The sequence below is a fragment of the Trichlorobacter thiogenes genome, assembly GCF_900167465.1.
Classification (GTDB): Bacteria; Desulfobacterota; Desulfuromonadia; order Geobacterales; family Pseudopelobacteraceae; genus Trichlorobacter; species Trichlorobacter thiogenes.
The window spans coordinates 1-57,671 of the sequence record NZ_FUWR01000016.1 but is presented as its reverse complement, the minus strand read 5'-3'; the positions used below and the strand labels follow the sequence as shown (position 1 = coordinate 57,671).

41 protein-coding genes, 2 tRNA genes and 1 pseudogene (1 of these 44 running past the window's edge) are annotated in these 57,671 nt (G+C 50.7%); 37 read left to right on the top strand and 7 right to left on the bottom strand.

What is annotated here, in order from left to right; translation table 11 throughout:
- Positions 1-276, bottom strand: partial view of a heterodisulfide reductase-related iron-sulfur binding cluster gene (locus tag B5D39_RS12970; protein ID WP_078790889.1) — the 5' portion only. The gene continues 768 nt to the left of window position 1, outside the view; the window shows 276 of its 1,044 coding nt (coding positions 1-276); the start codon lies at positions 274-276; its stop codon lies off the left edge, out of view.
- A 37-nt stretch (positions 277-313) separates the two neighbouring features.
- On the bottom strand, positions 314-730 hold the full coding sequence (locus tag B5D39_RS12965) for a rhodanese-like domain-containing protein (RefSeq protein WP_078790888.1): 417 nt from the start codon (positions 728-730) through the stop codon (positions 314-316).
- 124 nt (positions 731-854) lie between these two features.
- Between B5D39_RS12965 and B5D39_RS12960 the strand changes: the two genes are divergently transcribed.
- Complete coding sequence (locus tag B5D39_RS12960) at positions 855-1,736, top strand: selenium metabolism-associated LysR family transcriptional regulator (RefSeq protein WP_078790887.1); 882 nt, start codon at positions 855-857, stop codon at positions 1,734-1,736.
- On the opposite strand, the gene B5D39_RS12955 is transcribed toward B5D39_RS12960, so the two are convergent.
- The 4 genes from B5D39_RS12955 to B5D39_RS12940 are packed head-to-tail and all read right to left on the bottom strand — an operon-like array spanning position 1,733 to position 6,823.
- Positions 1,733-2,140, bottom strand: a complete 408-nt coding sequence (locus B5D39_RS12955; protein ID WP_078790886.1) for a bacteriohemerythrin — start codon at positions 2,138-2,140, stop codon at positions 1,733-1,735. The genes B5D39_RS12960 and B5D39_RS12955 overlap by 4 nt on opposite strands.
- Before the next feature lie 3 nt (positions 2,141-2,143).
- Complete coding sequence (locus tag B5D39_RS12950; protein WP_078790885.1) at positions 2,144-4,243, bottom strand: bifunctional diguanylate cyclase/phosphodiesterase; 2,100 nt, start codon at positions 4,241-4,243, stop codon at positions 2,144-2,146.
- Positions 4,240-4,794, bottom strand: a complete 555-nt coding sequence (locus B5D39_RS12945; protein WP_078790884.1) for a YfiR family protein — start codon at positions 4,792-4,794, stop codon at positions 4,240-4,242. Before B5D39_RS12945 ends, B5D39_RS12950 begins: the two co-directional genes overlap by 4 nt.
- A gap of 7 nt (positions 4,795-4,801) precedes the next feature.
- On the bottom strand, positions 4,802-6,823 hold the full coding sequence (locus tag B5D39_RS12940; protein ID WP_078790883.1) for a TOL_0244 family TonB-dependent receptor: 2,022 nt from the start codon (positions 6,821-6,823) through the stop codon (positions 4,802-4,804).
- A 218-nt stretch (positions 6,824-7,041) separates the two neighbouring features.
- On the opposite strand from B5D39_RS12940, the gene acnB reads away from it, so the two are divergent.
- Positions 7,042-9,573: a bifunctional aconitate hydratase 2/2-methylisocitrate dehydratase gene (gene acnB / locus B5D39_RS12935; RefSeq protein WP_078790882.1), complete on the top strand. Its 2,532-nt coding sequence runs from the start codon at positions 7,042-7,044 to the stop codon at positions 9,571-9,573.
- A gap of 85 nt (positions 9,574-9,658) precedes the next feature.
- Here acnB and B5D39_RS12930 read toward each other — a convergent pair whose 3' ends face one another.
- Entirely contained in the window at positions 9,659-10,321 is a 663-nt protein-coding gene (locus B5D39_RS12930; RefSeq protein WP_078790881.1) for a hypothetical protein, read from the bottom strand.
- 225 nt (positions 10,322-10,546) lie between these two features.
- On the opposite strand from B5D39_RS12930, the gene B5D39_RS12925 reads away from it, so the two are divergent.
- The 35 genes and pseudogenes from B5D39_RS12925 to B5D39_RS12750 all read left to right on the top strand — a co-directional run.
- Positions 10,547-10,831 carry an integration host factor subunit alpha gene (locus tag B5D39_RS12925; protein WP_078790880.1) on the top strand — a complete coding sequence of 95 codons (285 nt, stop codon included), beginning with the start codon at positions 10,547-10,549 and terminating at the stop codon, positions 10,829-10,831.
- 20 nt (positions 10,832-10,851) lie between these two features.
- Positions 10,852-11,208, top strand: coding sequence for a MerR family transcriptional regulator (locus B5D39_RS12920; protein WP_078790879.1), 357 nt, complete (start codon positions 10,852-10,854; stop codon positions 11,206-11,208).
- Positions 11,209-11,374: 166 nt separating this feature from the next.
- Entirely contained in the window at positions 11,375-12,601 is a 1,227-nt protein-coding gene (locus B5D39_RS12915) for an ATP-binding protein (protein WP_078790899.1), read from the top strand.
- Complete coding sequence (locus B5D39_RS12910; protein WP_244161411.1) at positions 12,585-14,219, top strand: methyl-accepting chemotaxis protein; 1,635 nt, start codon at positions 12,585-12,587, stop codon at positions 14,217-14,219. The genes B5D39_RS12915 and B5D39_RS12910 overlap by 17 nt, the downstream gene beginning before the upstream one ends.
- A gap of 267 nt (positions 14,220-14,486) precedes the next feature.
- Positions 14,487-17,561, top strand: a complete 3,075-nt coding sequence (locus B5D39_RS12905; RefSeq protein WP_161947503.1) for a PAS domain S-box protein — start codon at positions 14,487-14,489, stop codon at positions 17,559-17,561.
- A complete protein-coding gene (locus B5D39_RS12900; protein WP_078790877.1) occupies positions 17,543-21,442 on the top strand; it encodes a PAS domain S-box protein in 3,900 nt (1,299 codons plus the stop codon). The genes B5D39_RS12905 and B5D39_RS12900 overlap by 19 nt, the downstream gene beginning before the upstream one ends.
- 13 nt (positions 21,443-21,455) lie before the next feature.
- Positions 21,456-23,507 carry a PAS domain S-box protein gene (locus B5D39_RS12895; protein WP_161947502.1) on the top strand — a complete coding sequence of 684 codons (2,052 nt, stop codon included), beginning with the start codon at positions 21,456-21,458 and terminating at the stop codon, positions 23,505-23,507.
- Positions 23,508-23,524: 17 nt separating this feature from the next.
- Positions 23,525-24,859: a hybrid sensor histidine kinase/response regulator gene (locus B5D39_RS12890; RefSeq protein ID WP_078790875.1), complete on the top strand. Its 1,335-nt coding sequence runs from the start codon at positions 23,525-23,527 to the stop codon at positions 24,857-24,859.
- A 154-nt stretch (positions 24,860-25,013) separates the two neighbouring features.
- Positions 25,014-25,817 (top strand): response regulator, encoded by an 804-nt coding sequence (locus B5D39_RS12885; RefSeq protein WP_078790874.1) that lies wholly within the window; start codon positions 25,014-25,016, stop codon positions 25,815-25,817.
- Between the two features lie 6 nt (positions 25,818-25,823).
- Positions 25,824-26,783, top strand: coding sequence for an HD-GYP domain-containing protein (locus B5D39_RS12880; protein ID WP_078790873.1), 960 nt, complete (start codon positions 25,824-25,826; stop codon positions 26,781-26,783).
- Complete coding sequence (gene nosR, locus B5D39_RS12875; RefSeq protein ID WP_078790872.1) at positions 26,776-28,095, top strand: response regulator c-di-GMP phosphodiesterase, NosR family; 1,320 nt, start codon at positions 26,776-26,778, stop codon at positions 28,093-28,095. The genes B5D39_RS12880 and nosR overlap by 8 nt, the downstream gene beginning before the upstream one ends.
- Positions 28,096-28,239: 144 nt before the next feature.
- Positions 28,240-28,896 carry a GTP-binding protein gene (locus B5D39_RS12870; RefSeq protein WP_078790871.1) on the top strand — a complete coding sequence of 219 codons (657 nt, stop codon included), beginning with the start codon at positions 28,240-28,242 and terminating at the stop codon, positions 28,894-28,896.
- Between the two features lie 143 nt (positions 28,897-29,039).
- Positions 29,040-30,332, top strand: a complete 1,293-nt coding sequence (locus B5D39_RS12865) for a sensor histidine kinase (RefSeq protein ID WP_078790870.1) — start codon at positions 29,040-29,042, stop codon at positions 30,330-30,332.
- 51 nt (positions 30,333-30,383) lie between these two features.
- A complete protein-coding gene (locus B5D39_RS12860) occupies positions 30,384-32,294 on the top strand; it encodes a sensor histidine kinase (RefSeq protein WP_078790869.1) in 1,911 nt (636 codons plus the stop codon).
- Positions 32,295-32,325: 31 nt separating this feature from the next.
- Positions 32,326-34,089 carry an ATP-binding protein gene (locus B5D39_RS12855; RefSeq protein WP_078790868.1) on the top strand — a complete coding sequence of 588 codons (1,764 nt, stop codon included), beginning with the start codon at positions 32,326-32,328 and terminating at the stop codon, positions 34,087-34,089.
- Complete coding sequence (locus B5D39_RS17370; protein WP_244161410.1) at positions 34,086-36,014, top strand: sensor histidine kinase; 1,929 nt, start codon at positions 34,086-34,088, stop codon at positions 36,012-36,014. Before B5D39_RS12855 ends, B5D39_RS17370 begins: the two co-directional genes overlap by 4 nt.
- Positions 36,011-39,175, top strand: a complete 3,165-nt coding sequence (locus tag B5D39_RS17365) for an HD domain-containing phosphohydrolase (protein WP_244161409.1) — start codon at positions 36,011-36,013, stop codon at positions 39,173-39,175. The genes B5D39_RS17370 and B5D39_RS17365 overlap by 4 nt, the downstream gene beginning before the upstream one ends.
- A gap of 6 nt (positions 39,176-39,181) precedes the next feature.
- Positions 39,182-39,553, top strand: coding sequence for a response regulator (locus B5D39_RS12835; RefSeq protein ID WP_078790867.1), 372 nt, complete (start codon positions 39,182-39,184; stop codon positions 39,551-39,553).
- Between the two features lie 4 nt (positions 39,554-39,557).
- A complete protein-coding gene (locus tag B5D39_RS12830) occupies positions 39,558-40,799 on the top strand; it encodes an ATP-binding response regulator (protein ID WP_078790866.1) in 1,242 nt (413 codons plus the stop codon).
- A gap of 13 nt (positions 40,800-40,812) precedes the next feature.
- Positions 40,813-43,209: an ATPase, T2SS/T4P/T4SS family gene (locus B5D39_RS12825; protein ID WP_078790865.1), complete on the top strand. Its 2,397-nt coding sequence runs from the start codon at positions 40,813-40,815 to the stop codon at positions 43,207-43,209.
- 20 nt (positions 43,210-43,229) lie between these two features.
- Positions 43,230-43,787 carry a response regulator gene (locus tag B5D39_RS12820; RefSeq protein WP_078790864.1) on the top strand — a complete coding sequence of 186 codons (558 nt, stop codon included), beginning with the start codon at positions 43,230-43,232 and terminating at the stop codon, positions 43,785-43,787.
- 105 nt (positions 43,788-43,892) lie between these two features.
- Positions 43,893-43,968 (top strand) — tRNA-Ala (locus B5D39_RS12815).
- A 45-nt stretch (positions 43,969-44,013) separates the two neighbouring features.
- Positions 44,014-44,089: transfer RNA gene (locus tag B5D39_RS12810), tRNA-His, on the top strand.
- A gap of 175 nt (positions 44,090-44,264) precedes the next feature.
- On the top strand, positions 44,265-46,088 hold the full coding sequence (locus B5D39_RS12805; RefSeq protein WP_078790863.1) for a diguanylate cyclase domain-containing protein: 1,824 nt from the start codon (positions 44,265-44,267) through the stop codon (positions 46,086-46,088).
- Positions 46,089-46,229: 141 nt separating this feature from the next.
- Positions 46,230-47,696 (top strand): IMP dehydrogenase, encoded by a 1,467-nt coding sequence (gene guaB / locus B5D39_RS12800; protein ID WP_078790862.1) that lies wholly within the window; start codon positions 46,230-46,232, stop codon positions 47,694-47,696.
- A 13-nt stretch (positions 47,697-47,709) separates the two neighbouring features.
- Entirely contained in the window at positions 47,710-49,263 is a 1,554-nt protein-coding gene (gene guaA / locus B5D39_RS12795) for a glutamine-hydrolyzing GMP synthase (protein WP_078790861.1), read from the top strand.
- A gap of 24 nt (positions 49,264-49,287) precedes the next feature.
- Entirely contained in the window at positions 49,288-51,225 is a 1,938-nt protein-coding gene (locus B5D39_RS12790) for a transglutaminase-like domain-containing protein (RefSeq protein ID WP_078790860.1), read from the top strand.
- 1 nt (position 51,226) lies between these two features.
- Positions 51,227-51,547: a c-type cytochrome gene (locus B5D39_RS12785; protein ID WP_078790859.1), complete on the top strand. Its 321-nt coding sequence runs from the start codon at positions 51,227-51,229 to the stop codon at positions 51,545-51,547.
- 27 nt (positions 51,548-51,574) lie between these two features.
- Positions 51,575-52,066 carry a chemotaxis protein CheX gene (locus B5D39_RS12780; RefSeq protein WP_078790858.1) on the top strand — a complete coding sequence of 164 codons (492 nt, stop codon included), beginning with the start codon at positions 51,575-51,577 and terminating at the stop codon, positions 52,064-52,066.
- Complete coding sequence (locus B5D39_RS12775) at positions 52,066-52,749, top strand: YkgJ family cysteine cluster protein (protein WP_078790857.1); 684 nt, start codon at positions 52,066-52,068, stop codon at positions 52,747-52,749. The genes B5D39_RS12780 and B5D39_RS12775 overlap by 1 nt, the downstream gene beginning before the upstream one ends.
- The gene (locus B5D39_RS12770) at positions 52,728-53,537 is read left to right on the top strand and encodes a formate/nitrite transporter family protein (protein ID WP_078790856.1); all 810 of its coding nucleotides are present in this window, start codon (positions 52,728-52,730) and stop codon (positions 53,535-53,537) included. Before B5D39_RS12775 ends, B5D39_RS12770 begins: the two co-directional genes overlap by 22 nt.
- Before the next feature lie 45 nt (positions 53,538-53,582).
- Positions 53,583-54,629, top strand: a complete 1,047-nt coding sequence (ispG, locus tag B5D39_RS12765; RefSeq protein WP_078790855.1) for a flavodoxin-dependent (E)-4-hydroxy-3-methylbut-2-enyl-diphosphate synthase — start codon at positions 53,583-53,585, stop codon at positions 54,627-54,629.
- 18 nt (positions 54,630-54,647) lie between these two features.
- Positions 54,648-55,031, top strand: a complete 384-nt coding sequence (locus B5D39_RS12760) for a response regulator (RefSeq protein ID WP_078790854.1) — start codon at positions 54,648-54,650, stop codon at positions 55,029-55,031.
- 15 nt (positions 55,032-55,046) lie between these two features.
- Complete coding sequence (locus tag B5D39_RS12755) at positions 55,047-56,777, top strand: proline--tRNA ligase (protein ID WP_078790853.1); 1,731 nt, start codon at positions 55,047-55,049, stop codon at positions 56,775-56,777.
- Positions 56,774-57,583 (top strand): annotated as a pseudogene (locus B5D39_RS12750) (phenylacetate--CoA ligase family protein); the annotation flags it as partial. The gene B5D39_RS12755 and the pseudogene B5D39_RS12750, both read left to right, overlap by 4 nt.
- Between the last annotated feature and the right edge of the window lie 88 nt (positions 57,584-57,671).

Sequence of the window (57,671 nt, the reverse complement as noted above, 5' to 3'; positions counted from 1 at the left end):
TTTCTCATAGCTAAGCCACGGTGCGTATGCCTTCAGATCAACCAGGCCGCGTAATACCGCTTCCTGGCGCATGCTATGGAACATGCCAGAAGGAGAAAGCTGTTCCGGGCAGACCGCATCACACAGGCCGCACAGAGAACAGCCATAGGCTGCAAGCAGGTTGCTGTCGGTAGTACCTCGCTGTGCCAGAGCAAGCGGTGTACCCTGCTGTTGTAGAAAAGAGCAAGGACGCACACATTCCCCGCAGGAGGTGCAGTTGGCGGCCATCTCAATCATGGCCCCCACGGCTATTTGTGGCTGATTTTTCTTCAGTTTAACGGCCTTTTACAAACAGTTCTTTGTAGGGCCACTCATGAATGCCACCTTCAAGAATCTGCATCCGCTCCTCAGAGATACCTTTTGACTCAAGGTAGTTGTAGCTGTTTTTAGCGCCTGATTTACCACGGGGGCAAACCACCACAACCGGATCTTTTGAGCTCTTGATAACTGCAAGTGCCTTGTCCAGATGGGCCTTTTCATCATCAGTCTTGCCAGGAAAGGCGTTGGTTTCAATGGAACCGGGCAGATGCTGCTTTTCAAAATCAGCAGCAGGCTGAATATCCACCAGAATCACCGGTTTCTTTTTGTCCAGCAGCTCTTTAAGTTCCTGTGGTTCAATGTAGTTGGCAGCCAGGGCAACCGTGGCAGAGGCGATGGTCAGAACCAGAGACAGGACAATTTTTTTCAACATGGGTGATTCTCCTTTGTATTCAAAAAAGTGAATATGTTTGATACCAATTTGTATGCTTGCCTGGCAAATAGATAATCTGGTAGAAATGCGTTAGATTTAATCGATTATTTCAATAGGTGGCCCTATGACACTGAAACAGTTGGAAGTATTTTTGGCCGTTGCCGATACCCGCAGCTTTTCAAAGGGGGGTGAGGCGGTCAGTCTGGCCCAGTCCACTGCCAGCCAGCATATCCGGGCATTGGAGGATGAGCTTAATGTGCGACTCTTTGATCGTTCTGCAAGTCAGGTGGCGCTGACAGAGGTTGGGCGGCTTTTTTACGATCATGCTGTTCGGATCTGTCGTCAATGCGTTGAGGCTACTGAAGCGATCAGGCGGTTTCAAGGGCTTGAACAGGCAACCTTACGGGTAGGGGCCAGCACTATTCCGGCTGCTTTTCTTATTCCTGATATGCTGGGGCGTTTCAGCGCTGCATGGCCAGGTGTCCGGCTTGAGCTGCAACAGGGTGACACCCGTGAGGTGCTGCGTCTTTTGCAGGATGAACTGGTTGAGCTGGCGGTGGTGGGCGGACAGATTGATGATGACAGCATCAGTATGCAGGAGGTGATGACTGAACGGATTGTGTTGGTTGTTAAACCAGAACAGTACCCTGAAACATCGATAGGACTTGATCAGCTGACACAGTTGCCGTTGGTGATTCGTGAGTCTGGCTCTGGCACCCGCACCGCGGTTGATATTGCACTTCAAAAAAATGGTATTGATCCGCGACAACTCAGGGTGGTTGCCCAGCTCGGCAGTAGTGAGGCGGTCCGTCGCGCTGTGCTCAGTGGGGCAGGGGCTGCCTTTGTGTCAACCCTTGCGGTGGGACATGAGCTGTTAAACGGAACCTTGAAGGAGTTGGTGGTACAAGGACTGGAGATCAATCGCAGTTTTTATCTGGCCTGGCGTAAGGGGAAGAGTCTGTCACCAGCTGCGTTGGAGTTTATGGAGTGCGTGAAGCAGCGTTAGTAAACCCCTTTGCTATTCAGGAAAGGACCGTACTGCTGATCAACGTTTTTAGTGTGTGAAATCAGCCAATCAAGCAGAAATTGCATCAGGTTCTGTTGCATAGCTGCGGGGCTGTCATGAAATTCAGCCTGCAGATGAGCAAATCTGCTCAGAATATGTTGGTGGGCCTGTTGATGCTCTTCAAGGTGAGGATAGTCGTGCTGTTTTAGTAACATCTCTTCTGCCTGAAAGTGGTAGTTGGTATATTCATCAAGTTGTTTCAGGGCATGTTTGACAGACTGATCTCCTTTTCCGGACTTGAAGGCCCTATGTAGCTGATTAATAATGGCGACCAGTTGGTGGTGGTCATCATCAAACCGCTGTACCCCGACAGTCAGAATTTTATTGCAGCTGATCAGTCCCATGGTTTAGCTGGCCATCCTTTTTAATTGGATAGTTATGTCTTCTGCAGTTGTTGGCCTGCCCAACAGGTAGCCTTGTATGATTTCACACCCTGATTTTTGCAGGGCTGCAAGCTGTGCCTTCGTTTCTACCCCTTCTGCCACTACTTTAAGTTTCAGGCTGTGGGCCATGGCAATAATGGCAACCACAATCGCCAGATCACTATCGCTGCGGTTCATGTTCCAGACAAAGGATCGATCAATCTTTAAGGCATCGATCGGAAAACGATGCAGATAAGAAAGTGATGAGTACCCGGTACCAAAGTCATCAATGGCGATTGTAATTCCCAGTTGCTTAAGGTCATTCAGAGTTTCTTCAGCATGCTGATCGTTTTCTATCAACATGGATTCTGTCAGTTCAAGTTCAAGTAGGTGAGCCGGCAGCCCTGTCTCTTTTAAGGCATGCTGCACCATGATTGGTGCGTTGTTTCGTTTCAGGCTGTAGGCGGAAAGATTCACCGCGACGCTGATGGGGAAGCTGCTGGTTTCATACCAAATTTTTGCCTGTTTGCACGCAGTCCTTAACACCCATTCCGTGATGGCTTGAATAGCCCCGGATTCTTCTGCCAGCGGTATGAATCGGGCGGGTGGGATCAGGCCACGTTCCGGGTGCTGCCAGCGAATAAGTGCTTCAACCCCGATCATTCCTCCTGTTTGTGCATCAAATTTGGGTTGGTACATCAGATGCAGCTGATGCAGGTCAAGCGCTTTGCGTAAATCTGCCTGCAGTGCTACCCGTTCGCTGGCCTGCTGGTTCATCTCTTTGTTATACAGGCGGTAGGCGTTTTTACCATCTGCCTTGGCATGGTACATGGCGATGTCTGCATTCATAAGCAGCGTATCAATGGTGTCACCATCATCGGGGAAAAGGGTGATACCGATGCTGCAGGTTATAAAAACCTGCTGGCCATCAAGGCTATAGGGGATTTCAAACAGATCAAGCAGCTTTTGGGCCATTCTACAGGCATAGTGCTGTGATCGTATGTTTTGGGCAAAGATGGTGAATTCATCTCCACCCAGGCGGGCAACAGTATCGCAGTCTCGTAATACCAGCTCCATTCTGCTTGCAACCTGCTGTAAAAGCAGGTCTCCGGTGCGGTGTCCAAGGGTGTCGTTTATATCTTTAAATCTGTCCAGATCAAGAAAGATTACTGCAATAAGCTGCTCAGACCGTAACGCAAGGTTCATTGCCTGTTGTAAACGGTCATGGAACAGTACCCGGTTTGGCAAACGGGTCAGCGTGTCAAAGTGGGCTAATTCCTGCAGGTGTTCCTGCCGCTGCCGCAGTACCAGATTGCGCTCTTCAATCTCCTGCAGCATTTCATTAAAGCCATCATACAGTTGCCCTATCTCATCGCTCCCCGGTTTATCGGCACGTAGAGAAAAATCCTTGGTTTCTGAAACCAGGCGCATGGTATTGAGCAGATCCAGAATCGGTAGCGAGATGATTGTTTGCATGCGAACTGATAGCAGGTAGGCGGCACCTGCCGCCAGGCTCAGCACCAGTATTGCCGATAGTATGGTGCTGAGCAGTCGGCTCTTTAATTCATGCATATCTGCAAACAGTACAATGGTGCCTATTGTCTGACCATCAAGTTGAATTGGTGCAACCATGCTGAACCGTTCTGATAGTTGAAAGAGCGGGTTGCTATTCAGCTGTATCTGGTCCAAAATTTTCTGATAGTCTGCAGGGGAGCTGTTCCGGTCTAGTTGCTCAAAAGGTAAATCCTTTGGTTTGACGTTTGAAGCAATGTACCGGCTAAAGATGGTAGCATCGGTTTTGAGCACGTAGGCGGCAATAATATCGGTTTTAACCGTTAGAGATAACATGGTGTCAAGGGCTGACTGCGGGTCATTAAAGGTTACTGACGATGCGACGTTTTTACCGAGAATGTCTGCCAAAGAAGCAAGGTCTTTGCGTTGTGTGCTGATGATATCGTTTGCCTCTTTGACGACAAAAATCAGGGTGGTTGCCATGAGCACAAGTCCGCAGGTGAGCATGATTAATAGCATCAGCTTGCGGCGGATGGAGGTATTGGCAAGGTATGTCAAAATAGTCCGTTTCATGGTGATTCGGTCACAATCTGGGCCAGCTTCAGTAGTTGTGCACTGATCCGTAAGCGATGGCGCTGGGCTGCGGCCTGGTTGATCTCAAACCTGATTTTCCCCTGTTGCAGAACAAATCCCACCACCCCGCCGCTGCGGGCAAAACCTTTTGAATCGGCAACGGTTAAAATCGGAGCAGTGCGCGTTTTCTCCAGTAAACCAGCACGTGAGGCCTGTTCAAGGTCGCTCAGTATCAGCACCTCGCAGCCTGAAGTGTTAGGAGGTGAAGACAGTTGTTGTATCGTGATGATCCTGTTTTTTACTGTTTTCCCCTGTAAGCTGCCCATAGCACTGCCAAGCGGTCCCTTGCCTGCAACGCAGATGGTCATTTGAGCTGCCTGCCCTGGAAGGTTGTCGTCTGGCCAATCCATGAAACGGAGCATGTTATAGGTCATGGCAGCTTTAATCTGGTATTCATCCGGCTCCTGCGCTGACGCGGTTGGAGTCTGCACCAGCAGACTGGCAAACAGCAGCAGGCTGATCAGCGGATATGTCAAGCAGGTGCTGGACATGGCGGGTTCAAAATCTCCAGGTTACTTTGCCGTAGACAGAGCGTGGAACTTCCGAGGCAGTGGTATTGATAAATTCCGGGATATATTCAGGATGTCGTTTCTGGAAAAGATTCTGACCAACCAGCGCAAGTTCCAGCTGCTTTACCGGTTTCCAGGCCAGACGAATATCCATGGTGATGTAGCCGGGGATTGCTATCTGATCGATGTAGGCTACCCGGTCAACTGCCCGTAGCCAGAAATCCAGTTCGACCTGTTTGCCCAGATCAAAGCCGGAACGGATTGATCCCTGATGTCGGGGCGATCCACCCGCAAGGTCGCTGCGGTTGATTTCGGCAATGGGTTCGCCGCTACCCTGGTCAAGATACATAATGGCACAGAGATAGCTGTAGGTTGCCTGCAGGCGCCACCAGTCCAGTGGTTTCCAGTTGGCAGACAGCTCTGCGCCATAGGTATGGCCATGCATGGTGTTGGATAGGTTAAACGGTTGCACGATGGAGCTGGCGCCAAGATAGGGAGATCCGCTTAGTGGAACCCGGAGTTTATCGTACTGGTTTACAAACAGGGCAAGATCCAGGGATATGCGTGGGCCTGGTGTTGTGCGGTAGCCAAGTTCATAGGCAATAACGGTCTCTGACTTGAATCCGTTGGTGCCATTTATCTCAAGCTGTGCTGGACCGGGTAGTGTTTGAAAGCGGTATTGGATTTCACGATCCCCCCGTGACGGGGTGCGTACAGCTCTGGAGACTGAGGCCCAGAGGCTGTGCTTCTGGCTTGGACTCCACAGCAGCCGGGCATTGGGTTGAACCTCAAAACCGGTATAGTCGTTATGTTCCAGGCGTGTCCCCAGAATCAGGCTGAGACGATCAGGAACAAGGGCAATCTCGTCATGGATAAAACCACTGAACAGATTCGCCCCTTTGGTTGGCTGGTTAAAGGCGATATAGGGAGAATTTGACAGGTTGTCGTAGCTGTAACGATATCCCAAGCCCCAGATGATATCCTGTCGTTTGCCGAGTTGAAAACGGTGCTGCAGATCAAGATCAACGGTGTTACGGGTTTCCCCAAGTTCAATCATGCTGCGCCGGTAATGGTCGTAGTACCATTGCAACGTAATACTATCGGTATCGGATAGTGTGCGCTGCCAGCGAGAGAGCAGATTAAAACCGCTGGTGGTCGCAAAACTCTGCTGGACCTGGGGGATTCCCGGATTGGATAGGTTGTAGAGGGTATAGGTTTCGTCGTAGGAGCCGGAGAAAACATCACCCTGAATGGTCAAACTGTCTTTGTCATCAAGCTGGCTGTCGAGTCGGAATCCAGCAGAGCCGTTCTGCCATGCATCGTTGGCAGCACTACCATTGCTAGACTGTCCGGCAGCATGGTTTGAATAATTTCCGTAGACCTTCATGTCAGAGCTGTCACTGAGGTTTTTACCGTAGCCCAGGGTGACAAAACCTTTTTCAGCACTGCCCATACCGGCGGAGATCATCCCGCCGTTACTGTCAGAGCTGTGTTTGGTAATGATATTAATTACCCCGTTGACCGCATTGGCGCCCCACAGAGCAGCACCAGGTCCACGAATAACCTCAATCCGTTCAATATCTTCAAGCGGTGTGGTCTGGTGTTCCCAGTACACACCAGAGAAGAGTGGGGTATAGATGCTGCGGCCATCCTTCAACACCAGTAGTTTATTGGCAAAACGGCCATTAAAGCCGCGGATGGAAACCGCCCATTTGTTTGCATCTATCCGTGCAACCTGCACTCCCGGTACCATTCGTAACAGATCAGGGATGTTGGTAGCGCCTGATCGGCGGATATCCTCATGGGAAATTACAAAGGCAGCAGCAGCGGCGTTTGCCAGTTTCTGGGGCTTTTTTGAAACCGATGTCACTGAAATCTCCATGAGTGCTTCAAGGGACAGCTCAGTTAAATCGTTGGCAGCATGGGCAATGGCAGGCGCAGAGAGAAAGGAACCGAAAATGGCACAAGCGAGAATTGGTCTGAACGTAGGTGTTAAGGGAATAACATGCATGTGTTTTTCCTCTACCGTACAGATGTTGATTAAAGCCCTATACCAGAAACTTACCCTTTCGCAAGGTGAGCTTAATTTTTTTCTTGTGACACCCTTGGTGGCTTCTCATTCGTTCGCGTGCAACCATTGACATTCACAAATAGAAATTGTATACACTATACACTTTATTCTGCCCCATATGTACGCTAAGTACCTATCAAAACAAGGAGGATGTACGAATGATCGAAGCATATCTGGCCCATGAAGCCGAGCGTGCAGCACAGGGTATCCCTGCACTGCCCCTGACCCCTGAGCAAACCGCTGGTCTGTGTGAACTGCTGGTTAACCCACCTGCTGGTAAAGAGGCGTTCCTGCTTAACCTGTTGAAGGAGCGTGTTTCCCCAGGCGTTGACCCTGCTGCAAAAGTAAAGGCAGAGTTCCTGGCCGCTATCCTGAATGGCAGCAAGAAGTCTCCGCTGGTTTCCAAGATCGATGCCGTTCGTATCCTGGGCACTATGATGGGTGGCTATAACGTTAACCCGCTGGTTGATGCCCTGAAGGATGCTGAGCTGGCTGATGAAGCTGCCTGCGCCCTGTCCGGCATGACCCTGGTATATGATGGCTTTGATCAGGTTGTTGCCCTGTCTGCCTCCAACGCTGCTGCAAAAAAAGTTCTGACCTCTTGGGCAAATGCCGAGTGGTTCACCAACAAGCCCGGCGTACCTGAGACCATCAAGGTTAAGGTATTCAAGGTTGAAGGCGAGATCAACACAGACGACTTCTCACCTGCCGGTGACGCATGGAGCCGTCCTGATATCCCACTGCATGCCCTGGCAATGGGCAAGACCCGCTTCCCCAACCGTCTGAAGGATATTGCTGACTGGCGTGCTGCCGGTAATCAGGTTGCCTTTGTTGGTGACGTGGTTGGTACCGGTTCTTCCCGTAAGTCTGCCTGTAACTCAGTGCTGTGGCACATGGGCCAGGATATCCCCTGCGTACCCAACAAGAAGACTGCCGGTGTGATCATCGGCGGCGTTATCGCCCCGATCTTCTTCAACACTGCCCAGGATTCAGGCGCACTGCCGATCAAGGCTGACGTAACCAAGATGAACGACGGTGACGTGATCACCATCAACACCGTTAAGGGCGAGATCAGCAACGCTGCTGGCGAAGTTATCTCCACCTTCAAACTGGCTCCTAACACCATTGCTGACGAGTTCCGCGCTGGTGGCCGTATTCCTCTGATCATTGGCCGTGCAGTAACCGAGAAGGCCCGCAAGGCACTGGGCATGGGCGATACCGATGTCTTCACCCTGCCGGTTAACCCTGTTGCCAAGGCTGATCAAGGCTACTCCCTGGCTCAGAAGATGGTTGGTAAGGCCTGCGGCGTTACCGGCATCCTGCCGGGCACTGCTTGCGAGCCAAAGATGACCACCGTTGGTTCACAGGACACCACCGGCCCAATGACCGCTGATGAGCTGAAGGAACTGGCCTGCCTCAAGTTCCTGTCCCCGATGTTCATGCAGTCCTTCTGCCACACCGCTGCCTATCCGAAGCCAGCTGACGTCAAGATGCACAAGACCCTGCCTGCCTTCATTGCAGAGCGTGGCGGCGTTGCTCTGAAGCCGGGCGATGGTGTTATCCACTCCTGGTTGAACCGTCTGCTGCTGCCTGACACCGTTGGTACCGGTGGTGACTCCCACACCCGTTTCCCGATCGGTATTTCCTTCCCGGCCGGTTCCGGTCTGGTTGCCTTTGCTGGCGCCATGGGCTTCATGCCGCTGGATATGCCTGAGTCTGTTCTGGTTCGTTTCAAGGGTAAATTCAACCCCGGCATCACCCTGCGTGACGCGGTTAACGCAATCCCTTACTGGGCAATCAAGCAAGGCCTGCTGACCGTGCCCAAGAAGAACAAGATCAACATCTTTAACGGCCGCATTCTGGAGATGGAAGGTCTGCCTGAGCTGACTGTTGAGCAGGGCTTTGAGCTGACTGATGCTGCTGCCGAGCGTTCCGCTGCCGCAGGTTGCATCCAGCTTTCCAAAGAGTCAGTTGCCACCTATCTGCGTTCCAACGTGGCCCTGATGAAGAAGATGATTGCTGAAGGTTATCAGGATCCCCAGACCCTGCAGAACCGGATTGACGCCGTCAATGAGTGGCTGAAGAATCCGCAACTGCTTGAGGCTGACAAGAATGCCGAGTACGCTGCTGTGATCGAGATTGATCTGGCTGAAATCACCGAGCCGATCCTGGCCTGCCCCAACGACCCGGATGATGTCAAGTTGCTGTCAGAAGTTGCCGGCACCCCGATCAACGATGTCTTCATCGGTTCCTGTATGACTAACATCGGCCACTTCCGCGCTGCTGCAGAGATCTGGAAGGGTGAGAAGTTCAACCCGAACGTCCGTACCTGGATCACCCCGCCAACCCGTATGGATAGCGACCTGCTGAAGGATGAAGCTGTGTTCTCTGTTTACAGTGCATTCGGTGCACGGATTGAGATCGCTGGTTGCTCACTCTGCATGGGTAACCAGGCACGGGTACCGGATGGCGTGAACATGTTCTCCACCTCTACCCGTAACTTCGACGACCGGATCGGTAATGGCGCCAAGGTATTCCTGGGCTCCGCTGAACTGGGCGCAGTATCTGCAAAAATGGGCAAGCTGCCTACACCGGCAGAGTTCCTGGCCATCTACAACGAGAAGGTTGCTCCTAATAAGGATAAAATCTATCGTTACCTGCAGTTTGATACAATGGACGGCTACAAGTAGTCTGCTGCACCATGCTGGAAAAACAACGGCCCGTCGGAGATTCCGGCGGGCCGTTGTGCGTTTACAAACAAAAAATGTCGTAGTCTTATTCAAAACGCAGATCATCAAAATTGATATGCCCCCATCCGCCGCTTGAGATATCAACCAGCCTGATCTGGGCTGACCTGCCGATATAGGAAGCAACATTAAGGCGGACCCGCTCCATGGTTTCCGTACATTTCCCTGTGGCTTTTTGCACAACCCTGCCATCAACCAGAATCTCTACACGCTCAGTATTTATATCGCAGCCACCGCCGATCAGGAAGCTGATAGACGAGGTTCTGATGGTAAAGGGTTGCGATACTAAGGTGCCTTGGGGGCCATCACCCTGAACCGCTCCAGCCGGATCATTGGGGGTCGGGCGCTTTTCATATCCACCAATCCAGTAGTTACCCTCATGGTGCGAAGGTTGGCCGCGGTGGCGGGCGGTTGGATTGTCGCCATAGGTTGGCTGGTACGCAAATGCATTACCGGTAGTTTCCCAGCCCCGTAAATCACCAGACTCAAAATTCCATGTAATCCCCGTGTTATTACCGGTTAAAGGTGGCGCTGACTGATCAAAGCTGATGGATACAATATCTTCAGTGTTTACCGGGACATCAATAGTCCTGCCATCCCTCAGGTTGATCTTCATCGCTGCCATTGCTGTGGTTATACTGCCCGCAATACAGGCTACGATTACAAGGGCTCTCCAGATTCCTTTGTGCATGATGACCTCCTTAAAAAATAGTGTAGTAACTTTGTAGCACATAATTGGGGAAATAAAAGTCGGACATAAACGTGATGGCTGGTTGTGTATACGGCGCGCGCGCGCCAACTATCTGCACTGACAGGCTAAAAAAGAGTTGCAGCCACCTTTGCCCCTGTGGTATAAACTTTCCCTTGCCAACGCACCTGTTTACTAGCTTAACTGTCCTATATAAGAGGGGTTTTTATGACAAAAGCAGACATTGTTGAACGTATCCATCAAAAGATCGGCCTATCCAAAAAAGAGTCAGCTGAAATGGTTGAGCAGGTCTTTGGTATCATGAAAAGCACTCTGGAAGCTGGCGAGAAGATCAAAATTGCCGGTTTTGGTAATTTTGTTGTCAAACAAAAGGCTGACCGGCGTGGACGTAATCCGCAAACAGGTGATGCAATTACCATTTCTGCCCGTCGTATCCTTACCTTTAAGCCCAGCCAGGTTCTCAAGTGCGGCATTAACGACGAAGAAGAATAAGCCGGTTAACGGAGTAGGGCATGCAATCCGTCATTCCGGATAAAACCTACTTTAAGATTGGTGAAGTAGCACGACTTGCCGATATCAAAACATCGGTACTCAGGTTCTGGGAAACTGAATTCTCTTTTTTGAATCCTGAAAAAAGTTCTGCAGGCCAACGTCTCTATACCAAACAGGATATTGAGATGGTGCAGCAGATCAAGCAGCTGCTGTACCAGGAAAAATATACAATAGAAGGCGTACGCAAGAAATTTTCCCCTCGTAAAACCGCATCAGCCAGACAACAACAGTCACCTCCTGCAGATCTTTCCACGGACCTGCAGACATTACTCAGGTTGGTACGACAGGAATTGCAAGCTATTCGTGCCATACTCTAAATCCTTTCTGGTGTAAGAGCCTCGAATAAATATATTCGAGGCTCTTTTGTACCCAGGTGCCTGTCTGCTCTCCCTTTCCGCCTTGCAGCCCGGTAGTATAATGCTTTAAACTAGTAGTGTATTCTGGAACGGCTATACAATGAAGTATCGCTTGGAGCGTGTGATCATGCCTGAAATGAATCAAGAACCGGATAGCTGGTTTGCGCCAGCAGGCAGAGCCTCAGAGCATGACCTGCAGCATGAAAAAGAGACCGTTGCCAAAAGCGAACTGTTGCAAACGCTTTTGGATGCAATGCCGGATCTTTTGCTCATATTGAATGAATACCGTCAGGTCGTGGCGGTTAATCAGCGTTTACTGAAAACATTTGATGTTGTTGATCCTGAATCGTTGCTGGGTTTGCGTCCAGGTGAGGCCGTTGGTTGTGTACATGCAGCTGAAGGACCTAACGGCTGTGGTACCGCGCCACATTGCATGGTCTGCGGCGCTGTGCTGGCAATATTGGCCAGCCAGGACAACAATGCTCCGCAGCATGGCGAATGTCGACTCATGCTTGACAAGGACGGCTGTACGGCCCTTGATCTGGATGTTCTGGCTACACCGGTAACCATAGGCAACGAACACTTTACCGTGCTTGTGCTTAAGGACATCAGTTCCGAGAAGAGGCGACAAGTTATGGAACGGGTCTTTTTTCACGATATTCTTAACAGCGCTGGCGGTATTCGTGGACTGGCGGCGCTGTTACAGGACGGCACGACACCTACTGCAGAACAGGAGTATAAGGGTTGGATGGTCAACCTGGCCGATAACCTGATAGAAGAGATCAACCACCAGCGCCGCCTGCTGGATGCAGAACGCGGCAGCTATGTGCCGACCTTTGAACAGGTTGATATCCGGGAGTTATTACATCATGTGTATCAACTGTATGAAAATCACGAACGGACACCTGGCAGGAATCTTGTGCTTATAGAAGGCACTTCCAGCGCCCTATCCACTGACCGCTCATTGTTGCGGCGTATTATTGGTAACATGGTGCTGAACGCCCTGGAGGCATCTGCACCAGGTGATACGGTGACGATCAGGGCTGAATCAACGGTTGACAAAGTTTACATTTATGTGTCAAATCCCGGCGAAATCCCGCCTGACGTACAGTTAAGCCTGTTCAAACGTTCTTTTAGTACCAAGGAAAGACAGGGCAGGGGGCTGGGCACTTACAGTATGAAGCTGTTTGGTGAACGCTACCTGCGAGGAAAAGTGGATTTCAGGTCATCTGATGGCCTGACGGTGTTTTCAATTGGGCTGCCGTTGTACGCAACGGGGCAATCAACGGCGATTGTCGATGCAGGCACACAAACAGATCTAACTACCGGAGGCAACCATGAGCACACTGTTTAGAAATCTTACGATGCGTTGGAAGTTCACCATTTTCGGGATCTTGGCAACGCTCCTGCTGCTGGTTGCCGTTATTCAGTCCTATCGTGGTATGCGGGCCACCGAAGATCGCGTTGATCTGTTTGTGGAAAAATATCAGGCTGTGGCCTTTATCGTCAGTGAGATGCATACCCAAGGCATTCAGGCAGAGCAGGCGATTCGTAACGTAATCCTGAACCCGTCTGATGAAAAGGCGATGGCTAACTACAAAAAGGCTAATGAAGAATTTCTTGAATCCCACAAAAACGCCTCTGCTCTTGCCAAATCTATTGGCAAGTACGAACAGTCTTTGGCTAAGCTGACACCACTCTGGCAGGAAAATAGCGGTGTCAAGGATGAGATTATTACTCTGGCCCGCTCTGGTAATCAGCCTGCAGCCATTGAAATGCTGGCCAAGCAGGAAACCCCAAAATGGCGTGAGATCAAGGCCCAGATCGTAGATATTCAAAAGGCCATGAAAAAGGATATGGCTGCCCTGAGAAAAGAGATGGATAAAAAGAATGAAAACAACCTGCTTGTAACCGTTGCCATTCTGGGTGCAGCTGTTGTGCTCATCAACATCTTCCTGCTGGTCTTCTGGCGACTGCTGCAGACCTCGCTTGATTCCATGGTGCATCGTCTGAAAGATATCGCCTCCGGCGAGGGAGACCTTACGCAACGTCTGGAAGTACTGGGAAAAGATGAACTAGCCCAGACCGCCCATTGGCTGAATGAGTTTATTGAGAAGTTAAACCGTACCCTGGTTAGCGTTTCCAGCACCACTGTGACCCTTGCCTCAGCCACCTATGAGCTGAACAGCACTGCAGACCAGATGGCCACCAGCGCTGAAGAGGTGTCAGCCCAGGCCATGACTGTGGCAACCGCCAGTGAAGAGATGGCAGCCACCAGCAATGATATTGCCAGCAACTGTCATGCAGCAGCTGAAAGTGCTCAACATGCTGCCAACACCACAGAAAAAGGTTTTCAGGTGGTCAAGCATACGGTGGATGGCATCATCCAGCGTGGAGAGCGAACCAAGGAAAACGCCCTGGCTATTTCTTCCCTGGGAGAACGTTCAGATCAGATTGGTGCCATTGTTTCCACCATCGAGGACATTGCTGACCAGACCAACCTGCTGGCCCTGAACGCTGCCATTGAAGCGGCACGGGCCGGTGAAATGGGGCGTGGTTTTGCTGTGGTTGCTGATGAGGTGCGGGCTTTGGCAGAGCGGACCACTCGGGCCACCAAAGAGATCAGTGAAATGATTCGCGCCATCCAGCAGGAAACCCGGCAGGCGATTGTTTCCATGGAAGAAGGGGTGCGTGGCACTGAAAAAGGTGCTGCAGAGGCAGCCCAGCTTGAATCAGCCCTGCAGGAGATCCTGAGCCAGGTGAATGCGGTGACCATGCAGGTCAGCCAGATCGCCACAGCAGCAGAAGAACAGACCGCCACCACCAGTGAAATAACCAACAATATACATAAGATTTCAGAGGTTATCGAGGGTACCTCCAAAGGGGCCTGTGACACTGCTTCTGCAGCAGATAGTCTTTCCCAGCTTGGTGACGAACTGAAACGCCTGATGGGACAGTTTAAGTTAAGCTAGACCGCTTTACCCGCTAGATATTCGTTCGTTTACAAGCACAAACGCTGCTGTTCATCCATTTGGTTGCAGCAGCGTTTGTGCTTTTTTTGCATGATTTGCATCTGGTTTTATCACGCACCTTTTTCAAGCAACGGATAACTGAATCCAATGCACGGAGCCTGGGCTGTTAAAAAGTTTCTCAACACGCATAAATATTGCCTTGAATCAATTGCCAAACCGCCGTTCCCTGCTAGACTGTAAGACATCTATCACGGAAGGATGGCCCAGATGGTAAACCGGTTTAAAAACCTTTCCATTACCATTAAAGCAACGCTTCTACTCTCCCTGACCGCCATGTTTTTTCTCCTGGTTCTGTCTGGTGTTACCTACCTGTTTGCACGTCATGAATTACAACAATCAATTGCCACCAATCAAACTGCTGCAGTAAATAGTCTGGCTGCCCAGTTGGATGAAAATCTTGCCGCTTCTCGTAATTATCTTCACTACTTGGCAACCCACCTGCAACAGATACATGCATCAAAATCTTCAGATCTACAAAATACGTTGAAGCACCATGATGAATCACGGCTTTTCTTTGATGCTGGCCTGATTCTGCTTTCTGCACAAGGTCGTATTGTTGCTGAAACTCCCTACAACAAAGAGCGGATCGGCCTTGATCAACATGAGCGTGAATACTACCAACAGGTTGTGAAGAGCGGTAAATCAGTTGTAAGTGCACCGTATAAACTTTCTTCGTCCCGGAGCCAGCCGGTTATTGCTTTTGCCGTACCGGTTAAAGACGGATCGAACAGTCAGCTGCATGGTGTTTTGGTTGGCAGGCGGAATCTGCAGAAAAATGGTTTTTTGCAAAAGCTGATAGACGCACCAATCGGTAAAAACGGCTATTTTTACCTTATTGACCAAGATCGAACGTTAATCATCCATCCTGACCCTTCCCGAATTCTTACCACTATTCCTGCTGGAAAAAACAAGGCGATTGATGCTGCTTTGGCAGGGCAGGAAGGCACGTGGGAGAATGTGAATTCTCTGGGCATTCCTGGATTAACCAGTATCAAGCCGTTAAAGGAGGCCCCCTGGTATCTGGCTGCGCAATATCCGCTGAGCGAGGCCTATGCACCCCTGCACCGGGCACGGTTGGCCTTTGGCGTTGTGCTGTTTATTTCAATGGCGCTGGCGGTGGTTGCGGTCTGGTTCAGTATGCAACCGGTGGTACGGCCACTCCAGCGTTTAACCAACCATCTTCAACAGTTAGGCACTAAACAGGGGGCGGACCGTTTTCTTACAGTAAACTCTCAGGATGAAATTGGGCACCTGACAACGGTTTTTAACGAATTATTGCAAGAGCTTGATGATGATGTAGAGGCGCAGGAAGAAGCCGCAGAGGTATACCGGATAATCACTGAATTTACCAATGAGGTTTCGCTCTGGCAGCTTGAGAATGGTGATATTCGTTATATTTCTCCCAACTGTGTCCGTTTCTTTGGCTATATGGATGCTGAATTTTATGCCTGCCCCAAGCTTCTTAATGCCTTGATCCACCCGGATGACCAGAAAACCTGGAGCAATCACCAGCCAGGCAGTTGTTCCATGGGAGGGGAAGGGCTTGAGATCAGACTGATTACCAAAGACGGTTCTCTGTCTGTTTTCAGGCATTACTGTCATCAGGTTGTTGATAAGCAGGGGAGTCCCAACGGTATTCGCAGCAGTTGGCTGGATATTACCGGCCAGCAGCAGATGGAATCAATGGCCCGTAAACTTTCCCGTGCTGTTGAACAGAGCAGCAGTACCATCGTAATCACAAACATAGATGGCGCAATCGAGTACGTTAACCCGCGCTTCTGCCTGACAACCGGTTATACAGCCGATGAAGTCATGGGTATGAATCCTCGCGTATTAAAGTCCGGTGATATGCCTCCTGAGGAATATCGTGAACTATGGCGCACCATTACCAGTGGCAAGGAATGGCGGGGAGAGTTCCATAACAAGCGTAAGGATGGCACTCTCTACTGGGAAGCTGCTTCGATTTTGCCATTAACCGATAAAAACGGCGTAATTATTGGTTATTTAGCGGTTAAAGATGATATTTCTGAAAAAAAAGCTGCGGAATATCTGATGATTGAGCTGTTCCAGCAGGTTGAAACAGCTAAAAAGGAATGGGAAAACACACTCGACCATCTCCGGGATTTTATCATTTTGACTGATCCTGAACATAAAATCAGACGCTATAATCGGATTTTGATGGAAATGACCAGTTTATCCAGTAGCGACCTGGTGGGTAGGGATTGGCGTGAACTACTACAGGAGATGGGGTTTAAATTCATCAACTTCAATGCCAGCTCCGGTGAGCTGCTTCATCTTCGTTCCGGCCGCAACTATGACATCAACGTGTACCCTGTTAAGTCTGAACATGATGATACACAGGGTTTTGTGGTCTCTCTGAATGACACCACTGAACTTCACACAACCGCCCATGAACTGGAAAAGGCATTGGCAGAGCTAGAAGATGCCCAGCTGCAGATCTACCAGCAGGAAAAAATGGCCTCCATTGGTCAGTTGGCAGCCGGGGTGGCCCATGAAATTAACAACCCGATGGGATTTATTACCAGTAATCTCAGTAGTCTGGAAAAATATGTCAGTCGTTTGTATGAATACATCGGCGTGGTGGATCAGGCCATGCAGGGCTGCTGTGAGGGGGCCTTGGCAGAGCCAGTGCATGAAGCCCGAAAACGGCTGAAGATTGATCGTATTCTGGATGATGCCCATCAGCTGATAGAAGAAAGTCAGGACGGTGCTGGACGGGTGCGCAGGATTGTACAGGATCTGAAGAACTTCTCCCGTGTGGATCAGGCTGAGACCGCACTGATCAACCTGAATGAGTCGTTGGAAACCACCATTAACATTGCCTGGAATGAGCTGAAATATGTCGCTGATCTGCACCGTGAGTTTGGCGATATCCCCAAGGTGAACTGTTTTCCCCAGCAACTGAACCAGGTCTTTCTGAACCTGCTGGTAAATTCCGCCCATGCCCTTGGTGAGACCCGTGGAGATATTACGGTACAGACAGAACAACAGGGAGATCAGGTACTGGTTAAGATCAGCGACACCGGCTGCGGGATGCCGCCGGAGGTGCAGCGCAGGATCTTTGAGCCGTTCTTCACCACCAAGGAAGTAGGTAAGGGGACCGGCCTTGGGCTTTCCATCAGCTATGACATCATCAAAAAACATGGCGGATCAATTGAGGTACAGAGCGAAGTGGGACGTGGCACCACCTTTACCGTGGTGTTACCGGTACATGGCCCCTGTGGTGAAGAGGAGCAACCATCATGCAACAGCCAGCAATGACACAGAGGTCTCCCAGCGGTTTTCTGAACCGAATGGCAATGGGGCTGGTGCTCTTGCTGGTTATGGTGAGTCTGCCTGCTATCTACAGCCTGTCACATAGCCGAAACAAGGCTGAACAAGATGCAAAGACAGAAGCCAAAGCCATAGCCCTGACACTGGGACAGTCTGTTATTTCAGTATTTATCAATGTTGATAATGCCTTGCAGATGGTAGCGGAAGAGGTGGTGCGACATACGCAACGGGGGGGCAAGGAACAGGAGCTGCAGACTTTTATTAAACGTCAATTTGGTCATGTACCAGAACTTGATAGTCTAGTAATCAGTGATGCCCAAGGCTGGGTGGTGTGGGGAACTCAAGATAAACCTGCACGTTCAGTCAGTGTAGCGGATCGTGATTATTTCAATTACCTACGGGACCATCCTGATGCAGGGATGGTGCTATCTAAGCCGATTATCAGCAAAATTAATAGTCGATGGATAATTGCCTGCGCTCGAAGAATCAACCTGCCAAACAATCGTTTTGGTGGTGTAGCCATTGGTTTATTGCCAATGCAGCAGTTTCAAGAACTGTTTTCTCAGGTGGTGTTGGGGAATCAGGGCAGCGTCTCACTGCGGTTTAATGATTTATCACTGATCGTCTATCACTCCCCCGTTCAACAGAAGCGGCGTTCCTATGTCAGCGGCAGCAAAGAGGTCTCTTTTGATTGGCAGCAGAAACTGGCAAAAGGTGAGACGAATAGTGGAGAATATCATGGCATAAGCGCAGTTGATGGTGTTAAACGCAGCTATTCCTACCGTCTGTTGCAGCCGTATCGGCTCTATCTTAATGTCGGGATGGCAGTGGATGATTATCTGGCTGCCTGGCGCAAGGAACTGTTGCTGACATCGTTTGCTCTTCTGTTCTGTTGGGCCGGTGTGCTGTTGCTGATACGTCAGATGTATCATCATAAACATCAGACAGAGCTTGAACAGTTGGTGCAGGAACGAACCAAAATCCTGACTGATACCAGCCATGAACTGGCTCAAAATGAAGAGCGGCTGCAGGCGTTACTGGATATCAGTGAGTATCAGACCTCGGATATCCAGGGGCTGCTGGAGTATGCGCTTGAAAAGATCATAACCATTACCCGCAGTAAAATCGGGTACATCTACCACTATCATGAAGACAGTCAGGAATTTGTCCTGAATACCTGGTCAAAAGAGGTTATGCCAGCTTGCACTGTAGCAAACCCCTCAACCATCTATAAGCTTGATAAAACAGGTATCTGGGGTGAGGCGGTCCGCCAGCGTAAAGCTATTTTGATCAATGACTTTGATGCACCGGATGACCTGAAAAAAGGCTACCCGGATGGTCATGTACATCTGTCCCGCTTTTTAACGGTGCCGGTCTTTGATCTGCATCAGTCAATTGTGGCGGTGGTGGGGGTTGCCAACAAAGAACAGCCCTATACAGAGCAGGACAGTCAACAGTTAAGCCTGCTGATGGCTGAAGTCTGGCGGATTTCCCAGCGGATTGAACTTGAAAAGAAGCTGGTTAACGCTGGCCATGAATGGCAGTCCACCTTTGACGCCATCAGTGACAGTGTCAGCCTGATTGACCGTGAAATGCGCATACTGCGCTGCAACCTGGCCTGCAAGCGGTTCTTTAATCGTGAATTCACCGATATTATCGGGCGTTACTGCTGGGAGGTCATTCATAATTCAGATGGCCCGATTGAAGACTGCCCCATGCAACGCAGCCTAAAAACCCGGAAGACCGAGAGTCAGCTGGTTTTTCAGGGTAAATCCTGGCTGCATTTGACGGTTGACCCGCTGCTGGATGAACAGCATGAAGTTACCGGCGCAGTGCTTATTATTCATGATGACACTGAGCGGGTTCTGGCTGATCAGTCCCAGCGGGAACTGCTTTCCATGCTGGAGGCGGTCCATAATGAGCTGTATGTCTTCAACCCTGATACCCTGTTGTTTGAATATGCCAACCAGAGCGCCCTGCAGAACCTTGGCTACAGTCTGGCACAACTGCAAACAATGACGCCGCTTGATATCAAGCCGATGATGAACAGGCATGAGTTTATTCCGATGATCTCTGCACTGATGACCGGCGACCTTCCCTTGCAGCGTTTTGAAACCTTCCATCAACGCGCCAATGGCACAAGCTACCCAGTGGATGTGAACCTGCAGATGGTATCCACCCATTCCGGTCGTCGTTGTCTGGCGGTTATTCATGATAATACCGAGCAACATCAGCAGCGAGAGGCGTTACGCGCCAGTCAGTCGCTGGTAGAATCCATTATGAATTCAATGAAAAGCACCATTGCTGTGCTTGATGAAGACGGGATGATCATTCGGGTGAATCTGGAGTGGAGCAGTTTTGCAACACAAAATGGCGGATCTGCTGAACTTATTGCCGGTGTTGGCCTTAATTACCTGGAGGTGTGCCAGCGGGCTGCTGTTAACAACAAAGAAGTTGAAGAGTTACTGACAGGTCTCATATCCGTGCAACGTCGTTTACTACCGGTCTATTCAGCTGAGTATTCCTGTCACAGTCCCAACGAACAACGTTGGTTTATCGTGTATGCGGTTCCTCTGGAAAACTCAAAAGGCGGGATTGTGTTAACGCACCTGAATATCACCAGCAGAAAGTTTGCTGAAATCGCACTGGGAATTGAACGTGACCGGCTGGAAATGGCATCTGTAGCAGGCAATATTGCCCTCTGGGATTGGGATATAAAAACCGGTTCCTTGATCTGGTCAGATGCGGTTGACCGGATGATGGGGGCAGAACCGGGTACTCTGCCCCGAACGATTACTGCGTGGGAAGACATCATTCATCCAGAGGACCTTGAACGGGTCAATCAGACCCTATCCAGCCATTTAGAGCACCATACCCCCTATGTTATTGATTATCGGGTTCGCAACAGTGATGGCAGCTACATGGATTGGCATGACAGTGGCCAGGCCTATTTTGATGATTCTGGCGTGGCAATCAGGATGTCCGGCGCCTGTATTGACATAACTGATCGCACTAAAAACGAACTGCAGATCAGGGAACTGCATGCCCAGCTGTTACAACAGGAAAAAATGGCCTCCATCGGGCAGCTTTCTGCCGGTATTGCCCATGAGATCAATAACCCGATGGGGTTCATCAATAGTAACCTGGGTACCCTTGAAAAATACGTGGATAAGTTTGATCGCTACATCGCCACTCTGGAACCGCTGGTACAGAGCTGTTGTACCGAACAGCAACAACAGTCAGCACAGGTTTTACGCAAAGAATTAAAACTGGATTATGTGCTGCGGGATATCCGCCAACTGCTTGAGGAGTCCAGCGATGGCGCTGGCCGGGTAATGCGGATTGTGCAGGATCTTAAGACCTTCTCTCGCAGCGATACCGCCCAGATTGCCCGGGCAGACCTTCATCAGTGTATTGACAGCACCATTAACATTATCTGGAATCAGATCAAGTATGTGGCAGAGCTGAAAAAAGAGTATGGAGACCTGCCCAAGGTGCCCTGCAATATTCAACAGGTTAACCAGGTTTTTATGAATCTGCTGGTTAATGCCTGTCACGCCATTGAGTCGAACCAGCTTGAGGCCCTTGGCACCATAACCGTGCGTACCTGGGCTGATGAGGACAATGCCTTTGTGGCAATCAGTGACACCGGTTGTGGCATGTCTGAAGAGGTACAACGCAGGATCTTTGAGCCGTTTTACACCACCAAAGAGGTGGGTAAGGGAACCGGCCTGGGGCTTTCCATCAGCCACGAAATTATCAAGAAACATGCCGGTGAGCTGACGGTTACAAGTGTAGTGGGAACAGGAACAACCTTTACGATCCGGTTGCCATTAAATCAACCGGTATCTGATGGTAGCCCGCTTTAACAGGGAGTTGTTGATGAGCCCAACCGCCTATATATACCGCATTGTGGCTGATTACTCGTCTGATCTGGTCTATCTGTTGTTACCGGATAACTCGATCGGCTATGTTTCACCAAACTGCGAGTTGCTGACCGGTTATACCATGACGGAGCTTAAGACAGATCTGGATGCATTTAAAAAGATTATCTCGCCGGACAGCTTAACGATCTGGGATGAACATGTAGCCATGCACCAACAACGGCTGCTGATGCCGAACAGTATCAACATCAAGCTGCTTGATCGTAACGGGGATGAACACTGGGTCTCACACACCTGCCAGCAGATCTGTGATGACGATGGCTCGTTAGTCGGGGTTCGCGGAAGTTTTTCAGATATTTCTGACCTGATGCACCTGCAGGATATGCTTGAAAAACAGAAGACCTTCCTTGAACAGCTGATCGGCAATGCAGCGGTTCCGATCTTTGTGCTGGATGAGAGTCACCGTATTGTTGTCTGGAATAATGCTCTGCAGGATCTGACCGGTTTTACCAAAGAGGAGATGATCGGCACCAAGCGTCAGTGGACACCGTTTTATGGTCATGAACGCCCTGTGCTGGCTGATTTTATCCTGACCGGTGAACCGCTTGATCATAATAATCTCTATAATCAGATTAACCCTTCATTACATATCCCCGGTGCCCTGCAGGCTGAAGGCTGGTACGAAACCCTGGGAGGTAAGCGTCGTTATATCCTGTTTGAAGCCTCACCAATCCATGACCAGCAAGGCAACAGGATTGCAGCAATAGAAACGGTGCTGGATATGACAGAGCGCAAGCTGCTTGATGAAGAGCTTGAGCGGAGCAGGGCAGAGATTGCACAGCAGCATACCCGGCTTGACAAGCTGTTTGCCCAGGTTGAAGTGGCTAAACGAGAGTGGGAAGATACCCTGGACTGCATCACTGATATCGTGTTGATGTGCGACACCCAGGGTAACATCCAGCGCTGCAATACTCCTTTTAATCAACTGGCAGGTTTGCCGTTTAATGAGGTGTATGGAAAAAGCTGGGCTTCCATTCTCTATAGCCTCGGGTTTGCAATTGATAACTATAAAAATGGTAATGGAACCGTTCATGACAAGGATAATCAACGCTTCTTTGATCTGCGCACCTTTCCCTTACGCAACAAAAACGGCGTTGCTGTTGGAAACGTGGTAAACCTGCGTGATATTACAGAAATAAGAGGAATACATCAGGAACTGGAAGAGGCCTACAACCATCTGAAGCTGGTGCAGATGCAGGCGGTCCAGCAGGAAAAAATGGCTTCTGTGGGACAGTTGGCAGCCGGGGTGGCCCATGAAATCAACAATCCCATGGGCTTCATTTCCAGCAACCTGGCCTCACTATCAAAATACATCAATAAACTTAAGGCATTTGAAGCAAGTCTGGTTGAACTGACAACAAACAGTGGCAACAGCGTACTGGTGGATGAGATAGCCAAAGTTAAAAAAAGTATGAAGATAGATTTTATTCTGGGAGATATGGAAGGCCTGTTGGCAGAGTCTCTTGATGGTGCTGAACGGGTCCGTCATATAGTGCAGGACCTGAAGAATTTTTCCCATGTTGATGAGGCTGAATGGAAGCCGATTAACATAAACGATAACCTGGATAGCACCCTGAATATGGTGCGTAATGAGATTAAATATGTAGCTGAGGTGGTGAAGGAATACGGTGAGATTCCACCGGTTACCTGCCGACCCCAACAGTTGAATCAGGTCTTTATGAACCTGCTGGTAAATGCGGCCCATGCCATTGAAACACAGGGCACCATCACGGTGCGTACCAGGCAGGAAGGCGACATGGTCTTTATCTCGGTTATAGATACCGGCAAAGGGATTGATCCAGAACATCTGAACCGAATCTTTGAACCGTTTTTTACCACCAAGGCGGTGGGGAAGGGTACCGGATTGGGACTTTCAATCTGCTATGACATCATCCACAAACATGCCGGAGAAATTCTGGTGGAAAGTACGGTAGGCGTCGGAACCACATTTACGGTCAGGTTACCGATTGTTCCTCCAGCTGACGCGTAAGACGATAAGGGTACCTTATGGCCAAGATACTGATAGTAGAAGATGAACTAATGAGTCGCAGCATGCTTGAATTGATCCTGCAACAGGCCGGGCATGCGGTGGTCTGTACGGTTGACGGGGCTGATGCACTTGTTGCCGCCCGGCAACAGTGCCCAGACCTGATTATTACTGATGTGATGATGCCGGTCATGGACGGCTTTGAACTGTGCCGTCAGTGCAAGGCTGATCAGACCCTGCAGCAGGTGCCGATCATCCTGTATTCCAGCGATTATACTGAACAGCAGGAACAAAAACTGGGATTGGAACTGGGGGCATACCGGTATCTGGTAAAACCATCACCGCCGCCGCTTTTACTGGCTGCAATCAATGACGCTCTTGCAGAACAGCAACGTTCATCGCTATCCGGCAAAGAGCAGCCGTTGGATGAAGAGATGAAGCTGTTACGCAACTATAACGAAGTACTGTTCAACAAGCTTGAAGCCAAGATGCAGGAGCTGCAAAAGACCATTGATGAACAAAAAAAGTATGAAGAGACTATGAAGGCGATGCAGGCCCAGATTATCCAGCAGGAAAAAATGGCCTCAATCGGTCAGCTGGCCGCAGGGGTGGCCCATGAGATCAACAACCCGATGGGGTTTATTACCAGTAACCTGACCTCGCTTGGCAAGTATGCAGAACGTTTGGATAGCTATATTGCGGCGTTACAGGGGAGTATCTATTCCTGCACCAACCATCCTGGGCTTGACGAACTGGATCAGCTGCGCCAGAAGCTGAAGGTTGATTACATTGTAAGCGATGTCAATGAGTTGATTAACGAAAGTCTGGATGGCGCCAATCGGGTACGCAGGATTGTGCAGGATTTAAAGAGTTTTTCTCGGCTTGATCAGGCTGAATCAACCCATGCAAACCTGAATGAATGTCTGGATACCACCATTAATATTGCATGGAACGAACTTAAGTATATTTCAACACTTGAACGCCAGTTTGGCGAAATACCTGAAGTTGTCTGTAATCCACAACAGTTGAATCAGGTTTTCCTTAACCTGCTGGTAAACGCTGCACAAGCCATGGAACAACAGGGGATAATAACGGTAAAAACCTGGACTGAACCTGGCTGGGTCTGCGTCTCAGTTGCTGATACCGGCAAAGGGATGCCCAAAGAAGTGCAAAACAGAATTTTTGAGCCGTTTTTTACCACCAAACCTGCGGGTAAGGGGACTGGCCTGGGGTTATCCATCTCTGTTGATATAATTCGTAAGCATCATGGTGAGATAACCGTTGATAGCGAAGCGGGTAAAGGGACTACTTTTACGGTGCGGTTGCCGGTTGAGAAAGAAAAATCAAAATCCTAACGCAGAGGTGCGGAGATGCAGGGGTGCAGAGAAAAGCAAAACATTAGGGGAAGATCAAAACCAATAGATTTTTATTTTCTCTGTGTCTCTGCCCCTCCTGCCTCTCTGCGTTAAGGTTTTTAAAGTTGTAAGGTTGTTGAAAAAGGAGCCGATCATGGACAGCTTTGAAATGCCGGTCAAAATTCTCTGTGTTGATGATGAACGTAATGTACTGCGTTCATTGGAACGGATTTTTCTGGATGATGACTATGAGATCGTGACTGCTGGTTCAGGCGATGAAGGTCTTGAGATTATGGCTGAAGCAGGTGACAGCTTTCAGGTGGTGGTATCCGATTATCGGATGCCGGTCATGAATGGGGTGGAGTTTCTGAAAGCGGTTTATGAGCGCTGGCCCGATACGGTGCGGATTGTTCTCTCCGGTTATGCCGATGCCGGTGCAATTGTGGCAGCCATCAACGAAGGACATATCTACAAGTTCATCCCTAAACCGTGGAATGATGAAGAACTGCGGGTCACCATCCAGAACTGCCTGGAACGTTACTCCTTGCTGAAGAAAAACCGGGAACTGCTGGATGAGCTGGCTCAGACAAACCAGATGCTTGAAGAAAAGGTACAGCAGCGGACAGAAGATCTTGAGCTGCGTAACAGGGCGCTTGAGTTCTCTCAGACCATGTTGGGCAATCTGCCGGTGGGGGTGGTGGGGATTGACGAAGGTGGCCTGATTGCCCACTGTAATACAATCGCTGCAGGCATCCTGAAGCAACTGTGTGATGATTTCTTTGGTACTGATATCCAGCATTTTTGTGATGATCGGCTTAAGACCCTTGTTGAACAGGTCAGAAAAGAGCAGACCTTGAACACGGTTGATACCTTTGGTGATCGACCGTGGCGGGTGCTGGGCCGTACGATCTCCTTTGCTGGCAGTGAGGCTGTGGTACTTGTGTTTCTGGAGGTGTAAGTAACTATGCGCACAGTGTTATTTGTAGATGATGAACAGCCGATCCGTAATGCCTTGGAACGGATGTATCTTGAGCGGGATGATCTGCGCTGTCTGTTTGCCGCTTCCGGTCAGGAAGGGCTTGAGATCATGGAAAAGGAAGAGGTCTGGGTGGTGGTGTCTGACTACCTGATGCCCGGCATGCGGGGGATAGAGTTTCTGTCCAAGGTCAAGGCCCGCTGGCCCCATACCATCAGGATCATGATGACCGCCTATGCTGATCTCTCCATTGCCATTGATGCCATCAACAAAAGTGAGGCGTTCCGCTTTGTTACCAAGCCCTGGAATAATCAGGAGTTGATGGAGATAGTAGATGAAGCACTGATGCGCTATCAATTGGTGCAGACGCTCGGGGCTGAAGATGAAACCGTCTACCTCTCTCTGGCCCAGACCGTTGAGCTGAAAGATCCGTACACCAAGGGGCATTGTGACCGGGTTGCCCGCTATGCGGTTGCCCTTGGCAAGGCAGTGGGATTTACAGAACAGCAGCTGGAGGAGATTAAACATGGCAGTTGGTTGCATGATTGCGGGAAAATAGGCGTGCCAGAGCGAGTGCTTAACTTTCCTGGAAGACTGAATGAAGATGATATGGAATCAGTCATGCAGCATCCCCGCTGGGGTTCTGAAGTGGCCCGCCAGGCCCATATGTCAGAGCAGGTGGTGAACGTTATCCTGTATCACCATGAACGGTTTGACGGCGCAGGCTATCCTTCCGGTCTGAAGGGGGACGAAATCCCGATTGAGGCCAGAATTGTAGCCATTGCCGATGTGTTTGACGCGCTCTATTCCGACCGTCCTTACCGTAAGGCCTATTCTCTGGAACGGGCTATTGAAATTATGCAGGAAATGACTGCCACCCATTTTGATCCTGAATTGATTAAGACCTTTCTGCCACTGGCAGAACAGGAGGCATGCTCCCATGAGTGATGAACTGATCCGTCCTACAGTGCTGTTTGTTGATGATGAGGAGAACATCCTTAAGGCGTTGCAGCGTCTGACCATGGATGAAGAGTTTGATACGGAAATAGCCAACTCTGGAGATGCCGGCCTGCAGAAGCTGACTACCCTTTCCAATGTGGCGTTGATCGTGTCTGACCAACGGATGCCCGGCATGAACGGCGCAGAATTTCTGCATCAATCCCAGCAGTTGGCGCCTGAGGCAATCAGGATGCTCTTGACCGGCTATTCCGATATCTCTGCTGCAGCTGATGCCATTAACAAGGGAGGGGCGAGTCGGTATCTGAACAAACCCTGGAATGATGATGATCTGCTGCAGACGCTGAAAGCAGCGATTGAAACATGGAAGCTGTCAAATGATAACAAACGTTTGCAGGCAATTGTGCAAGCACAGAATGAAGAAATGAAGCAATGGAATGAGAATCTGAAAAACCGGGTACTGCAGCAGACCACGGCCATTCGGAAAAAGGCTGATGACCTGAATGAAGCCCTGGTCCAGTTAAAACAGAACTACAGCGGAATCATCAATGCCTTTTCAGGTCTGGTGGAACTCCGTGGTCAGAAGGCGCAGCAGCATGCCCGCAATGTGATGGAGCTGGCGGTTGCTGCAGCACGTGAATATGGGCTGATGCCGGAGGAACTTGAGATTATCCGTACTGCTGCCTTGCTGCATGATATTGGAGAGATCGGCCTGCCTGAAAACGTACTTGAGAAATCCCAGGACTATATGACCCAGAATGAACTGCATATCTATAGTCAACACCCGGTGCGGGGCCAGATGGCCATTGACAGCATTGCGGAGCTTCGCCCGGCTGGTATCCTTATACGGCATCATCATGAATATTTTAACGGCACCGGTTTTCCTGACAAACTTGCAGGAGATGCCATCCCGATTGGCGCCAGGATTCTGACCTATGCCGATCAACTGGACAAGGCTGTTGCCAGTGGAGGAGATACTGCAGAACAGGCCCTGACAAGGGTTGAGCTGGGGCTCTCCATCAAGCTTGATCCGGGCCTGCAGCGGGTGTTTCGTAAGATTGCCCGCTACGCCTATTTCACCATGCCTGAGATTGATCCCAATGCAACCGTTGAATTAGAACTAAAACCGGAAGAACTGCGGGCCGGCATGATTCTGACCAAGGATGTTATCTCCGGTACCGGCATGATGCTGCTGAACAAAGGGGTTACGCTGGATGCCGTCAAGTTGGAGGCGATTCAGCGTTATTATCAGCTGGATCCGCCGCTGCATGGTGTGTTTGCCTTGGTACATGGCAAGGGGTGATTACTAAACCTTAACGCAGAGAAAAATGAGAGGGGCAGGGACGCAGAGAAAGGCACAACAAAACAAGGGGAAAACAAAACCATTTTTTGATGTTCTCCCCATCTCTGCTACTCCGCGCCTCTGCGTTAAGGTTCTAAGGTTTTTATGATCGAATTTGATGAAGCACAAAAACGTCTTGTACTGAAGCTGGTTTATTACGGTCCGGCTCTGTCCGGCAAGACCACCAACCTGCTCTGCCTGCACGATACACTGCAGCAGGATGGTCGTGGTGAACTGATGATGCTGGATACCACTGAAGATCGTACCATCTACTTTGATTTATTGCCGTTTTTTTATGTGGCGCCATCGGGTCTAAAGATAAAGCTGAAGGTCTACACCGTGCCGGGTCAGGTGCGCCATGATGCCACCCGCAAGGCGGTACTGCAGCGGGCTGATGGAGTGGTCTTTATTGCCGATTCACAGATCAGCCAACAATCAATAAATGCCGAGAGTTTTGCCAACCTTGAACAGAATCTGTCCCTGGTGGGATTGGATCTGGAAAAACTGCCGCTGGTGATTCAGTTTAACAAGCGGGATCTGTCAGAACTGGTTACAGAAGAAGAGTTACGCACCACCTGGGAACCCACCGGTCTGCCGGTGTTGATGGCCTCGGCATTACAGGGCTGGGGCGTGCTGGAAACGTTTCAGGCTGCAGTTGAGGGGTTGTTTGACAGCCTGGATCAGAAGCTGCAACTACTGGAACGGTTTCAGGTTGATCGTGATGATTTCGTCGCCACGTTGACAAAAGCTAAAAAGCTATAACGCAGAGAAAAATGAGAGAAGCAGAGACGCAGTGAAAGGCAACACAACAATCAGGGGAAAACAAAAACAATTTTTGATGTTCTCCGCATCTCTGCTGCTCTGCGACTCTGCGTTAAGGTTTTAAGGGGTTAAAAAGGACACCCATGACTGAATCTCCCACCCATATTGAGTTTATTATCGGCGAAGAAAAGCGTCTGAGCGATATTGTGGGCAAGCTTGAGATCGAACCACTCTTGCGCAGCGCACTTAAGCTGGGAATCAACCGTGTTGCCCTGCTGGATGAGGACGAACGTGTCCTGGTTGCACTGGGTGAATCAATTGTTGAACAGCAGGGGATGTGTAGTGAAATCCGCCTGCCGATTCTGGTTGAAGGAGAACCCAAAGGCACGCTGTTACTGGCATCTGCAGGGCAGATCCCCGGTCTGGAGGCGATTGCCCGTCTGTTACAGGATAGCCTGCAGCTGACCGTGACCAACAACTTGAAGCGGATGCTGACTACCGAGGTGCATACCAGCATTGTGCAGGAATCCTACGAACAGTTGGTATCAACCAATCATCGTCTGATGGAATCTGAGCGTCGCTACCGTACTCTGGCCCGTGATCTTGAGATAAAGGTTAAGGAGCGTACTGCAGAGCTGCAGCAGGCCTATCAACGGATGTTACAACAGGAAAAACTGGCTGCAGTTGGCCAACTGGCCGCTGGTATGGCCCATGAGATCAACACGCCGCTGGGCTTTATCCACAGCAATCTGAACAGCTTTGCCAAATATCAGAACCGGATGGCTGAAATGTTGGGGCTCTACCGGTTGTTACTGGCTAAAGAAACATCGCCTGAAACAATCAAACAGCAGACTGAACAGCGCTGGAAAGAGCTGAAGCTGGACTTTCTGCTGGAAGACAGTGGGGTGCTGCTGGGACAGTCGCTGGAAGGGGCTGACCGGATTGCAACGATTGTGGCGCAGCTGAAAGGGTTTGCCCATCTGGATGGCATGGAACAGCAGTCAATGGATCTTCAGCATGAACTGAAACAGTTATTGGCTGGCCTTGCCCCTCAACTCCCTCCAAACAGCCGTATAACCACTGACCTGCAACCACTTCCGCCACTTGTCTGCCGGGTGCCATTGCTGCTGCAGGCCTTTGCCAATATTCTGGATAATGCCATTAAATCACGCTCCGAAGGGCTTGAGCTGACGGTGTACGCCAGGCAGGAGTCAGATCTTATCTTGGTCGCCATCAGCGATAATGGCTGTGGTATTCCGGCAGAGAATCTACCGCATATCTTTGAGCCTTTTTTTACCACGCGTCCAGTTGGTAGCGGCTCCGGCATGGGGTTGACCGTGGCGCGGGAGGCGATTATCGGGGCAGGTGGCAGTATTGAGGTTGAGTCGCTGGCGGGGCAGGGTACGACCTGCAGGGTAACTCTTCCGCACGGTTGAATTGGCTGTAACTCCGCTTGATCATGAACCGCTACTGAAAGCAGGGATACCATGAAGAGCTTTTTGACAGGTTGTACAGCAGGTTCTTTAGCCACGATCAGACAGGCAACTGTCGGCCTCTTGCTGGCCTGTACACTGCTGTTCTCTATGGGCGCCAGCGTTGCGGCTGAAACAAAAAAAGAGGTTACAATAGCGGTCCTTGCCCTGCGCGGTAATGATGCTGCGCTGAAAACATGGAGTGCAACTGCCGATTATCTAGCCCAAAAGATCCCTGACACGACCTTCCGTATTGTTCCCTATGATTTCAAAACCATCGGTCCTGCTGCCCAACGGGGCGAGTATGATTTTGTAATTGCCAACTCCTCCATCTATGTTGAACTTGAGGCGCTCTACGGGGTAACGCGGATAGCAACGCTGCAGGGGATGAGTGACGGTCGTGCAGCAACCCTGTTTGGCGGAGTGATCTTTTGTAAAAATACCCGCAACGATATTTCAACATTGGCTGATATCAGAGGCAAAACCTTTGGCGCTGTAGAGGAAAACTCATTTGGTGGCTGGCGCATGGCCTGGCGGGAGTTCCGTGCCGCCGGGATTGATCCGTACCGTGATATTAAAGAGCTGACATTTGTCGGCACCCACGACGGGGTTGTGCTGGCTGTTCGTGATGGCAAACTTGACGCCGGCACCGCCCGTTCCGGTATTCTTGAAGATATGGCCAAAACCGGCACGATTAATCCTGCTGATTTCAAGATCATTCATCAACAGTATGATGATCAGTTTAATCTGCTGCACAGCACCCGGCTGTATCCTGAATGGCCCTTTGCCCGGCTGCGGCAAACGAACGACGCGCTGGCCCAGAAGGTTTCAATTGCGCTGTTAAGCATGCAGCCTGATGATGGCGCGGCTCAAACAGCTAAAATTCGCGGTTGGACCACCCCCCATGATTACAACGATGTCCATGAGCTGTTCAAAGAGCTAAAGATCGGTCCGTACAAGGATTACGGCATGATCACCCTGGCCATGGTGCTGCAGAAATACCTCTATCCGATCGTTGGCGGTCTGATCTTTGTCATACTGCTGGTTGTATTTGCCGTGTTTATGCTGCGGCTTAATGACCGGCTGAATCGGTCCAATCATGAACTGGAACAGGCTCACCGTGATCTGAAAGAGGCCCAATCCAAACTCCTGCAAAATGAGAAAATGGCATCAATCGGGCAGCTGGCAGCAGGGGTTGCCCATGAAATCAATAACCCAAACGGGTTCATTCTCAGTAACTTGAATGCCCTGCGTAAGTATGTAGAACGGGTCCGGGAGTTTATTGCCTTTCAGGAAGATGCGCTGGCTACAGCTGATGAGGCGGTGACCACGCAGATTCAACAGAAGAAACGTAGCCTCAAGATTGATTTTACCCTTGAAGATATGGGCAACCTGATTCAGGAATCCTCTGAAGGTGCAGAACGGATCAAGACTATTGTCAAAGATCTGAAAGACTTTTCACATCTTGATCAGGCTGAATTGGTGCAGGCAGATATTAATGCCTGCATCGAGAACACCCTTACCATTATCTCAAACAAGCTACTGCTTAAGACCGAACTTAAAAAAGAGCTGGGCAATCTACCGGCGGTAACCTGTAACCCTGGCCAGATCAACCAGGTGTTATCGAATCTGCTGCATAATGCGGCCCAGGCGGTTGAACAAGGCGGTGAGATCACGGTCAAGACCTGGGCAGAGCAGGATTTGGTCTACATTGCCATTAGTGATACCGGCCCTGGCATTCCTCCTGAGATCAGACCCCGTCTGTTTGAACCGTTTTTTACCACCAGAGAGGTGGGGAAGGGGGCTGGACTGGGACTGAGTGTCGCCTATGACATCATTAAAAAGCATAATGGTGAGATTGTTGTTACGAGTGAGCTGGGTAAGGGGAGCTGTTTTACGGTGCGTTTGCCGGTGACGGAATCTTAAGCCGTCAGAAAATAGTGGAACTGGGGAGATCATGACTGATCGATCTCACATACTACTGCGTCTGGTGCTGTTCGTGCTGTTTGCACTGATGCCGCTTACTGCTCTGGCGCAGTATGAGCTGAAACTTACCCCTGCTGAACAGGAGTGGTTGAAGAGCCATCCCCGCATTCAGATCGGCATGATGGATGCCTGGCCTCCGCTTAATTTTGTGGATAAAAACGACACCCCCCAGGGGATTGGTGTTGATTATGTCAAAGCCCTGAACAAGCGGCTGGCTAACGCAATTGTGCTGGTGCCTGGTCCGTTCAAGCAGAATCAGGAGCTGGTCAAGAACGGCCAGCTTGGTGGCCTGATGGATATCACCCAACGGCCTGATCGTGAAGCAGACTACTTTTTCACCAAACCGTATATCGTACTCTCCCATCTGATTGTTGGCCGCAAAGGTGGCGACTTTTATAAAACCGAGCAGGAACTGAGCGGCAAGGTGGTTGCCCTTGAAAAGGGATTCCACAATATCACCTACTTTAAAACCAAATTCCCCACCACCATCATTCACGAATATAACTCTACTGCAGCTGCGCTGGAAGCGGTCAGCCGTGGTCAGGCCGATGCTTACGCCGGTAACCGGGCGGTGGCGATCTATCTGATTGAAAAGGAGTTGCTGAGCAACCTGATTCCAATGGGGGCGCTGACAGAACCACGTTCAATCCTTCAGTTCGGGGTCTCTAAGAGAGAGCCGCTGTTGGTTGCGATACTGGACAAGGCGTTGGCCTCGCTGACGGTGGAAGAAGAACGGGCAATTGCTGGCAAGTGGGTGGCACAGCAGTATGATTATTCACTAATCTGGAAAATTCTGATCGGTGCCCTGGTAATAATCAGCCTGTTTGCCTTCTGGAACCGACGTTTAAAACAGGAGATTCAGATCCGCATGGCAGCCGAAAGGCAGCTGCATGAGCAGCAGGAGCGGCTTGAGCAGCTACTTGAAGAACGGATTCGTAAGGCTGCAGAGCTGGAGGAAGCCAAGGAACGGGCCGTGGCAGCTGACCAGCTAAAGTCAGCCTTTCTGGCAAGCATGTCCCATGAGCTGCGTACCCCGCTCAACTCCATCATCGGCTTTACCGGCATCCTGTTACAGGGACTGGGCGGGCCGGTTAATGCAGAGCAGACCAAGCAGCTGGGGATGGTTAAAGCCAGCGCCAACCATCTGCTTTCATTGATCAGTGACGTGCTGGATATCTCCAAGATCGAGGCCAGCCAGCTTCAGGTAAACTTTGATCCGTTTAATCTGGCCGAGTCGATTAGAAAGGTAACTCAGACCATTGTGCCGCTGGCAGAAAAGAAGGGGTTGCAGCTGAAGCTTCAGATTGCTGATGATGTGGCCGAGATCACCAGTGATGAACGGCGGGTGGAACAGGTGCTGCTGAATCTGCTCTCCAATGCGCTTAAGTTTACCGAGCAGGGCAGCATTACGGTGCGGGCAATAAAACAGGCGCAAGAGTATATGGTGACGGTGACTGATACCGGTATCGGTATTGAAGCGGGTCAGTCTGAACGGCTGTTCAAACCGTTTTATCAGATTGATACCGGCCTGACCCGTAAGTACGAAGGTACCGGCCTGGGACTGTCCATCTGCAAGAGACTGGTGGAGCTGATGGGGGGCAGTATCTGGCTGGAAAGCAGACCGGGCAAGGGCAGCAGTTTTGGCTTTAGGTTGCCGGTTGCAAGGGAGTTGCAGCATGCAGGCCCGGATAGTGGCACACAAAGGGTTGATGCTGCCACGGGAGAGCAAGGATGAGCACTCATCAGTCTGATACAAAGCATCTGATGCCCCATGGTTTTCATTGGAGTGTGCCGGTTGTGGTGCTTTCCGGTCTGGTGTTAACGGTTGTGCTGTTCTGGTTGGTCAGGCAGTCAGAGCTGGCTTCCTTCAAGACCCGTCTGGAAAGCGATGTTGCCTTGCGCACCGACACCATTGTGAACAAGATTGATGACACGCAGCTGGTGGTGATTGCATTACGCAATTATTTTGCTGCCTCAGATAAGGTCACACGCAGTGATTTTGCAGATTTCACGCTTCCTTTTTTACAGGAACGTACCGAGATCAAGGCGCTTTCCTGGAATCTCCGTGTTGCCAGTGATCAGCAACGACGCTTTGAAGAACAGGGGCGCAGTGAGCAGCTTGCACCGCTTGGTATAACTGAACGGAACAGCAACAGGCAGCTGATTTCTGCAACCGCCCGTGATGCCTATTATCCGGTCTGGTATATTGAGCCGATGGCTGATAACCGCAAGGCGATCGGCTTTGATGTGGGATCAGACCCAGTCAGGCTGGCAGCCCTGGAACAGGCGCGGGATACTGGCAAGCCAACAGCAACAGAACGGATCATGCTGGTGCAGGATGGTCAGCCCAGATACAGTGTGCTGGTCTTTAATCCGCTCTATGCCAAAGGGCTGCCGGTTGCAACGGTTGCAGAACGACGTCAGGCTTTGCAGGGATTTACTGTGGTGGTGCTGAACATGGAAAAGCTGCTTGCTGCTTCACTTGGGAAATCCGCACCTATCGGTCTTCCCTTTGATCTGCTTGACCTGTCTGCTCCAAAGGAACGTCAGTTACTGCATCATTGGTCTGCACGACTGAATGGAGACGGTTCCTGGTATTCGATCCTGTTTCCCCATATTCCTGCCACCACACGAAAAATTTCTTTCTACGGACGGGAATGGGCATTTGTTATGACGCCCAGCCAAGCCTATATGGCGAACAACTACCCGTTGGCCTATTGGCTGCTGCTGCCGTCCGGCCTGCTGCTCAGCATACTGCTGGGGTCATATTTCCGTACCTTGACCACGCAGCACCAGAGACTTGAGAAAGTTGTGGTTGAGCGCACTGCAGAACTTGTCTTAAGTGAAACCAGCCTGAAGGAGTTAAACACCCATCTTGAAGAGCGTGTGAATGAGCGCACCCGGCAGCTTGAAACCGCCATGCTGTCCCTTTCACAAGCCAAAGAACGGGCAGAAATGGCTGATCAGATCAAGTCGGCCTTTCTGGCCACCATGTCCCATGAGTTACGCACCCCGCTCAACTCCATCATCGGCTTTACCGGTATCCTGTTGCAGGAACTGGGCGGGCCGCTTAATGCAGAGCAGAGCAAACAGCTGACCATGGTTAAGAACAGCGCCAGTCATCTGCTCTCGTTGATCAGTGATGTGCTGGATATCTCAAAGATTGAGGCCGGGCAGCTTACCGTGGCTGCTGTGCCGTTTGATCTTGCAGAATCAATCCGCAAGGTAACCCAGACGATTCAGCCGCTGGCAGAAAAGAAAGGGCTGCAACTAGAGGTTGTCATTGCTGATGATCTGGACGGCATTACCAGTGACGAACGGCGTGTTGAACAGGTGCTTTTGAACCTGCTGTCCAATGCGTTGAAGTTTACCGAGCAGGGCAGTATCACGGTGCGGGCGGTCAGGGAGGCCGATGAGTATATCGTGACCGTGACTGATACCGGCATCGGTATTGAGCCGGATCAGGCAGAGCGGTTATTCAAGCCGTTCTATCAGGTTGATAACGGCTTAAGCCGCAAGTACGAAGGCACCGGCCTGGGGCTCTCCATCTGCAAGAAGCTGGTGGAGCTGATGGGGGGCAGTATCTGGCTTGAGAGCGAACCTGGCAAAGGGAGCACGCTTGGTTTCAGATTGCCGGTAACACGGGAAGTGACGCCATGAGATCATTACAGAGAGCTATCCCGCTCTGCGGTTGGTATGGTGTGTGGCCTGCACTGCTCTGGCTGCTGCTGATAAGCTGCTACATAGCGCCGCATCTGGCTGTTGCAGAAGAGATCACGGTGCGGGTAGGGGTCTATGAAAACGAGCCAAAGATCTTTACCTCAACCACAGGCAAACCCACCGGTATTTTTATTGAAATCCTGGAACATATTGCAGGACGTGAAGGCTGGAAACTGCAGTATGTTCCAGGCAGCTGGGCTGAGGGACTACAACGGCTTGAGAAGGGCGAGCTTGATCTGATGCCTGATGTAGCCTACACGGCTGAACGGGAAAAACGGTTCCTGTTTCACAAGACCCCGGTGCTGACCGGCTGGTCGCAGGTCTATGCCCGCAAAGGCAGCGGTATTCAGTCAATCCTTGATCTGAACGGCAAACGGGTTGCCGCCCTTGAAAAAACAATCCAGCTAGAGACCTTTACCCGCATGGCACACAGCTTCGGGTTAAAAATAGAGCTTGTACCGGTTCCTGACTACAAAACCGAGTTTAAGATGATCGCTGCAGGCAAGGCGGATGCCGGACTTACCAACCGCTTTTACGGGTTGCGGAACGCACGCAAGGCAGGGCTTGAGGATACACCGATCATGTTTGACCCGGCCCCGTTCTTTTTTGCTGCTCCCCATGGTGGTTCCACACACCTGTTGGAGACCATTGACCGGCACCTTGCAGAGCTGAAAAAAGATCCTCAATCCGCCTATTACACCGTTATGAAGCACTGGACTTCTGAAGAGGTGCAGTTCAGGCTGCCGGTCTGGCTGCAACTCAGCCTCGCCATGGCCGGTGTTGCGCTGCTGATGAGTCTGGCAGGCAGCATTGTTCTGAAAAACCAGGTAAATGCCCGCACCGAGGCATTACGGTTAAGTGAGACCAACCTCCGTGAGCTGAATATCCATCTTGAGGAGCGGGTTATATCCCGCACCAGTCAGCTTGAAGAGGCGATACATGCGCTGGCCATTGCCAAGGAACGGGCTGAAACAGCTGATCGGAGCAAGTCTGCCTTTCTGGCCACCATGTCCCATGAACTGCGTACCCCGCTTAATTCAATCATCGGTTTTACCGGCATCCTCTTGCAGCACCTGAGCGGCCCGCTGACCGATGAGCAGGAAAAACAGCTGGGTATGGTCAAAAATAGCGCCAACCACCTCTTGTCGCTGATCAGCGATGTGTTGGATATCTCAAAAATAGAGGCCGGACAGCTGGAAGTGGCCCATGAACCGTTTAATTTAAGGGATTCGGTGCTTAAAGTAATTCAGACAGTACGCCCCCTAGCTGAGAAGAAAAGGCTTGATCTGTCTGTTGATATCGCCCCGGATGTGGGGGAGGTTGTCAGTGATCTGAGGCGGGTGGAGCAGATTTTACTGAACCTGCTCAGTAATGCAATCAAGTTCACTGAACAGGGGGGGATTCATATTGTCTGTCATCGCGAAGATGGCCATTATCTGACCACGGTCAGTGATACCGGTATCGGCATTCAGGAAGAAAATCTGGCAGGTCTGTTCAAGCCGTTCCGGCAGATTGACTCCGGTCTGAACCGTAAGTATGAGGGTACCGGCCTGGGGCTCTCCATCTGCAAGTTGCTGGCTGAACTTATGGGAGGCACTGTTGGGGCCCGCAGCACCATCGGGGTGGGTAGCACCTTCTGGTTTACGCTGCCGGTAGTGGCTGACAACCAGCAGGAGCTGCAACAAAGGCCCCAGGTTACGGCCAATTCTACAGCCACAGCCCTGGTTGTTGAACCTTCGGCAGGTGTGGCGCCAGAACTGCAGCAGCCTGAACTGGATCTTAGTCGTCTGGTTGAGTTGCTTAAAACAGCGACACTGCAGGCAGTTGACCAGTACGAATCTCAAAAACTCGCTATTCAGAAGATTCTGCCACACCATTTTCAGTTGGTAGACGGGGCGATCCAGCGCTTTGATTTTGATACTGCCGTGGTTCTGCTGGAGCAGGGCAGACGATCGAATCCCCCTACTGATCACCTGATGATCCCGTTATCTCCTGCCGGTGATCGCCCGACACTGCTGGTGGTGGATGATATCCCCAACAACGTCTTGCTGCTGGGGACGATCTTGAAAGAGCAGTACCTGGTCAAGGTGGCAGGCACTGGTGAACAGGCGCTCAGGATTTGCCGATCATCCCAACCGCCGGATCTGGTTCTGCTGGATATCATGATGCCGGGCATGGATGGCTATGAGGTCTGTCGGCAGTTGAAGGCTGTCCCTGCCACCCGCGAGATTCCGGTGATCTTCCTGACCGCACGGATTGAGGCGGATGACGAACAAAAAGGGCTTGAACTGGGGGCGGTTGACTACATCACCAAGCCGTTTAACCCTGCTATTACGCTGGAACGGATTAAAAACCAGCTTGCCCTGAAAAGGGCGGCGGATTTCCTGCGTGATAAAAACCAGTACCTTGAACAGGAGGTCAACAGGCGGACCCATGAGGTGCGGGCAATCCAGGAGGTGACCATCCTGGCACTGGCCTCCCTGGCTGAGACCCGTGATAGCGCCACCGGCAACCATCTGCGGCGTACCCAGCAGTATGTCCGGTTACTTGCCCGGCAGCTGGCTGAACATCCCTGTTTTGCTGCTGATTTGACTGACCAGAAGATTGACCTGTTGTTCAAGCTTGCCCCGCTGCATGATATCGGTAAGGTGGGGGTGCCGGACCGGATTCTGTTGAAGCCTGGTCAACTGGATCAGGAAGAGTTTGAGATCATGAAAACCCACACCACCATTGGGGTGGAGGCCATAGAACATGCTGAACGGTCACTGGGTACCAATGTTGAATATCTGCAGATTGCCAAGGAGATCATCCGACACCATCAGGAAAAATGGGATGGCAGCGGCTATCCCGATGGTCTGTCAGGGTCTGCCATATCGATCTATTCGCGTCTGATGGCGGTTGCTGATGTCTATGATGCCCTGATTAGTAACAGGGTGTACCGCAAAGGGCTCCCCCATGAACAGGTGGTGCAGATTATACAGGACAGCAGCGGCAGTCATTTTGACCCGGAGCTGGTGGATGCATTTTTAGCGGTGCAGGATATTTTTAGAGAGATTGCAGAGCAATTTAATGATCGTGACACCTTGGAAGGGAAAGGGTAAACAACGATGGGAAAACGTATTTTGTACATTGAAGACAATGAGCAGAACATGTATCTGGTGACCTTTTTACTGGAAAAACATGGCTACCGTGTCAGTCCTGCCACAGACGGGCAGGAGGGGATTGACAAGGCAGCCGCAGAAAAGCCGGACCTGATCCTGCTGGATATTCAGCTGCCCAGAATGGATGGCTACACGGTAGCCCGCAATCTGCGGAACAATCCTGATCTTGCTGCAACGCCGATTGTGGCGGTTACCTCCTACGCCATGGCAGGTGACCGGGACAAGGCAATGGCTGCAGGTTGCAATGGCTATATTGAAAAACCGATAAATCCTGATACCTTTATCCAACAGGTTGAACAGCATCTGCCCAAGGACTAAAAACATGAAAAGAGCACTGATTGTCGATGACCATGTTGAAAACCTCTATTTTCTTGAAGTGCTGCTCAAGGGAAATGGTTTTGATCAGGTGGATAACGCTGAAAACGGGGGGCAGGCCTTGGAGATGGCCCGGAAAAACCGGCCAGATCTGATTGTCAGTGATATCCTGATGCCGGTTATGGATGGCTATGCCCTCTGCCGTGAACTGAAGGCGGACGAGCAGTTAAAGCAGATCCCCTTTATTTTTTACACCGCCACCTTTACCACGGCCAAGGATGAGGCCCTTGCCTTAAGCCTGGGTGCTGATCGCTTTATCTTCAAGCCTCAGGAACCGGATGCCCTGATGCAGATCATCAATGAGGTGTTGTCAGCCCCTCGTCCTGCGTTTGAACTGCAGCCGGCAGAAGAGACCACCATTCTTAAGGAGTATAACGAGGCTCTGTTCCGTAAGCTGGAAAAGAAGATGGCAGACCTGGAGCAGGCCAACCGCGAGTTACAGCAGAGGGAGCAGGAACTACTGTCAGCACGGGAGGCTGCGGAGTGTGCCAATCGTGCCAAGATGCGCTTTTTGCATATCATGTCCCATGAACTGCGTACGCCGCTGAATATCATCATGGGAGCCCTGCAGTTGAGTGAAATTGATCAGGCCTATGATCCCCACATGACCGCCAACGCCAAGACAGCTCTCTTTTCCCTGCTTGATATGATTGACAATATTCTTGAGGCATCCCGGCTTGAGTCAGCAGAACACAGCTTTGTGCACAAGCCGCTTGAGCTTGAATCGCTGCTGGTATCAGTGAACCGGTTGTTTTCCGTTGCTGCCGAGAACAAGGGGTTGACCTTGCGGCTGTCACGTGCTGATGATCTGCCGCAGTCAATCATGGTAGATGGTGCCCACCTGCAGCAGATCATTGCGCACCTGCTTAAAAATGCCATAACCTTTACTGAGCGGGGGACTGTTGAGCTGCGTATAAAGCGGGATACCGGGCTGTCACCTGATCAGCCTTTGTTGCGGATTGATGTGCAGGATACCGGCATCGGTATTGATCCTGATAAACAGCAGTTGGTGTTTGACCTGTTTAGCCAGGTTGATACCTCAAACAGCAGATCTCACGGTGGTGTCGGCCTTGGCCTGATGTTGACCAAGCGACTGGTGGAGTTGATGGGGGGAACCATTACGCTCCACAGTATTCCTGGCTCAGGCTCCACCTTTACCGTGCGCCTGCCCTTACTTGTTGCTGCATAATACAGGGAATCCAATGTCCTATTCGCAGTTGTTTAAATCCGCAAGCTCTGCCACCAAGACACCTGATGATGCCCTGGAGCTGGAATCTCAGACACCGGGACAGGAGCCGTTTACCCTGTTGTTTGTGGATGATGAGGAAGGTGTCCTGAATGCCCTGCGTCGGATTTTTATGGATGAAAACTATACCATCCTGACCGCCAACTCCGCTGAAAAGGCGCTCAGGGTTTTGGAGGAGCGGCAGGTACAGTTGCTGATCAGCGACCACCGCATGCCCGGTATGACCGGCGCGGAACTTCTGAAAACAGTGCGGGAACGCTGGCCCGAGACGATCAGGATCATGCTGACCGGCTATGCCGATGTTAATTCCATCATGGGAGCGGTCAAGGAAGGGGCGGTCTACAAGTTTATTACCAAGCCCTGGAATGACGAGGATCTGCGGCTGACAGTCTCGCTGGCCCTGCAGCAGTATGTTTTGATGCATGAAAACCGTCACCTGAAGGAACTGGCCCGGCAGCAACAGACCAAGATCAAGAACTATGCCGGACTCTTTGAAGAAAATCGGGGGATGCTGGGAGATATTCTGGTCAAGGCCGGTCTGATTGGCCAGGAAGAACTGGTTTTAGCCCGTAAGCAGCAGGATCAGGGGGAGTTTTTGGGCGACACCCTGATTCGCCTTAAGCTGGTGACTGAAAGCCATCTGATTGCAGCCATGCAAAAGGAGTTGGGGGTTGAATATCTGGATCTGCGTGAGTTGACCATACCGGTAAACGTTGCCCGCGCACTGCCCAGAGAGTTGTGTGAGCAAAGTCGTCTGATGCCGATTAAGCTTGATGGCAGCCAGCTGACCATTGCCATGGCAGATCCGTCCGATATCCTGAAGTGCGACAATATTGCCATGGTGACCGGCCTGCGGGTGGCCAGTGTGCTGGCATCTTCCAGCCAGATCGGTGATCGCCTGAAACAGGTCTGGGAATCTGGCGATCTGGTGGTTGATGATTTTAACGAACTTGAACCGCTGGATGAGATTGATATTGTCCTTGAGGATGAGGAAAAAGAGGCCTCGGTTGAAGAACTGATCGGTTCTTCCAAGGTGCCACCGGTGATCAGGATTGTAAATGCAATCATCTCTGAGGCGATCCGGTATGGTGCCAGTGATATTCATGTTGAAGCAAAAACAAAATATTCGGTTATCCGCTACCGGATTGACGGCATGCTGCATGCCAAAATCAAGATTCCGCCTGATCTGCACGCAGCAGTTATTTCACGTCTGAAAATTCTTGCAAAAATGGATATTGCCGAGCGCCGTAGACCTCAGGATGGCAGGATTACGGTTAAGTCCGGTACCCGAATTGTGGACCTGCGGGTTTCATCACTCCCCACCATTAACGGCGAAAAAATTGTGATGCGGATTCTGGACAAAAGCTCTGCCATCAAACGATTGGAAGAATTGGGGGTGCTGCCTGATGACCTGAAGAAGGTCAGCATCATCAGCAAGAAGCCTCAAGGGGTGATCATTGCCACCGGCCCCACCGGCAGCGGTAAGACCACCATGTTGTACTCGCTGCTGGCTGCCATGATGAACCCAAGTAAAAACTTTGAAACCATTGAAGAACCGATCGAATATTTTCTGGAAGAGGCCAATCAGGTTGCTATCCATGAAAAGATCGGACTTTCCTTTGCCCAGGTACTGCGGGCCACCATGCGTCAAGACCCTGATGTGATTCTGGTGGGGGAGGTGCGGGACTTTGAAACCGCGGATACCGCTTTCAAAGCTGCTTTGACCGGGCATATGGTGTTAACCTCGCTGCACACCAACAGCGCCATCGCCTCCATTACCCGCCTGATTGATATGGGGATAAAGCCGTATATTCTGGCCTCGGCTCTTGAGGGGATCATTGCCCAGCGTCTGGTACGGCATATTTGTGAAAACTGTCGTGAAGAGGTTGTCCCAGACCCGGAACAATCGGCATTATTGAGGATTCCTGATGGATTCTTTGGTGGCAGGGTCTGGCAGGGGGCCGGGTGTACCCGTTGCAACAACACCGGATATAAAGGCCGGTTGGGGATCTATGAGATCTTTCTGATGACCGATGAGTACCGGCAGTTAATCGGTACCAGTTACAAGGAGTCTGAAATCTTGACCATAGCCCGTGCTAATGGTATGCGCAGTCTGCTTGAGGATGGGCTTGAAAAGGTACGTCAGGGCCTGACCACCATGGAAGAGGTATTACGGGTGGTTGGTCCGGCAGTACGGCTTGAAAGACACTGTGACCACTGTGGCAAGATGATGGAATCACGGCACCTGTTTTGTCCGCATTGTGGTGCATTCAGGCAGAACTGCTGCCGTTCCTGCCACCAGCCGCTTGAGGCTGATTGGGTGGTCTGTCCTGCCTGCGGTACAACACGTTGAAATTTTGATAAGGAGTTACAATGAGTAATCAGATCTTGCTGGTCGATGATGAGGTGAATGTCCTTTCTGCTCTGACCCGTGCTCTTTTCGATGAACCGTATCAGGTAACCTGCGCCAAAAGCGGCGAAGAAGCGCTGGAGTTGATCGCAAAAACTCCATTTAAGCTGGTTGTTTCTGATGAACGGATGATCGGTATGCAGGGTAGTGAGCTGTTGGCAATCTTAAAAGATTCACACCCTGATACCCTGCGGATTCTGTTAACCGGTCACGCCACCCTTGAGGCAGCCATGAAGGCGGTTAACCAAGGGGAGATTTACCGTTTCTTTACTAAACCCTGGAACGATACCGAACTTAAGTTTGCTATCCGTTCTGCCATTGAAAGGTATGATCTTGAAGCGGAAAACCGTCGCTTGCTGGCAACCGTAAAAAACCAGGCCATGGAGATCAAGGTGCTTGAAAAACGGTATCCCGGCATCAGCAGGGTGGAAAAAGACGAATTGGGCAGTTTTGTACTGCCAGACCTCTCTGAGGCAGAGATCAGGATGATGATGGCTGAATGTGAAAAGGAAGTGGTATAAGCAGAAAACAGCTTGACCTTCAGTCCGGTTTGATTTATATAGTCAAGACTTTTCGCGGCACAACGATTTTATCGCGGAAGGCACCTAGTTTTTGTTTGTTTGTGTGGGGCTGTAGCTCAGCTGGGAGAGCGCTTGACTGGCAGTCAAGAGGTCGACAGTTCGATCCTGTTCAGCTCCACCATAATTGTAAAAGCCGGCGAGAGCCGGCTTTTGACATACGGCTGTGGTGGCCATGGTGAAGCGGTTAACACTTACGACTGTGACTCGTACATTCGAGGGTTCGATCCCCTCTGGCCACCCCAATTAAATCAAGTGCTTGCGATTCTATCGTAAGCACTTTTTTCGTCTTTACCGGTATCTATTGGTGAAAAATAATACACAAACTCCTTCCTTTTTTAATCCAGTCGCTTGACAGCCTTCTAACATGTAGTATCGTACTAAAGTTTAGTACTGTTTAACAGTTTGTCGGGAGCTCAGATGGCTGTACCTCAATTGTATGCTGACACACCCTCTCTTCTGGAATTACGAGAGATCACAGTGCTTTTTGCTGAAGATGATCCCAGCGTACGTACCCATATATCCAGAATGCTGTCGCCGGTCTGTGGTGAATTATATACTGCGGAAAACGGCAGGGTTGCTCTTGAGCTGTTCAGGCGGAAGATGCCAGATCTGGTTTTAACAGATATTTCCATGCCTGCCATGACCGGACTGGATCTGGCACGGCAAATCAAGCATGAACGGCCTTCAGTGCCAGTCATTATTATCTCTTCCCATGAAAACCCAGAACATCTACTGCAGGCTATAAATCTTCAGCTTGAAGGATATCTAACCAAGCCCCTGAATATTCAGAAACTTTTTAGTAATCTGCAACAACAGGCACTCCTGTTGCGGGCCCGTCGCCTTGCCAATCAACAATCCCGACTGTTATCGGGTGTTAATATGGCAATCCAGTATCTCCTGTCAGCAGATGCCAATCAGGATGCGGTTGATTTTGCGTTGCAGGAAATGGCCAAGGCAGCGCGGGCCGACAAAATTTTTCTGTATCGTTATCAAGAAATAATGCCTGATGAACGGGATCTCCTGCTGATCAGTGGTTTTGCCGGCGGTGAAATGGTTTTGCGCTTTCTTGATGGTGCTGAACCGGATATGCCAGAGCTTCCCTGTCTTGATCGCTGGTATAGTGTGCTTTCCCAGGGTAAGTCCATCTCTGGCCCCCGTTCAGCATTTCCTGCTGAAGAACGTTATATTCTTGATGCCATGCATGTACGTTCATTGTTGCTGACTCCGATTTTTGAAGAGGGCAACCTGTGGGGCTTTGCGTGTCTCTGCGATATGCAACGGGAACGTCCCTGGTCTGATGCCGAGACTTCAATGGTTATGACTGCTGCACGGGGTCTGGGTAGTTTTATGGGGCGCCTCAAGCTGGAAGATGAACGCCGTGACGCCCGTAAATCTCTGGAACTGGCAAATGTACAGTGGCGTGAGACCTTTGATACCATTCCGGACATGGTAACCGTACTGGATACCTCCCATCAAATGGTGCATGTTAACAAGGCGGCCAGAGAACGGATGGATATCTGTGAATCAGGGTCAGGCAGCCTCATCGGCCCCTGTTTCCAGCACCTGCACGGTGCCAGCCATCCACCCGAAGGCTGTCCCCATAGTCTGTTGCTAAAGGATCATAAACCCCACGAAGCTGAAGTCTTTATTCCAAAATTGAACTGCTATCTTCATGTTACGGTCAATCCAACCTTTGATGCCGATGGCAATCTGGTTGGTTCTGTCCATGTGGCACGTGATGTAACCAAGCGGCGCGAGATGGAAGACAAACTTCGCTACCTGAGCACCCATGATGAAATGACCAAGTTATATAATCGGGCTTTTTTCGAGGCAGAGATTGAACAGCTTGAAAAAGGCCGATTTGCCCCGCTATCAGTTGTTATCGCTGATCTGGATGGCTTGAAAGAGGCAAACGACAGCTTTGGGCATGATGCTGGTGATGGCTTGATTCGAGCTGCTGCAGACCTGTTACGGGAGATATTCAGGGCAGGTGATGTCATTGCCAGAATTGGTGGTGATGAGTTTGCCGTGATTTTAAAAGGGGTGGGAGAAGAACTGCTTGAAACGATCATGCTGCGTGCGCGACAGATTGCTGATGAAGACCACCTGTCTGAAGATGGTTTAAAGGTCAGTTTTTCAATGGGGAGCGCGACGACAGCCTCTCCTTCACGACTGCAGGATGCAATCAAGGCGGCAGACATGGCGATGTATCAGGATAAGAGGGCCCGCAAATTAAAGTAACCGGGCTTTCAAGCTCTGTCGCAACAGACCTGAATCAGATATTTTTTTCTGCCTTCTGATAATTATACCGTAGACGTTCTTGACTTCACTGTCTCGCTGTACTAACGTCGGTAAAATTTATCACCGCGAGGTAGCAAAGCCATGCCGCTCGAAAACCTTCCTGAAGGATTAACCTTTGATGATGTGCTGCTTGTCCCGGCCCATTCCCTTGTTCTGCCCCGAGATGTAAACCTGTCCACACGACTTTCCCGCAACATCCCACTTAATATACCGCTGGTCAGTGCTGCCATGGATACGGTCACCGAATCCCGCGCTGCCATTGCCATGGCCCGTGAAGGCGGTATCGGTATCATCCATAAGAATTTCTCCATTCAAGCGCAAGCCCAAGAGGTTGACAAGGTTAAGAAAAGCGAATCCGGCATGATCGTTGACCCGATCACCATGCGGCCGACCCAGAAGATTCGCGAAGCACTTGAGATGATGTCAAGGTACCGTATCTCCGGTGTACCGATCACCAAGGCCAATGGCAAGTTGGTGGGAATTCTGACCAACCGTGACCTGCGCTTTGAAACCGATTACGACCTGCCTATTTCAGCCCGTATGACCAAGCGTAACCTGGTTACGGTTCCGGTGGGCACCACACTGGAGCAGGCCAAGGAACACCTGAAGCACACCAGGGTAGAAAAGTTGCTGGTGGTTGATGATGCCCGTTTCCTGAAGGGGCTGATCACCATTAAGGATATTGAGAAGGTAAAAAAATACCCCAATTCCTGCAAAGACAGCTTGGGACGTCTGCGGGTTGGTGCTGCGGTTGGCCCCACTGCCGAGATGGAGGCCCGTATGGAGGCCCTGATCAAGGCTGGCGTTGATGTGGTGGTTATTGATACTGCCCACGGTCATTCTCAAGGGGTGATTGATGCCGTCATTCGTGCCAAGGCCACTTTCCCAGGAGTTGAAATTATCGCTGGTAATATCGCCACTGCCGATGCTGCTGCTGCCTTGATCAAGGCCGGTGCTGACGGTATCAAGGTGGGGATCGGACCAGGCTCCATCTGTACCACCCGGGTTGTTGCCGGGGTAGGGGTGCCACAGATTACTGCCATTATGGAATGCGCACGGGTTGCCCATCAACACGGTGTGCCGGTTATCGCCGATGGTGGGATCAAGTTTTCAGGTGATCTGCCCAAAGCGGTCACCGCTGGTGCTGATGTCATCATGATCGGATCACTCTTTGCTGGCACTGAAGAATCCCCTGGCGATACAGTTCTGTATCAGGGCCGGACCTATAAGAGCTATCGCGGCATGGGCTCCATTGGTGCCATGAAGGAAGGCAGTAAGGATCGCTACTTCCAGTCTGATGTCGGTGATGATGTCAAACTGGTGCCGGAAGGTATTGAAGGGATGGTGCCGCTGCGTGGACCGCTGTCAGCCAACATCCATCAGCTGATCGGTGGTCTGCGTTCCGGCATGGGCTACACCGGCAGTGCCACCATTAAAGAACTTCAGGATAATGGTCGCTTTATCCGTATTACCGGTGCCGGCCTGAAGGAATCACACGTACACGATGTAACCATTACCAAAGAAGCCCCTAACTACCGGGCAAGCTAAGGATTGATACTGTATGAGTTCTACTGATATTCACAGCCAGAAGATTCTGATTCTCGACTTTGGTTCCCAGGTTACCCAGCTGATTGCACGCCGGATCCGTGAACAGTCGGTCTACTGCGAGATTCATCCCTATAATATGGGGCTTGAGAAGATCAAAGCCTTTGCACCACAGGGGATTATTCTCTCCGGTGGGCCAAGCAGTGTCTATGATGCTGAAGCACCCCATTCCGATGCCGGTGTCTATGAGCTGGGCGTACCGGTACTGGGGATCTGCTACGGCATGCAACTGATGACCAGTCAACTGGGTGGTAAGGTAGAACGTTCTGATAAGCGTGAATTTGGCCGTGCAGCCATGAACATTGATGATACGACAGATCTCTTTTCCGGCCTGGCTGGTAAGGAAGAGGTCTGGATGTCCCATGGCGACAAGATCGAGCAGATGCCCAAGGGATTCTGCGCCATCGCCCATACTGATAACACCCCGGCAGCAGCCATGAAGGACGAGAAACGTCGTCTTTATGCGGTGCAATTTCACCCGGAAGTCGTTCACACCCCTAAAGGTGCAGAGATTCTGGGTAACTTTGTTTTTACTGTCTGCGGTTGTCAGCCGATCTGGACAATGGCCAACTTCATTGAAACTGAGATTGCCTCTATCCGGGAAAGAGTCGGCAAAGGCAAGGTTATTTGCGCTCTGTCCGGCGGTGTGGATTCCTCTGTTGTGGCGGTATTGCTCCATAAGGCAATTGGTGATCAGTTACAGTGTATCTTTGTTAACAACGGTCTGTTGCGCAAGGGTGAGGCAGAAAAGGTCGTTAATCTCTTTACCCGTCATTTCAAGATAAATCTTGATTATGTTGAAGCATCAGATCGCTTTCTTGATAAACTGAAGGGGATCACTGATCCTGAGCAGAAGCGGAAGATCATTGGTAATGAGTTTATTTTTCTGTTTGAAGATGAGTCTAAGAAACTTGGTGAAGTTGAATGGCTTGCACAGGGCACACTGTACCCTGATGTAATCGAATCCGTATCCACCAAAGGTCCGTCAGCAGTGATCAAAAGCCACCATAACGTGGGTGGCTTGCCAGACCGGATGAAAATGAAGCTGATTGAGCCGGTACGGGAGCTGTTCAAGGATGAGGTCCGTCTGCTGGGCAAAGAACTTGGCCTGCCGGATGAGGTAATCCACCGTCAGCCATTTCCTGGCCCTGGCCTGGCAATCCGTTGTATTGGCGAGATTTCAGCAGATCGGCTTGAAATTCTACGGGAATCAGATGCCATTGTACTGGATGAAATCCGCAAGGCCGGTCTCTACCGCGAAATCTGGCAATCTTTTGCAGTGCTGCTGCCGGTTCGTTCAGTTGGGGTCATGGGCGATGCCCGCACCTATGATTACACCATTGCCCTGCGTGCAGTAAACTCGCTGGATGGCATGACTGCCGACTGGGTCAAGCTGCCCTATGAAGTGATGGGGAGTATCTCATCACGGATCATTAATGAGGTTAAAGGGGTTAACCGGGTGGTCTATGACATCAGCCAGAAACCACCGGCAACCATTGAGTGGGAATAAGGGATTCTGAAAGCAGGAGGGGCCATGCGTAAATCGTTACTGACAATCTGTATTGCGGTCTGCAGTGTCTTTATGATCTCTCTGGCAGCTTCTGCCAAGACGCTGGTGCTTGAAGGCAACCTTGATGGTGCAATTGCCATGCGCCAGTCAATGGAGTTTTCAGTTAATAAAGGAACCGTCTCCAGCTTTTCATTCAAGTTTGCCCTGCCTGCCACATTTGCAACCAAGACCGTCAGCCAGAGGGTTGACGGTCTTGATATTGGCCTCTCTCCTGAGCCAACCAGTTCAACAGTTGAAACCGACCGCTTTGGCAATAAATTTCAACGGGTCAGTTGGAATAATGTGACCCAGGACATCCGGGTAAACCTTAATTATACTGCCAATGTCCACACCCAGCTGACAGATATGGCAAGCAAGACAGCGTTTCCGCTGGGCAGCCTTGCCTCAAAAGAGTCCCTATATCTGCAGCATACCGATATGGTTCAGGGAAACTCTGAAATAAAATCCCTTGCCCGTCAACTGACCAGTGGTACCAAAAATGAGTATGAGGCTGTATCAGCCATTATTAACTGGGTCACTGATAACATTAAATACACCTTTAACCCGCCCCAGTATGATGCTGCCTATACCCTCTCAACCAAAAGCGGTAACTGTCAGAACTTTGCTCACCTTTCCATTGCCCTTCTGCGTAGTGCAGGAATTCCAGCCCGGATTGTCGGGGGGATAACCCTGAAAGAGGCCTGGAAGGTACCAATTGATGCAAAGAACTCAATTGTACAGAGCATGGGGCAGGGGGGGCACGCCTGGCTGGAAGTTTACTTCCCTGACCTTGGATGGTTACCCTATGATCCGCAACAATCCCGTCAGTTTACTTCATCACGGCACATCAAACAGACCCATGGACTGGACTCCCGTGATATCAACGATACCTGGAAGGGTGGGCCTTACCTGCCAGCCTACAATGAGCTGATTGAAGGGCGTTACACCTCTGATGATATCAAGCTGAAGATGAAGCGCTATGCCAGTGCACCTCGTCCCTACATTCTAAGTAATGCGGTAACCGCTGGTAGTGGATCTGTAGCAGAAACACCCGATTCCGGTCGAATTACACCACCACCATTAAAACCGGCACGCCCTGAACCAAAAACTGATGTGGCTTCAAACAATCCACCACCACAAGGTACTGGTGCAGGCCCGGCTGAGACCCGTTTTGTCAGCGATGAGGATTCATCTGATGAGGATCAGCCCAAGCCAACAAAGCCGGTAAAACCGGTAAAGCCAAAACAACCACCCAAAGTGGAACCGAAACCACCAAAAACAGAACCAAAGCCGCCTAAAATTATTGTTACCAAGCCGCCCAAGGTGGAACCAAAGCAGCCGGTTATTGTTGAGCCTGCTCACAAGAAACCACGCCCCGGTACTGTTCTGGCCTTTGGTAATATGGATTTCCCCGCACTGGTTAATCTGTATAACGTTAAGGGAGATACCGGCACCCGTGTCTTTGAACGGGAAACCTCAGAATATGTCACCTCAAAACATATCTTTGCCCAGGCGATCCAGGTCAAAGACCGGATGAGCCTTGAAAAGATTTCTTTGGCCATGCGCAAGTTTGGCGGTGATGGTTCAGTCTATATTGATCTGGTTAAGGACAAAGGTGGTAAACCTGATATCATGCAGGGGACCCGTTCCAATCTACTGGACCTGGAAAAGATTCCAAGGAAGCCGGGCTACTACTGGGTTGATTTTTCATTTCCACCTGACGGAAATAAACCCCAGCAGCTCGCTCCAGGTAAATACTGGATTGTCTTCCGCGCCTCAGGTGAAGCGATTATGAACTGGTTCTTCACACCGGGTAAACCCTATGGCGAAGGGGATGATACACGTTCTACTGCCAAAGGGTTTCAGTGGGAAGATATTCTAAATTACGATTTTGTCTTTAAGGTAAACGGCAAGGCCATCTAAGATGCGGCCAACGTGGCTACTGGCAGGAATCCTGCTGCTTGTGGCAGGTTGTTCTCAGCAAAGTAGGGAGCCAGCAACTGCCAGACAAACACCGATAACTGCAGTTACACTGTTTGCTGAACTGTGTGCTGCCTGTCATGGCAGCCAGGCCAGGGGTGGAGTCGGGCCAGACCTGTCAGCATCCCGTTACAAATACGGTAAAAACAGGTCTGCAATTATAAAAAGTATACTGGATGGACGTGCCGGCGGGATGCCGGCCTTTGGCAGTCATCTGAAGCCGGAAGAAGCAGCAGTATTGGCAGAGTATCTGCTTTCGTTATAGTACCTATTTTCCAGAGGAGGCACGACTGTGGCGGGAATCAGCTTTGAAGAGGTAATGTTTACGGTCATGACGGCTACCCAGGACACCTTCAAGTGTTACATGAATATTGATCTGTTTGCTGGTCATGTGGATCGCAAGGTGGCACCAGTTGATTCTGATGTTACCGGTATTATTGGTGTTGCCGGTGATCGCGTCGGTTACATCATTGTGGCTGCAGACCGGGCAACCGCACAATTGGTGGCCCGTGAAATGCTGATGGATGATGAACCGGATGAGGATTCAATCCGCGATGCCATTGGTGAACTGATCAACAACATTGCCGGAGCCTTCAAGACCAAGTACCACGACCAGTATGGTAACGTGGCCATGGGGCTTCCGCTGGTGGTGTCCGGACAATTACGTACCGTCACAGAACCTGCTGAAGAAGGGGCCAGTATGAACGTCCAGTGCAAAGGGGTTACCATCCCCTTTACCAATAAGGACGGCAGTGCCAACCTGAAGGTTATGATCTACATGTAATGTCTGATATTTCATCTATTTTAGCACGCTACCAGGAGTTGTTATCAGAAGTTGACACCTGGTTCACGCACTGCAGCCTCGCGGCAGGTGATCAGATTGCCTGTCAGCGGGGCTGTTCTGCATGTTGCCGAGGCCTGTTTGACATCACCCTGCTGGATGCCCGTCTGTTACGGGAAGGGTTTGAGCAGCTCTCACAAGATATACAACAGACGGTCACAACTGCGGCACAGCAAAGCATCGCTGGTATTAGAAACAGCTGGCCTGATTTTGATCAGCCGTATCTGTTCAATGGCTACCCGGAAGAAGAGTGGGATCTGGTCATGCCGGAAGAGGATGAGACCCCCTGTCCTCTGTTGGGACAGGATGGGCTTTGTCTGGTGTATCAGTATCGTCCCATGACCTGCCGGTTAAACGGCATTCCGATGGTAGATACGTCTGGCGAGATTCTGTTTGATGAATGGTGCAGTCTTAATTTTATTGATGTCGATCCACTCAAGATGCAGGAGCTGCGCTTTCATTTTAATGACCTTTTTACCCAGGAACAGCTCTTGTTCAGAGAGTTTACCCAGCGCTTGTTTGGCAAGCGGTTTAATGAGCTGGATACCGTCATTCCATCAGCTGTACTGATTGATTTCAACAATTTCAGGATACCGGAGCAGGTGTGGAAACAAAGAACTACCTGACACCCACAGAAACCATCAATGCCATTGTACAGAGTGGTAAGCGGGTTACGACACAGTGTCGGCGTCGTACATTTCTGCTGTCACTGTTGGCAGGATTCTATATCGCCTTTGGGGCGCAACTCTCCACGGTAGTACTCCACGATGCAGCCGGTTTCGTTGGTATGGGGATAGCCAGACTTTTGGCAGGAGTGGTCTTTTCTTTTGGCCTAATGCTGGTGGTGGTTTGTGGTGCGGAACTGTTTACCGGTAACAGCCTGCTGGTTTCTTCTGCCATGGATGGAGAGATTTCCTGGATAAAGCTGATCGAAAACTGGTCTATTGTCCTCTTTGGCAATCTGCTGGGAGCGCTTTTTATGGCCTGGCTTCTGTATGAATCCCAGCTCTGGCAAGGTAGCACCATTGCTAAGCAGGTACTTGCTACGGCTACGACCAAAAGTCAACTCTCCTTTTGGGTCGCATTTGTACGGGGAATTCTTTGTAACTGGCTGGTCTGCCTGGCTGTTTTTATGGCTACAGCTGCGCGGGATGTAAGTGGCAAGCTCCTTTCCTGTCTGGTGCCGATCACTGCCTTTGTGGCCAGTGGATTTGAACACTCCATTGCCAACATGTATTTTATTCCTGCAGGGTTACTGCTTAAGTCCGGCTTGGGTATCACAGAGCCTGCATTAACCTGGAGCGCCTTTCTGTTCGGTAATATCCTTCCGGTAACCCTGGGTAACATTGTAGGAGGAGTTTTGTTTGTGGCCTGCGCCTATTCCTATGTGCATTTACCCCAAAACCGGCGCTAGGCTCTCCTTGCAATTCCTTGGCTGTTCCGCTACTATTCCACGGATATGAAACCACTTACCAGACAACTGCATGTAGGCCCGGTGGCTGTTGGAGGAGGCGCTCCCTGCGCTGTCCAGTCCATGTGTTCCACCGATACCCGTGATGTCAAGACAACCCTGGCACAGATTCAAGCCTTGCATGAAGTAGGTTGCGAGATCGTACGTTGCGCAGTACCTGATGCTGATGCAGCGGACGCCCTGGCCAGCATCAAGGCTCAGAGCCCGATTCCGGTTATTGCTGATATCCATTTTGATTACAAACTGGCACTGCGGGTACTGGAGGGGGGCATTGATGGCCTCCGCCTGAACCCCGGTAACATTGGTGAGCACTGGAAGGTAGCAGAAGTGGTGAAGGCTGCTGCTGAGCGCAAGGTGCCGATCCGCATCGGAGTCAATGCCGGTTCTCTGGAAAAACAGCTGCTTGAAAAATATGGGCATCCAACCGCAGAGGCAATGGTTGAATCCGCTCTGGGGCATATCCGTATCCTTGAAAATCTGAACTATCAGGAGATCAAGGTCTCGCTCAAGGCCTCTGATGTACCCAAGACCGTTGAAGCCTATCGCCTGCTGTCAAAACAGGTCAATTATCCCCTGCATATCGGCATTACCGAGGCAGGTACCATCTTTTCCGGCACGATCAAGTCTTCAGTAGGACTTGGTATCCTGCTCTATGACGGAATTGGCGATACCCTGCGGGTTTCACTCACCGGTGACCCGGTAGATGAGGTGCGGGTAGGGTATGAAATACTCAAATCCCTTGGCCTGCGGCAGCGTGGCGTTAATTTTGTTTCCTGCCCCACCTGTGGCCGTTGCCAGATCAACCTGATTAAAGTTGCTGAAGAAGTAGAGAAGCGACTGCAGTCGGTTGATAAAAGGATTACCGTGGCGGTAATGGGCTGTGCGGTGAATGGCCCGGGTGAAGCACGCGAAGCGGATGTCGGTGTGGCCGGTGGCAAAGGAGAAGGACTGATTTTCCGTAAAGGGGAGGTCGTCCGAAAGGTGGCTGAAGCTGAACTGGCAGATGCCCTGCTGGAAGAGATCAATAACCTGTAGCAGCGTATCGGGGCGATTATGCGAAGTTTAATTGTTGATGATGACGATATGGGTCGTCTGATGCTGGCCAGTTTCCTGGAAGAGTTTGGCCCTTGCGATCAGGCTGAAAATGGACAGCAGGCCCTTGAACTGATTGATGCTGCGGCTACCGCAGCATCCCCCTACAACCTGATCTGCCTGGATATTATCATGCCGATCATGGATGGTACCACAACCCTGCGCGGTATTCGGGAACGGGATCAGCAACAGGGCAAGCGGACCAAGGTATTTATGATCTCTGCCTGCAGTTCGCCACAGGATATAGAAGATGCCTTTTTTGAAGGTGATTGTGATGATTATGTGGTCAAACCGTTCCAGCGGGAAGCCGTAACCCAAATGCTACAGCGTCATAAATTGATATAAGGTGGTTTAATTGTAATGCGTTATACACAATTCTTTATTTCAACACTTAAAGAAACTCCGTCCGATGCCGAGGTTATTTCTCACCAGCTAATGATGCGTTCCGGCATGATTCGCAAGATTGCTGCTGGCATCTATACCTATATGCCGCTGGGCTTACGTTCAATCCGCAAGTTTGAACAGATTGTACGGGAAGAGATGAACAGGGCAGGGGCCATTGAACTGCTGATGCCAGGTGTTCAGCCTGCAGAACTCTGGATTGAATCCAAGCGATGGGCTCAGTATGGCAAGGAATTGCTGCGTTTTAAGGACCGCAAGGACAATGAATTCTGCATGGGGCCAACCCATGAAGAGATTATTACTGACATTGCTCGGCGTGAAGTCAAGAGCTATCGCCAGATGCCGATTAACTTCTATCAGATTCAAACTAAATTCCGTGACGAAATTCGTCCCCGCTTTGGTCTGATGCGTGGCCGCGAGTTTATCATGAAGGATGCCTATTCCTTTGATGTTGATTCTTCTGCAGCAGACCTTTCCTATGACAAGATGTATCAGGCCTACAACCGGATATTTGAGCGTTGCGGTCTGAATTTTAGAGCAGTAGAGGCTGATACCGGCTCCATTGGTGGTTCAGCATCCCATGAGTTCATGGTGCTGGCTTCATCAGGTGAGGATGCCATTGTATCCTGTAATGCCTGCCGCTACGCTGCCAATGTGGAAAAGGCTGAAGGAATCAAGCAACAACAGGGTGGGGCAGGGCAGCAGGCCTTAACCAAGGTGCATACCCCGGATAAGAAGACAATTGCAGAGGTAGCTGAGTTTCTGAATATTCCTCAATCAGCAACAGTCAAGGCCTTGGTATTGTCCAATGGTGAAGGGAAGTTTGTGATGGCCCTGGTGCGGGGCGACCATGAGCTGAACGAACTTAAACTAAAGAACCGTCTGGGCTGGGACGAGATCCAGATGGCCACTGATGATGAAATCCTGCGTTTCACCGGTTCACCTCCCGGCTTCCTTGGTCCGCAGGGGCTGAAAGAAGAACTGCTGGTGGTGGCTGATTATACTATTGAAACCATGGCTGATTTTGTCATCGGCGCCAATCAGACAGATCAACACTATACCGGTGCCAATGCAGGCCGTGACTTTCAAATCAACCAGATTGCCGACATCCGTCTGATTGGCGCCGGTGATCCCTGTCCACGCTGTTCAGGTGGTACTCTTGAGGTATGGCGCGGGATTGAGGTCGGTCACGTATTTAAACTGGGTACCAAGTACTCAAACAGCATGAATGCCACCTATCTGGATAAAGACGGCAAGGAACAGATTATCTTTATGGGCTGCTACGGTATCGGTATCGGACGCACCGTGGCTGCATCCATAGAGCAGAACCATGATGATAACGGTGTCATCTGGCCGTTGCCATTGGCTCCGTTCCATTGCTCGGTTGTGGCAATCAATGCCCAGAAGGATGAGGCGGTTATGTCAGCTGCTCAGGATATCCATGATCGTCTTGAGGCAGCCGGTGTTGAGGTACTGCTGGATGATCGGGATGAACGTCCTGGCGTCAAATTCAAGGATCACGACCTGATCGGCATTCCGCTACGGATTGTAGTCGGAGGAAAAAACCTGGCAGAAGGTAAGGTTGAGTTCAAGCAGCGAGTCGGCGGTGAGATGCAACTGTTGGTGCCGGAGCAGGCAATTGAAACCGTTATTGCACAGGTTAAGGCGGCCTGCGGGGGTACCCGATGAGTAATGCTGCTATCTGGGATACCCAGCATGAATGCATGCCTCGCGAAGAGCTTGAGCAACTTCAACTGGAACGGCTGCAGGCTACACTCAACCGTGTCTACAAGAATGTTCGTTGCTATCAGAACAAGTTCAATGAAAAGGGAATAGTGCCGGAAGATATCACCTCACTGGCTGACCTTTCCCGTTTGCCATTTACGACCAAAGAGGACCTACGTCTAAACTATCCTTATGGTATGTTTGCAGTGCCATTGCGCGAAGTAGTACGGATTCATTCATCATCAGGTACTACCGGCAAACCTACGGTGGTTGGCTACACCAAGCATGATCTTAAGACCTGGTCAAATCTGGTGGCTCGCTTTATGACTGCTGCTGGTGTGACCCCGGATGATGTAGTGCAGATAGCCTTTGGATATGGCCTGTTTACTGGTGCCTTTGGCCTGCACTATGGTTCTGAAGCCATTGGTGCTGCCGTTATTCCCATGGGCGGTGGTAACACAGAAAAGCAGATCATGATCATGCAGGACTATCGCACCACCGCCCTGGTTGGTACTCCCAGCTATGCCTTAACCCTGGCAGACCGGCTGGAAAAGATGGGGATTGATCCCAAGTCACTTTCTTTGAAAGTTGGCCTGTTTGGTGGCGAGCCCTGGTCAGAGGCAATGCGGCTGGAAATTGAACAACGTCTACAGATCAGTGCCACAGACAACTACGGTCTGTCAGAAGTAATAGGCCCTGGTGTTGCCGGCGAATGTCAGCACAAGTGCGGTATGCACCTTGCGGAAGATGCCTTTATTGCTGAAGTCATGACCACCGGCAGAGCCGGTGGCTTGAGGAAAGCCCCTAAAAGGGGCTAAGGGTTTTGGGTGAAGTCCAACTCCTCTTGTTTGTCCAGAT

Excerpts from the sequence above, each read along its gene's own strand:
- B5D39_RS12965 (WP_078790888.1), bottom strand. The coding sequence starts at position 730 with ATGTTGAAAAAAATTGTCCTGTCTCTGGTTCTGACCATCGCCTCTGCC.
- B5D39_RS12960 (WP_078790887.1), top strand. The coding sequence starts at position 855 with ATGACACTGAAACAGTTGGAAGTATTTTTGGCCGTTGCCGATACCCGC.
- B5D39_RS12955 (WP_078790886.1), bottom strand. The coding sequence starts at position 2,140 with ATGGGACTGATCAGCTGCAATAAAATTCTGACTGTCGGGGTACAGCGG.
- B5D39_RS12950 (WP_078790885.1), bottom strand. The coding sequence starts at position 4,243 with ATGAAACGGACTATTTTGACATACCTTGCCAATACCTCCATCCGCCGC.
- B5D39_RS12945 (WP_078790884.1), bottom strand. The coding sequence starts at position 4,794 with ATGTCCAGCACCTGCTTGACATATCCGCTGATCAGCCTGCTGCTGTTT.
- B5D39_RS12940 (WP_078790883.1), bottom strand. The coding sequence starts at position 6,823 with ATGCATGTTATTCCCTTAACACCTACGTTCAGACCAATTCTCGCTTGT.
- acnB (WP_078790882.1), top strand. The coding sequence starts at position 7,042 with ATGATCGAAGCATATCTGGCCCATGAAGCCGAGCGTGCAGCACAGGGT.
- B5D39_RS12930 (WP_078790881.1), bottom strand. The coding sequence starts at position 10,321 with ATGCACAAAGGAATCTGGAGAGCCCTTGTAATCGTAGCCTGTATTGCG.
- B5D39_RS12925 (WP_078790880.1), top strand. The coding sequence starts at position 10,547 with ATGACAAAAGCAGACATTGTTGAACGTATCCATCAAAAGATCGGCCTA.
- B5D39_RS12920 (WP_078790879.1), top strand. The coding sequence starts at position 10,852 with ATGCAATCCGTCATTCCGGATAAAACCTACTTTAAGATTGGTGAAGTA.
- B5D39_RS12915 (WP_078790899.1), top strand. The coding sequence starts at position 11,375 with ATGCCTGAAATGAATCAAGAACCGGATAGCTGGTTTGCGCCAGCAGGC.
- B5D39_RS12910 (WP_244161411.1), top strand. The coding sequence starts at position 12,585 with ATGAGCACACTGTTTAGAAATCTTACGATGCGTTGGAAGTTCACCATT.
- B5D39_RS12905 (WP_161947503.1), top strand. The coding sequence starts at position 14,487 with ATGGTAAACCGGTTTAAAAACCTTTCCATTACCATTAAAGCAACGCTT.
- B5D39_RS12900 (WP_078790877.1), top strand. The coding sequence starts at position 17,543 with ATGCAACAGCCAGCAATGACACAGAGGTCTCCCAGCGGTTTTCTGAAC.
- B5D39_RS12895 (WP_161947502.1), top strand. The coding sequence starts at position 21,456 with ATGAGCCCAACCGCCTATATATACCGCATTGTGGCTGATTACTCGTCT.
- B5D39_RS12890 (WP_078790875.1), top strand. The coding sequence starts at position 23,525 with ATGGCCAAGATACTGATAGTAGAAGATGAACTAATGAGTCGCAGCATG.
- B5D39_RS12885 (WP_078790874.1), top strand. The coding sequence starts at position 25,014 with ATGGACAGCTTTGAAATGCCGGTCAAAATTCTCTGTGTTGATGATGAA.
- B5D39_RS12880 (WP_078790873.1), top strand. The coding sequence starts at position 25,824 with ATGCGCACAGTGTTATTTGTAGATGATGAACAGCCGATCCGTAATGCC.
- nosR (WP_078790872.1), top strand. The coding sequence starts at position 26,776 with ATGAGTGATGAACTGATCCGTCCTACAGTGCTGTTTGTTGATGATGAG.
- B5D39_RS12870 (WP_078790871.1), top strand. The coding sequence starts at position 28,240 with ATGATCGAATTTGATGAAGCACAAAAACGTCTTGTACTGAAGCTGGTT.
- B5D39_RS12865 (WP_078790870.1), top strand. The coding sequence starts at position 29,040 with ATGACTGAATCTCCCACCCATATTGAGTTTATTATCGGCGAAGAAAAG.
- B5D39_RS12860 (WP_078790869.1), top strand. The coding sequence starts at position 30,384 with ATGAAGAGCTTTTTGACAGGTTGTACAGCAGGTTCTTTAGCCACGATC.
- B5D39_RS12855 (WP_078790868.1), top strand. The coding sequence starts at position 32,326 with ATGACTGATCGATCTCACATACTACTGCGTCTGGTGCTGTTCGTGCTG.
- B5D39_RS17370 (WP_244161410.1), top strand. The coding sequence starts at position 34,086 with ATGAGCACTCATCAGTCTGATACAAAGCATCTGATGCCCCATGGTTTT.
- B5D39_RS17365 (WP_244161409.1), top strand. The coding sequence starts at position 36,011 with ATGAGATCATTACAGAGAGCTATCCCGCTCTGCGGTTGGTATGGTGTG.
- B5D39_RS12835 (WP_078790867.1), top strand. The coding sequence starts at position 39,182 with ATGGGAAAACGTATTTTGTACATTGAAGACAATGAGCAGAACATGTAT.
- B5D39_RS12830 (WP_078790866.1), top strand. The coding sequence starts at position 39,558 with ATGAAAAGAGCACTGATTGTCGATGACCATGTTGAAAACCTCTATTTT.
- B5D39_RS12825 (WP_078790865.1), top strand. The coding sequence starts at position 40,813 with ATGTCCTATTCGCAGTTGTTTAAATCCGCAAGCTCTGCCACCAAGACA.
- B5D39_RS12820 (WP_078790864.1), top strand. The coding sequence starts at position 43,230 with ATGAGTAATCAGATCTTGCTGGTCGATGATGAGGTGAATGTCCTTTCT.
- B5D39_RS12805 (WP_078790863.1), top strand. The coding sequence starts at position 44,265 with ATGGCTGTACCTCAATTGTATGCTGACACACCCTCTCTTCTGGAATTA.
- guaB (WP_078790862.1), top strand. The coding sequence starts at position 46,230 with ATGCCGCTCGAAAACCTTCCTGAAGGATTAACCTTTGATGATGTGCTG.
- guaA (WP_078790861.1), top strand. The coding sequence starts at position 47,710 with ATGAGTTCTACTGATATTCACAGCCAGAAGATTCTGATTCTCGACTTT.
- B5D39_RS12790 (WP_078790860.1), top strand. The coding sequence starts at position 49,288 with ATGCGTAAATCGTTACTGACAATCTGTATTGCGGTCTGCAGTGTCTTT.
- B5D39_RS12785 (WP_078790859.1), top strand. The coding sequence starts at position 51,227 with ATGCGGCCAACGTGGCTACTGGCAGGAATCCTGCTGCTTGTGGCAGGT.
- B5D39_RS12775 (WP_078790857.1), top strand. The coding sequence starts at position 52,066 with ATGTCTGATATTTCATCTATTTTAGCACGCTACCAGGAGTTGTTATCA.
- ispG (WP_078790855.1), top strand. The coding sequence starts at position 53,583 with ATGAAACCACTTACCAGACAACTGCATGTAGGCCCGGTGGCTGTTGGA.
- B5D39_RS12760 (WP_078790854.1), top strand. The coding sequence starts at position 54,648 with ATGCGAAGTTTAATTGTTGATGATGACGATATGGGTCGTCTGATGCTG.
- B5D39_RS12755 (WP_078790853.1), top strand. The coding sequence starts at position 55,047 with ATGCGTTATACACAATTCTTTATTTCAACACTTAAAGAAACTCCGTCC.